The organism is Angustibacter sp. Root456 (assembly GCF_001426435.1).
Taxonomy (GTDB): domain Bacteria; phylum Actinomycetota; class Actinomycetes; order Actinomycetales; family Angustibacteraceae; genus Angustibacter.
The window spans coordinates 176929-234230 of sequence record NZ_LMER01000016.1 but is presented as its reverse complement, the minus strand read 5'-3'; the positions used below and the strand labels follow the sequence as shown (position 1 = coordinate 234230).

At 73.7% G+C, this 57302-nt stretch carries 52 protein-coding genes and 2 tRNA genes (1 of these 54 running past the window's edge); 27 read left to right on the top strand and 27 right to left on the bottom strand.

Annotation, left to right across the window (positions count from 1 at the left end; all coding sequences use genetic code 11):
• Window positions 1-117: 117 nt before the first annotated feature.
• Window positions 118-1110: an ATP-binding protein gene (locus ASD06_RS11025; RefSeq protein WP_056677089.1), complete on the top strand. Its 993-nt coding sequence runs from the start codon at window positions 118-120 to the stop codon at window positions 1108-1110.
• Between the two features lie 80 nt (window positions 1111-1190).
• Window positions 1191-1748, top strand: a complete 558-nt coding sequence (locus tag ASD06_RS11020) for a DUF4395 domain-containing protein (protein ID WP_056677088.1) — start codon at window positions 1191-1193, stop codon at window positions 1746-1748.
• Here ASD06_RS11020 and ASD06_RS11015 read toward each other — a convergent pair.
• The gene (locus ASD06_RS11015) at window positions 1721-3025 is read right to left on the bottom strand and encodes a D-arabinono-1,4-lactone oxidase (protein WP_056677085.1); all 1305 of its coding nucleotides are present in this window, start codon (window positions 3023-3025) and stop codon (window positions 1721-1723) included. The genes ASD06_RS11020 and ASD06_RS11015 overlap by 28 nt on opposite strands.
• A 212-nt stretch (window positions 3026-3237) precedes the next feature.
• Here ASD06_RS11015 and ASD06_RS11010 point away from each other — a divergent pair, with 212 nt between their 5' ends.
• The gene (locus ASD06_RS11010) at window positions 3238-4227 is read left to right on the top strand and encodes an MFS transporter (RefSeq protein ID WP_056677083.1); all 990 of its coding nucleotides are present in this window, start codon (window positions 3238-3240) and stop codon (window positions 4225-4227) included.
• Complete coding sequence (locus ASD06_RS11005) at window positions 4224-5420, top strand: amino acid deaminase/aldolase (RefSeq protein ID WP_056677080.1); 1197 nt, start codon at window positions 4224-4226, stop codon at window positions 5418-5420. Before ASD06_RS11010 ends, ASD06_RS11005 begins: the two co-directional genes overlap by 4 nt.
• Before the next feature lie 21 nt (window positions 5421-5441).
• Here the strand turns inward: ASD06_RS11005 and ASD06_RS11000 are convergent, their stop codons facing one another.
• The gene (locus tag ASD06_RS11000; protein WP_200942066.1) at window positions 5442-6506 is read right to left on the bottom strand and encodes a PP2C family protein-serine/threonine phosphatase; all 1065 of its coding nucleotides are present in this window, start codon (window positions 6504-6506) and stop codon (window positions 5442-5444) included.
• Window positions 6507-6626: 120 nt separating this feature from the next.
• Complete coding sequence (locus ASD06_RS10995; protein ID WP_056677076.1) at window positions 6627-6992, bottom strand: VOC family protein; 366 nt, start codon at window positions 6990-6992, stop codon at window positions 6627-6629.
• Window positions 6993-7065: 73 nt separating this feature from the next.
• Here ASD06_RS10995 and ASD06_RS10990 point away from each other — a divergent pair, with 73 nt between their 5' ends.
• Entirely contained in the window at window positions 7066-8355 is a 1290-nt protein-coding gene (locus tag ASD06_RS10990) for a GNAT family N-acetyltransferase (RefSeq protein WP_157371657.1), read from the top strand.
• Here ASD06_RS10990 and ASD06_RS10985 read toward each other — a convergent pair whose 3' ends face one another.
• Window positions 8356-8835 carry a ribose-5-phosphate isomerase gene (locus tag ASD06_RS10985; protein ID WP_056677071.1) on the bottom strand — a complete coding sequence of 160 codons (480 nt, stop codon included), beginning with the start codon at window positions 8833-8835 and terminating at the stop codon, window positions 8356-8358.
• A 45-nt stretch (window positions 8836-8880) separates the two neighbouring features.
• Window positions 8881-9441 (bottom strand): disulfide bond formation protein DsbA, encoded by a 561-nt coding sequence (locus ASD06_RS10980; protein WP_369853727.1) that lies wholly within the window; start codon window positions 9439-9441, stop codon window positions 8881-8883.
• 257 nt (window positions 9442-9698) lie between these two features.
• Between ASD06_RS10980 and pepN the strand changes: the two genes are divergently transcribed.
• Window positions 9699-12251, top strand: a complete 2553-nt coding sequence (pepN, locus tag ASD06_RS10975) for an aminopeptidase N (RefSeq protein ID WP_056677203.1) — start codon at window positions 9699-9701, stop codon at window positions 12249-12251.
• 186 nt (window positions 12252-12437) lie between these two features.
• Window positions 12438-13280: a phosphotransferase gene (locus ASD06_RS10970; protein ID WP_157371656.1), complete on the top strand. Its 843-nt coding sequence runs from the start codon at window positions 12438-12440 to the stop codon at window positions 13278-13280.
• A gap of 20 nt (window positions 13281-13300) precedes the next feature.
• Here the strand turns inward: ASD06_RS10970 and malQ are convergent, their stop codons facing one another.
• Window positions 13301-15451: a 4-alpha-glucanotransferase gene (gene malQ / locus ASD06_RS10965; protein ID WP_056677062.1), complete on the bottom strand. Its 2151-nt coding sequence runs from the start codon at window positions 15449-15451 to the stop codon at window positions 13301-13303.
• A 105-nt stretch (window positions 15452-15556) separates the two neighbouring features.
• Here malQ and ASD06_RS10960 point away from each other — a divergent pair, with 105 nt between their 5' ends.
• From ASD06_RS10960 to ASD06_RS10935, 6 genes are all read left to right on the top strand, one after another.
• On the top strand, window positions 15557-17698 hold the full coding sequence (locus tag ASD06_RS10960) for a prolyl oligopeptidase family protein (RefSeq protein WP_056677059.1): 2142 nt from the start codon (window positions 15557-15559) through the stop codon (window positions 17696-17698).
• Complete coding sequence (locus ASD06_RS10955) at window positions 17695-18756, top strand: GNAT family N-acetyltransferase (RefSeq protein WP_200942063.1); 1062 nt, start codon at window positions 17695-17697, stop codon at window positions 18754-18756. Before ASD06_RS10960 ends, ASD06_RS10955 begins: the two co-directional genes overlap by 4 nt.
• Window positions 18757-18805: 49 nt before the next feature.
• On the top strand, window positions 18806-19765 hold the full coding sequence (locus tag ASD06_RS10950; RefSeq protein WP_200942061.1) for a mechanosensitive ion channel family protein: 960 nt from the start codon (window positions 18806-18808) through the stop codon (window positions 19763-19765).
• 111 nt (window positions 19766-19876) lie between these two features.
• Entirely contained in the window at window positions 19877-21412 is a 1536-nt protein-coding gene (locus ASD06_RS10945; RefSeq protein WP_056677057.1) for an SDR family oxidoreductase, read from the top strand.
• A 235-nt stretch (window positions 21413-21647) separates the two neighbouring features.
• Window positions 21648-22034, top strand: a complete 387-nt coding sequence (locus tag ASD06_RS10940; RefSeq protein WP_056677196.1) for a globin — start codon at window positions 21648-21650, stop codon at window positions 22032-22034.
• A 99-nt stretch (window positions 22035-22133) separates the two neighbouring features.
• Window positions 22134-23849: an alpha-amylase family glycosyl hydrolase gene (locus tag ASD06_RS10935; RefSeq protein WP_056677053.1), complete on the top strand. Its 1716-nt coding sequence runs from the start codon at window positions 22134-22136 to the stop codon at window positions 23847-23849.
• Here the strand turns inward: ASD06_RS10935 and ASD06_RS10930 are convergent.
• Entirely contained in the window at window positions 23824-24381 is a 558-nt protein-coding gene (locus ASD06_RS10930; protein ID WP_056677048.1) for a protealysin inhibitor emfourin, read from the bottom strand. The genes ASD06_RS10935 and ASD06_RS10930 overlap by 26 nt on opposite strands.
• Before the next feature lie 110 nt (window positions 24382-24491).
• Here ASD06_RS10930 and ASD06_RS10925 point away from each other — a divergent pair, with 110 nt between their 5' ends.
• Window positions 24492-25031, top strand: a complete 540-nt coding sequence (locus tag ASD06_RS10925; RefSeq protein ID WP_056677045.1) for a nitroreductase family deazaflavin-dependent oxidoreductase — start codon at window positions 24492-24494, stop codon at window positions 25029-25031.
• A gap of 6 nt (window positions 25032-25037) precedes the next feature.
• Here the strand turns inward: ASD06_RS10925 and ASD06_RS10920 are convergent, their stop codons facing one another.
• From ASD06_RS10920 to ASD06_RS10890, 7 genes are read right to left on the bottom strand one after another with little or no spacing between them, the layout of a single operon-like run.
• Complete coding sequence (locus ASD06_RS10920) at window positions 25038-27152, bottom strand: glycogen debranching N-terminal domain-containing protein (RefSeq protein ID WP_200942059.1); 2115 nt, start codon at window positions 27150-27152, stop codon at window positions 25038-25040.
• Window positions 27149-28213 (bottom strand): glycosyltransferase family 4 protein, encoded by a 1065-nt coding sequence (locus tag ASD06_RS10915; protein ID WP_056677041.1) that lies wholly within the window; start codon window positions 28211-28213, stop codon window positions 27149-27151. Before ASD06_RS10915 ends, ASD06_RS10920 begins: the two co-directional genes overlap by 4 nt.
• 3 nt (window positions 28214-28216) lie before the next feature.
• On the bottom strand, window positions 28217-28972 hold the full coding sequence (locus ASD06_RS10910) for a universal stress protein (protein ID WP_157371655.1): 756 nt from the start codon (window positions 28970-28972) through the stop codon (window positions 28217-28219).
• Window positions 28965-31949 carry a glycosyl hydrolase family 65 protein gene (locus ASD06_RS10905; protein WP_056677034.1) on the bottom strand — a complete coding sequence of 995 codons (2985 nt, stop codon included), beginning with the start codon at window positions 31947-31949 and terminating at the stop codon, window positions 28965-28967. The genes ASD06_RS10910 and ASD06_RS10905 overlap by 8 nt, the downstream gene beginning before the upstream one ends.
• The gene (locus ASD06_RS10900; protein ID WP_235502309.1) at window positions 31942-33285 is read right to left on the bottom strand and encodes an alpha/beta family hydrolase; all 1344 of its coding nucleotides are present in this window, start codon (window positions 33283-33285) and stop codon (window positions 31942-31944) included. Before ASD06_RS10900 ends, ASD06_RS10905 begins: the two co-directional genes overlap by 8 nt.
• A 52-nt stretch (window positions 33286-33337) precedes the next feature.
• On the bottom strand, window positions 33338-34000 hold the full coding sequence (locus ASD06_RS10895; RefSeq protein WP_056677031.1) for a hypothetical protein: 663 nt from the start codon (window positions 33998-34000) through the stop codon (window positions 33338-33340).
• Window positions 33997-34452, bottom strand: coding sequence for a thioesterase family protein (locus tag ASD06_RS10890; protein WP_056677027.1), 456 nt, complete (start codon window positions 34450-34452; stop codon window positions 33997-33999). The genes ASD06_RS10895 and ASD06_RS10890 overlap by 4 nt, the downstream gene beginning before the upstream one ends.
• A gap of 72 nt (window positions 34453-34524) precedes the next feature.
• Here ASD06_RS10890 and ASD06_RS10885 point away from each other — a divergent pair, with 72 nt between their 5' ends.
• Window positions 34525-35577 (top strand): phosphotransferase family protein, encoded by a 1053-nt coding sequence (locus tag ASD06_RS10885; RefSeq protein ID WP_056677024.1) that lies wholly within the window; start codon window positions 34525-34527, stop codon window positions 35575-35577.
• An 11-nt stretch (window positions 35578-35588) separates the two neighbouring features.
• On the top strand, window positions 35589-36818 hold the full coding sequence (locus tag ASD06_RS10880; RefSeq protein ID WP_056677021.1) for an acyl-CoA dehydrogenase family protein: 1230 nt from the start codon (window positions 35589-35591) through the stop codon (window positions 36816-36818).
• An 82-nt stretch (window positions 36819-36900) separates the two neighbouring features.
• On the opposite strand, the gene ASD06_RS10875 is transcribed toward ASD06_RS10880, so the two are convergent.
• From ASD06_RS10875 to ASD06_RS10860, 4 genes are read right to left on the bottom strand one after another with little or no spacing between them, the layout of a single operon-like run.
• The gene (locus ASD06_RS10875) at window positions 36901-37701 is read right to left on the bottom strand and encodes an SDR family oxidoreductase (RefSeq protein WP_235502308.1); all 801 of its coding nucleotides are present in this window, start codon (window positions 37699-37701) and stop codon (window positions 36901-36903) included.
• A complete protein-coding gene (locus tag ASD06_RS10870) occupies window positions 37694-38731 on the bottom strand; it encodes an NADPH:quinone oxidoreductase family protein (protein ID WP_200942057.1) in 1038 nt (345 codons plus the stop codon). Before ASD06_RS10870 ends, ASD06_RS10875 begins: the two co-directional genes overlap by 8 nt.
• Window positions 38728-39486 carry an SDR family oxidoreductase gene (locus ASD06_RS10865; protein WP_056677176.1) on the bottom strand — a complete coding sequence of 253 codons (759 nt, stop codon included), beginning with the start codon at window positions 39484-39486 and terminating at the stop codon, window positions 38728-38730. The genes ASD06_RS10870 and ASD06_RS10865 overlap by 4 nt, the downstream gene beginning before the upstream one ends.
• Window positions 39487-39488: 2 nt before the next feature.
• Window positions 39489-40634 carry an acyl-CoA dehydrogenase family protein gene (locus ASD06_RS10860; RefSeq protein ID WP_056677018.1) on the bottom strand — a complete coding sequence of 382 codons (1146 nt, stop codon included), beginning with the start codon at window positions 40632-40634 and terminating at the stop codon, window positions 39489-39491.
• Window positions 40635-40749: 115 nt separating this feature from the next.
• On the opposite strand from ASD06_RS10860, the gene ASD06_RS10855 reads away from it, so the two are divergent.
• The 3 genes from ASD06_RS10855 (at window position 40750) to ASD06_RS10845 (ending at window position 43092) form a co-directional block, all read left to right on the top strand.
• Window positions 40750-41409 (top strand): TetR/AcrR family transcriptional regulator, encoded by a 660-nt coding sequence (locus tag ASD06_RS10855; RefSeq protein ID WP_235502307.1) that lies wholly within the window; start codon window positions 40750-40752, stop codon window positions 41407-41409.
• Complete coding sequence (locus ASD06_RS10850; RefSeq protein WP_056677014.1) at window positions 41406-42317, top strand: acyl-CoA thioesterase II; 912 nt, start codon at window positions 41406-41408, stop codon at window positions 42315-42317. The genes ASD06_RS10855 and ASD06_RS10850 overlap by 4 nt, the downstream gene beginning before the upstream one ends.
• Before the next feature lie 298 nt (window positions 42318-42615).
• Entirely contained in the window at window positions 42616-43092 is a 477-nt protein-coding gene (locus tag ASD06_RS10845; RefSeq protein ID WP_056677012.1) for a C40 family peptidase, read from the top strand.
• A gap of 39 nt (window positions 43093-43131) precedes the next feature.
• Here the strand turns inward: ASD06_RS10845 and ASD06_RS10840 are convergent, their stop codons facing one another.
• Window positions 43132-43875 carry an anti-sigma factor domain-containing protein gene (locus ASD06_RS10840; protein ID WP_056677008.1) on the bottom strand — a complete coding sequence of 248 codons (744 nt, stop codon included), beginning with the start codon at window positions 43873-43875 and terminating at the stop codon, window positions 43132-43134.
• A complete protein-coding gene (locus tag ASD06_RS10835) occupies window positions 43872-44426 on the bottom strand; it encodes an RNA polymerase sigma factor (protein WP_056677005.1) in 555 nt (184 codons plus the stop codon). Before ASD06_RS10835 ends, ASD06_RS10840 begins: the two co-directional genes overlap by 4 nt.
• A gap of 132 nt (window positions 44427-44558) precedes the next feature.
• Here ASD06_RS10835 and ASD06_RS10830 point away from each other — a divergent pair, with 132 nt between their 5' ends.
• A complete protein-coding gene (locus ASD06_RS10830; RefSeq protein WP_056677002.1) occupies window positions 44559-45239 on the top strand; it encodes a fasciclin domain-containing protein in 681 nt (226 codons plus the stop codon).
• 80 nt (window positions 45240-45319) lie between these two features.
• Here ASD06_RS10830 and ASD06_RS10825 read toward each other — a convergent pair whose 3' ends face one another.
• From ASD06_RS10825 to ASD06_RS10805, 5 genes are all read right to left on the bottom strand, one after another.
• A complete protein-coding gene (locus tag ASD06_RS10825) occupies window positions 45320-46666 on the bottom strand; it encodes a DUF2254 domain-containing protein (RefSeq protein ID WP_056676999.1) in 1347 nt (448 codons plus the stop codon).
• A gap of 7 nt (window positions 46667-46673) precedes the next feature.
• On the bottom strand, window positions 46674-48350 hold the full coding sequence (gene ettA / locus ASD06_RS10820) for an energy-dependent translational throttle protein EttA (RefSeq protein ID WP_056676994.1): 1677 nt from the start codon (window positions 48348-48350) through the stop codon (window positions 46674-46676).
• 69 nt (window positions 48351-48419) lie between these two features.
• Window positions 48420-50072 carry a GTPase gene (locus ASD06_RS10815; RefSeq protein WP_056676991.1) on the bottom strand — a complete coding sequence of 551 codons (1653 nt, stop codon included), beginning with the start codon at window positions 50070-50072 and terminating at the stop codon, window positions 48420-48422.
• Window positions 50069-51784 carry a dynamin family protein gene (locus ASD06_RS10810; protein WP_200942056.1) on the bottom strand — a complete coding sequence of 572 codons (1716 nt, stop codon included), beginning with the start codon at window positions 51782-51784 and terminating at the stop codon, window positions 50069-50071. Before ASD06_RS10810 ends, ASD06_RS10815 begins: the two co-directional genes overlap by 4 nt.
• A 102-nt stretch (window positions 51785-51886) precedes the next feature.
• Window positions 51887-52429 carry a hypothetical protein gene (locus ASD06_RS10805; protein ID WP_056676986.1) on the bottom strand — a complete coding sequence of 181 codons (543 nt, stop codon included), beginning with the start codon at window positions 52427-52429 and terminating at the stop codon, window positions 51887-51889.
• A 349-nt stretch (window positions 52430-52778) separates the two neighbouring features.
• Here ASD06_RS10805 and ASD06_RS10800 point away from each other — a divergent pair.
• Together ASD06_RS10800 and ASD06_RS10795 are read left to right on the top strand one after the other, a co-directional pair.
• Window positions 52779-52851: transfer RNA gene (locus ASD06_RS10800), tRNA-Arg, on the top strand.
• A 105-nt stretch (window positions 52852-52956) separates the two neighbouring features.
• Window positions 52957-53574, top strand: a complete 618-nt coding sequence (locus tag ASD06_RS10795; RefSeq protein ID WP_200942050.1) for a YitT family protein — start codon at window positions 52957-52959, stop codon at window positions 53572-53574.
• 14 nt (window positions 53575-53588) lie between these two features.
• Here the strand turns inward: ASD06_RS10795 and ASD06_RS10790 are convergent, their stop codons facing one another.
• On the bottom strand, window positions 53589-54767 hold the full coding sequence (locus ASD06_RS10790; protein WP_082537934.1) for a PrsW family intramembrane metalloprotease: 1179 nt from the start codon (window positions 54765-54767) through the stop codon (window positions 53589-53591).
• An 88-nt stretch (window positions 54768-54855) separates the two neighbouring features.
• On the opposite strand from ASD06_RS10790, the gene ASD06_RS18550 reads away from it, so the two are divergent.
• From ASD06_RS18550 to ASD06_RS10775, 3 genes are all read left to right on the top strand, one after another.
• Window positions 54856-55077 carry a hypothetical protein gene (locus ASD06_RS18550; protein WP_157371654.1) on the top strand — a complete coding sequence of 74 codons (222 nt, stop codon included), beginning with the start codon at window positions 54856-54858 and terminating at the stop codon, window positions 55075-55077.
• Between the two features lie 9 nt (window positions 55078-55086).
• The gene (orn, locus tag ASD06_RS10780; RefSeq protein ID WP_200942048.1) at window positions 55087-55689 is read left to right on the top strand and encodes an oligoribonuclease; all 603 of its coding nucleotides are present in this window, start codon (window positions 55087-55089) and stop codon (window positions 55687-55689) included.
• Window positions 55690-55778: 89 nt separating this feature from the next.
• Window positions 55779-55854, top strand: a tRNA-His gene (locus ASD06_RS10775).
• 76 nt (window positions 55855-55930) lie between these two features.
• Here ASD06_RS10775 and ASD06_RS10770 read toward each other — a convergent pair.
• A complete protein-coding gene (locus ASD06_RS10770) occupies window positions 55931-56728 on the bottom strand; it encodes an SDR family oxidoreductase (protein ID WP_056676973.1) in 798 nt (265 codons plus the stop codon).
• Window positions 56729-56905: 177 nt separating this feature from the next.
• On the opposite strand from ASD06_RS10770, the gene ASD06_RS10765 reads away from it, so the two are divergent.
• Together ASD06_RS10765 and ASD06_RS10760 are read left to right on the top strand one after the other, a co-directional pair.
• Complete coding sequence (locus tag ASD06_RS10765) at window positions 56906-57130, top strand: hypothetical protein (RefSeq protein WP_056676970.1); 225 nt, start codon at window positions 56906-56908, stop codon at window positions 57128-57130.
• Between the two features lie 149 nt (window positions 57131-57279).
• On the top strand, window positions 57280-57302 hold the start of the coding sequence (locus ASD06_RS10760; RefSeq protein WP_157371653.1) for a LuxR C-terminal-related transcriptional regulator. Its footprint extends 2689 nt past the window's final position; only the first 23 of its 2712 coding nucleotides appear in the window; its start codon is at window positions 57280-57282; its stop codon lies off the right edge, out of view.

The following is a 57302-nucleotide window of genomic DNA, read 5'->3' as shown; positions in this document are numbered from 1 at the left end:
GACCTGACCGTCCAGGCAAAGGACACGGAAAGCCACCGAACGGCGCGGACCGTTTCTGGACGGCACACAAGGGTCGAGCGCGCTACGGTGCACCCGAGCGCGATACGGAGGCCTTGCGTGGACTGGTACCTCGCCGGAGACAACCCGGCCGACGTCACGGCGCTGCGCCACCGCATCCGTGACCACCTGCTGCGGCACGCCGCTGCCGGCACCGACGTCTCGGACGCCGAGCTGGTCGTCCAGGAGCTGCTGGCCAACGCCTTCGAGCATGCGGCCGGCCCGACGTGGGTCCAGCTGACCTGGGCCGACGACCGCCCGCACCTCGTGGTGCGCGACCTCGGCGCCGGCTTCACCCTCCCGGAGTCAGCGGCGGCGGGCGCTCCCCGCCTCGACGACAAGGAGGCGCTGTGGTCAGAGGGCGGGCGCGGCCTGTGGCTGGTCAGCCACCTTGCCGGAGAGCTCGCCGTCGCCGCCCGCCGCGGCGGTGGCACCGAGGTGCACACGGTGCTGCCCGTGCAGCGCCGGGCCTCGCGCAGCATCGACCCCGCCCCGCCGCCGATCGACGTCCTGCCGACGCTCGACGAGGCGCGCCCTGAAGGCGGCTTCGGCCGCGAGAGCTTCCTGCGCGCCCTCGTCGTCCAGCTGTCCCAGGCCGTCGAGCACACGGCCGGCCCGGACGTCGGCGAGGAGGTCGTCGCGCAGGTCGGCATCGCGGTGGGCGGCCAGATGGAGGCCGAGTACCGCCTGGCCCAGGAGGTCGTCGGCCGGCTCTCGCCCGACCAGGTCGCCGACTGCCTGGTGCGGCTCAAGCACGCGATCGACGGCGACTTCTCCGTGGTGGAGGTCACCGACGAGCGCATCGTGCTGGCCAACACCCGCTGCCCGTTCGGCGACGCCGTGCGCCGGGCCCCCGCGCTGTGCCGCATGACCAGCTCGGTGTTCGGCGGCATCGCCGCCCGCAACAGCGACGGCGAGGCCGCGGTGGTGCTCGAGGAGCGCATCGCTGTGGGCGACCCGGGCTGCCGCGTCGTGGTCTACCTCGGCCCGCCCCAGGACGACGCGCGGCCCTTCCTGCACCGGTACCGCCAGCCGGCCACCGTCACGCCCTGAGGCGTCCACGATCCAAGACGCCGTCGCCGCGGCGCCGCACGCGAGGTTCCCTGGAAGCACCCGCCCCACCAGGAGAGCCCGTGAGCGCCTACCGCTTTGCCCGCACCGTCTTCCCCCGCACCGTCGACGACGTCACCGTCCGGCTCATCGCCGGGGAGGTGCTCGTGCTGAGCGTGCTCGCCCTGGTGACGGGTCAGGCCTGGGTGCTCGCCCTGCTCGCCGCGGACTTCACGGTGCGGGCCGCGTTCGGGCCGGTGCTCAGCCCGCTCGCCCGGCTGGCCGCCGTCGTGCTGCGTCCGCGGATCCCCGCCGCGCCGCGCCCGACCCCCGGGCCGCCCAAGCGGTTCGCCGCCGCCATCGGCGCCGTGCTGACCCTCGGCGCTACGGCCGCGTTCTTCGCCGGCTGGCCGACGGTGACCTGGGTCATCACCGGGGTGATGGTGGCCTTCCCGCTGCTCGAGGCGGCGTTCGGCGTGTGCGTCGGCTGCATCGCCTTCTCGCTGCTCATGCGCCTCGGCGTGATCCCCCGCTCGGTCTGCGAGGAGTGCGCCGACATCACGCTGCGGCTGTCGGCTGCCCGCCGCGCCCAGCTCGCCGACCTCCCCCGCGTTCAGGTGGCGAAGACCCTCTCGAGGTAGGGGTTCGCGAACACCTTCGCTGGGTCGACCCGCGCCCGCACCGCCATGGCGTCGTCGTAGCGCGGGTAGAGCGTGCGCAGCCGGCCGGCGTCCAGCGTGTGCAGCTTGCCCCAGTGCGGTCGGCCGTCGACGGACGACGCGATCTGCTGCACGGCGTCGAAGTACCGTCGGTGGTCGAGCCGGTGGTACTGGTGGACGGCGACCCACGCGGTGTCGCGCCCGTGCGCCGTCGACAGCCACGGCTCGTCCGCCGCACCGAAGCGCACCTCGACGGGGAAGGGCACGAGCTCGCCGCTGGCCTCCAGCCAGGCGTCGATCTCGCGCAGGACGTCGGGCAGCACCGCGCGCGGCAGCGCCCACTCGCTCTCGCGGAACCGCACCCGCCGCGTGGACGCGAACACGCGGTAGGCCACGTCGCTGTAGCGCCGCGCGCTCAGCGCGCGGGCGCTGAGGGCGTTCAGGGGGCGGGTGAGTCGGGGGGCGAGCGTCGCGGTGCGGTTCACCACCTCGAAGAGGCGGTTCGACAGCAGCTCGTCGTCGACGTAGGCCCGGCGTGGGCTGAGCGGCTCGAGCGGCGTCCCGGCCGCCAGCCGGTGGTTGCGCTTGGTGAGCGTGCGATGGGTGTGCGGGAACCAGTAGAACTCGAAGTGGTCGGTGTCGGCGACGAGGTCGTCGAGCCCGTCCAGGACGTCGTCGAGGGCCATGGGCGACTCCTCGGCCCGCAGCCCGAACACCGGCTCGCACTGCAGGGTCACCGCCGTGACCACGCCGAAGGCACCGAGGCCAACGCGGGCGGCCTGGAACAGGGCCGGATCGGCGTCGGCGCTGCACTCGACCACCGATCCGTCGGCGAGCACGAGCTGGAGCGCGCGCACCTGGTCGGCGATGCCACCGAAGCGAGCGCCCGTGCCGTGCGTGCCGGTGCCAATGGCGCCCGCGATGGTCTGGACGTCGATGTCGCCGAGGTTGGTCAGGGCCAGTCCCCGCTGGTGCAGCGCGAGGTTGAGCTCGTGCAGCGTCCAGCCCGCGCCCACGGTGACCAGGCCGCCGTCGCCGACGTCGAGCCGTCGCAACCGGTCGAGCCGCACCATCACGCCGTCGGTCACTGCCGCCCCGGTGAACGAGTGCCCGGAGCCCACGGCCTTGAGGCGTCGTCCCGCTCGCTCGGCCGCCCACACCACGCGAGCCACCTCGTCGACGTCGCGCGGTGACACGACGGCCTGCGGGTGGGCGGTCTCGGTGCGCGCCCAGTTCGTCCAGGTCGGCGTGTCGCTCATCGGCCCATGATCGCGCACGCGTCACCCCCGCGACGGCATGATGCTCCGGTGACCGGTGACTCCCGCCTCGTGCGACGCCGCGCCCTCGTGGCGGCTGGCTTCTTCGCGCAGGGGTTGACGTTCGCGACGCTGCTCACGCACCTGCCGGCGTACACGCACCGGTGGGACGTCAGCGACGCCGCGGTGACGGCGCTGGTGTTCGGGGTGTCGGTGTGCGCCGAGGCAGCCGCAGCCCGCTCACCGGAGCCGTCGGGTGCCTCGCGCTCGCTGCCGCGCTCACCGTGCTCGCGCCGGTCAAGCCCGGCTTCTTCGCGGCCTTCCTGCTGTGGGGCCTGGCCGTCGGCGCGGTCGACGCGACGATGAACATGCAGGCCGTCGACGTCCAGAGCGCCTTCGGCCGCAGCGTGCTCGCGCAGTTCCACGCCGTCTGGAGCCTCGGCGGCATCGTCGGGGCGCTGTGGACGTCGGCCGACGGGCGGTGGCACGTCGGCCTCACGCCGTCGGTGCTGGTGGTGGCCGGCGTCGTGCTCGCCATCGCGGTGGCCCGTGCCGCCCTGCCGGCCGCCGCCGACCCAGAGCCAGCGGGGCGCACCCCCGACGCCCTCGCACCACCGGACGGCGCCACCGCAGTCGTCCCGTGGCGCGCCGTCGCCCTGGTGGGCGGCGCCGTCGTCTGCTTCTACGTCGTCGACTCCGGCATCTCGAGCTGGAGCTCGCTCTACCTGCACGAGGTGCTGCACGCGTCGCTGGCCACCGCGGCCATCGGGTTCGCCGCCTACCAGGCGACCTCGCTAGTGTCGCGGGCGCTGGCGGACCTGGCGGTGCGCCGCGTGGGGTCGGTGCCCGTCGTCCGCGCGGCCGGCGTCGTCGGCGGCCTGGGCCTGGCGCTCGTCGTGCTCGCCCCCGCGCCCGCCGTCGCGATCGCGGGCTTCGGGGTCACCGGACTCGGCCTGGCCGTCATCGCACCGCTGGCCTTCGCCACCACCGACCGCCTCGCGCCGGTCGTGCGCGACGTCACGATCGCGCGGCTGAACCTCTCGAACTACCTCGGGTTCGTCGTGGGCGGCGTGCTCGTGGGCGGCCTCGGCGCGGTCGGCGACCTGCGCCTGGGCTACCTGGCACCCCTCGTGTTCGCGCTCGCGGTGGTCGCCCTGGCGCCGGCATTCGCCGCCGTGCGCTCGGTCGAGCAGGTGGCGGCATGACGCACGCCGACGACGCGCTGGGCCGCCGCCTCGACGCCGCCACCGCCCACCTCGACCCGCCGCTGGCGGTCGTCGACCTCACGAACCTGCGGGCCAACCTCGACGAGCTCACCCGGCGAGCGGGCGGCCGCCCGATCCGGCTGGCCAGCAAGTCGGTGCGCAGCCGGCGGGTGATCGCGGAGGCGCTCGCGCACACCGGCTTCCATGGCGTGCTGGCCTACTCGCTGGCCGAGGCGATCTGGCTGGTGCGCAGCGGCTCCTGCCGCGACGTGCTCGTCGCCTACCCCACCGTCGACCGCGGAGCACTCGCCGAGCTCACCGCAGACCCCGCGCTGCTCGCCGCGATCGCGATCATGGTGGACGACGAGGCCCACCTGCGCCTGGCCGCATCCGCCTGGCGCGCGCACGCCCATCACGCGAGCGCGCCGGTACGGGTGTGCCTCGACGTCGACTCCTCCCTGCGGCTCGGCCCGGTGCACCTCGGCGTCCGGCGCTCGCCCCTGCACACGCCGGACGACGCCGCGCGCCTCGCCGAGCGCGTGCGCACCCACCGCGAGCTGCGGCTGGTGGGCGTGATGTTCTACGAGGCGCAGGTGGCCGGCCTGCCCGACTCCGGCCCGGCGGTGCGCCTGGTGAAGCGACGCTCGCTCGGCGACCTCGCCCAACGGCGGACGGCGGTGGTGCGGGCGGTCGAGCACGCCTGCGGCCACCCGCTCGAGCTGGTCAACGGCGGTGGCACGGGCAGCCTCGAAGCCACGGCGACCGACCCCTGCGTCACCGAGCTCGCGGCCGGATCAGGGCTCTACTGCCCCACCCTGTTCGACGGTTACCGGGCCTTCACGTCGCGTCCGGCGGCGTGGTTCGCCCTGCCGGTGGTGCGCCGTCCCGCGCCCGACGTCGCCACCTGCTTCTCCGGCGGTTACGTCGCGTCCGGCCCGGTGGGGCACTCGCGCGAGCCGCGGCCGGTGGCGCCGTCCGGGCTGCAGCTGCTGCGCACCGAGGGCGCCGGTGAGGTGCAGACGCCGGTGCGCGGCGACGCGGCGCGCGAGCTGGCGATCGGTGACCGCGTGTGGTTCCGGCACGCCAAGGCGGGCGAGCTGTGTGAGCGGTTCGACCGGCTGCACCTGATCGAGGGCGACCGCGTCGTCGACGAGGCGCCCACCTACCGGGGTGAGGGGCGCAGCTTCGGCTGACCGCCCAGAGGGTGTCGGCGCTCAGGCGCGCCAGATGAGCACGAGCGCTCGGTCGTCCGTCTCACCGGCGCGCGCGCCCTCGACGATGCGCCGCGCGCCACCACGAAAGCCGTCCTTCACCAGCCGCTCGGCCTGGCCCAGCATCCGGTCGATGCCGACGTCGAGGTCGCGCCCCGGCGTCTCGACCACGCCGTCGGTGTAGAGCAGCAGGGCGTCCCCACGGGCCAGCGTGCCGACCACGCCCGGGTAGTTCACGCCGTCCATGACACCGAGCAGCGGCCCGTCACCGCCGCTGGTGAGCGTCCAGCGGCCCGAGCCCGCCTGGAAGTGAGCGGCCGGTGGGTGGCCCGCGCCCGCGATCCGGTACCGGCCGGTGGTGAAGTCGAGGTCGAGGTGCACGGCCGTGGCGAAACCCTCGTCCCACCGCTGGCGCAGCAGGTACTGGTTGGCGGCGTGCAGGAAGTCGTGGGGGGCCATGGCGCCCAGCAGGCCACCGAACGCGCCCGAGAGCATGAGCGCGCGCGTGCCAGCGGCGGCGCCCTTGCCCGAGACGTCGACCAGAGCCACCTCCAGCCGTCGCCCGTCGGTCGAGCGGTTGGCGACCAGGAAGTCACCCGAGAACGAGTCGCCGTACGCCGAGCGCAACACCGTCTCGACCTGCCACCCGGCCGGCAGCACCGGCACCTCACCCTGCATGCGCAAGCGGTCGCGCAGGTCGACGAGCATCGCGTCGCCCAGCGTGCCCTGCAGACCGAGGCGCGCGCGGCTGCGGGCCACGAACCACATCAGCACCGCCATCGAGCTGAGCACCACCACCAGGCCCTTGTTGACGCTGGGATCCTGCGACTGCACGTACGTCAGGCCGGCGAGCACGAGCACGTAGAGCAGCAGCAGCGCTCGCAGGTTCAGCAGGAACCCGCCGGCCACGAGCACCAGCGAGAACGACGCCACGGGCACCCACTCACGCGCCGACAAGGTGGCGAGGGTGATGGCGACGGTGAACACCGTGAGGCTGAGCAGGTGGAAGCTGCTGCTCGGCAGGATGCGGCGACGGACGACGGACCGGACACGTCGCAGCACGGACACGCGCCGACGCGCTGTGCCCCTCGCACTCAGCGAAGCCGCCACACCGGGAACCCTACTGACTCCACCGCCGCGCGCCGCCCACTTGACCGACTCATGACCCGGCGCGCCGCGGTCGGGCGCTCAACGGCGCTGCTCGACCAGGCCCACCAGGTTGCCCTCGCTGTCGCGGACGAACGCCATCCGCTCCTGCGCACCGGCCGGCCCGAGGGAGTCGTCCTCGTGGGCGTACACCAGGTGCGGCTCGGTCTCGACGAGGACGCCGAGGGCCCGCAGGTGCTCCACTCGCTCGTCCAGGTCGTCGACCGCGAGGTAGAGCAGGCTCGACGTCGCGCCGCGTTCGAGCAGCAGCCGGACGCCGTCGAGGTCGAAGAACGCCAGCCCGGGCGGGTCGAAGGTCGCGACGTGGCGCAGGCCCAGGACGTCGCGGTAGAAGGCGACGGCGCGGTCGAGGTCGTGCACCGCCTGGGCGACCTGCAGCAGCCGCATCGGCGCCTCCCGGTGGCTCCTCGGCTCAGCAAACCCGTTGCCCCGACCATAGGCCGGTGGCCAGGCTGTGGCCATGGTCGACACCTCACGCCCCGCTGCCGCGCGCCCGAGCGCCGGCGACGTCGTCCCGCTCGGTCCGCAGGACGAGGCCGCGCTGCTGTGGAACGACCAGGCGGCCTTCGTCTTCCCGATCGACCCCGACTACCGGCTGGACTTCATCGAGTGGGACCGCACGTTCGGCGTCCGGGTGAGCGAGGAGCTCGCGGGCACCAGCACGACGTTCTCGCTGTCGGTCGAGCTGCCCGACGGCGGCTGCGGCACCCGCACCGTGCCCATGGCCGGGCTCAGCTGGGTGGCGGTGCACCCCGGCTACCGCCGGCGGGGCGTGCTCACCACCATGATCCGCGACCACCTGCACCGCCTGCACGACGAGGGCCGCGAGCCGGTCAGCGGGCTGCACGCCTCAGAGTCGGCGATCTACGGGCGGTTCGGCTACGGACTGGCGACCGTGGGCTACCAGCTCTCGCTCGGGCGCGACGTCGCGCTCCGGCCGCTCACCGGTGCGCAGGCCGCGGCGGCCGAGGGGCTGCGCGTGCGGTTCGAGACCGCGGACCCCGAGCGGCACGGCGACCTGGTGCACGAGCTGTACCACCAGGCCTGCCGCCGGCGACCCGGCATGGTGGGGCGCACTCGCGCCCTCACGCTCGCCGACCTGCGCGACACCCCGCTCGAGCTCCAGCGCAACGAGCCGCTGCGCCTGCTGGTGGCCGAGCGCGACGGCGTGCCCACCGGCTACGCGCTGCTGCGGCGCAGCATGCGCTGGGAGGACTTCGCGCCCGACGGCACGGTCGAGGTGCGCGAGCTGGCCGCCGTCGACCGCGCCACCGAGCACCGCCTCTGGCGCGCCGTGACGCAGTTCGACCTCACCGGCCGCGCCAAGGCCGGCCGGATCGCCACCGACGACCCGCTGCTCAGCTGGCTCGTGGACGCCCGCGCCGCCAAGCCGGTGCGCACCGACGAGCTCTGGCTGCGGGTGGTCGACGTCGACCGTGCCCTGACCGCGCGCGGCTACGCCGAACCCGTCGACGTCGTCCTGCAGGTCGTCGACCCGATGTGCCCGTGGAACGACGGCCGCTGGCGGCTGCACGCCGACGGCGCGGGCGCCGCCGAGTGCGTGCGCACGGACGACGAGCCGCACCTGGCGCTCGACGTCCGCGAGCTCGGGGCGATGCTCGCGGGCGGCACGACCGCCTCGACCCTGGCTGCCGCGGGCCTCGTCACCGAGTCCGCACCCGGTGCGGCCCGCACGCTGTCGCGGGCGATGCGGTCCGACGTCGAGCCCGCGACGACGTACGGCTTCTAGCTAGCCCTCGGCACCGGGGATGGGGGGCAGCTCCTCGTGGTCCTCGTAGCGCGAGACCATCTCGAGGCGCCGACGGTGCCGGGCGTCCTTGGAGAACTTCGTGGCGAGGAACGCGTCCACGATGGCCGTGGCGTCCTCGAGGGAGTGCATGCGCGCACCGATCGACACGACCTGCGCGTCGTTGTGCTCGCGGGCCAGCTGGGCGGTCTCGACGCTCCACGCCAGGGCGGCGCGGATGCCGAGCACCTTGTTGGCGGCGATCTGCTCGCCGTTGCCCGAGCCGCCGAGCACGACGCCGAGGCTGCCCTCGTCGCTGCGCACGCCCGTCGCGGCCCGCAGCACCGCGACCGGGTAGTCGTCGTCGGGGTCGAGGTGGTCAGGACCGTGGTCGATCACGTCGAAGCCCTGCGACTGCAGGTGGCTGACCAGGTGCACCTTGAGGTCGTACGCGGCGTGGTCGCCGCCGATGTGGACGCGCATGGCGGCAAGTCTGTCACCAACGCCTGGGCCGCGGTGGCCGAGTGGTCAGTCGAAGACGGGGCCCTGGGTGCGGGTGCGCTTGAGCTCGTAGAAGCCGGGCGTGCCCGCGACGAGCACCGCACCGTCCCAGAGCCGGCCGGCGGCCTCGCCCTTGGGTGCCGGGGTGACGACGGGGCCGAAGAACGCGACGCCGTTGACGGCCACGACCGGTGTGCCGACGTCCTCGCCGACCAGGGAGATGCCCTCGGCGTGGCTCGCGCGCAAGGCGTCGTCGTGCTCGGTGGAGTACGCGGCCTTGGCGAGGTCGGACGGCAGGCCCAGCTCGTCCAGCGCGTCGGCGATGACCACGTCGTAGTCCTTCTCGCCGCCCGGGTGGATGCGGGTGCCCATGGCGTCGTAGAGCTTCTTCACCAGCGCGGGGTCGTCGTCGCCGAAGCGCTGGTGCGCGGCGATGATCACGCGCACCGGACCCCAGGCGCGGTCCATGAGGTCGCGGTAGTCGTCCGGCAGGTCGCGGCCCTCGTTGAGCACCGACAGGCTCATGACGTGCCAGTTGGTCTCGATGTCGCGCACCTTCTCGACCTCGCCGATCCACCGCGACGTCATCCAGGCCCAGGGGCACACCGGGTCGAACCAGAAGTCGACGGTGCCGGTCTGCTGCTCGGTGTTCGTGGTGGTGTCGCTCACGGTGGCTGCTCCAGAACTCGGTGGACGGGTCGGTGCACCGGCCGGTAGACACACGGTGCACACCACCAGGGTCAATGCGTGCGTGTGCGCAGTCATTCCCCGGCCCGGGGCGTCGTCCGGGGCCGTGCGACGATGACCGAAACCCCCGGAACCCCACGAGAACCCCGGAGATGCGCGTGCCTGGCATGAACCTCACCCGCGACGAAGCCGTCCAGCGGGCGTCCCACCTGTCGGTGTCGTCGTACGACATCACGCTGGACCTGACGACCGGCCCGGAGGTGTTCCGGTCGACCACGGTGGCGACGTTCTCGTCGTCGACCCCAGGCGCCAGCACCTTCATCGACCTGGTCGCGCGCACCGTGCACGAGGTCGAGCTCAACGGCCGCACCCTCGACCCGGCCGAGGTCGCCGACGGCGTGCGCGTGCAGCTCGACGACCTCGCCGCCGAGAACACCCTGCGCATCGTCGCCGACTGCCTCTACATGAACACGGGCGAGGGCCTGCACCGCTTCGTCGACCCGGTCGACAAGGAGGTCTACCTCTACAGCCAGTTCGAGGTGGCCGACTCGCGGCGCGTCTTCGCGGTGTTCGAGCAGCCCGACCTGAAGGCCGAGTTCACCTTCACCGTGACGGCGCCGAACCACTGGACCGTCGTCAGCAACTCGCCGACGCCCGAGCCGGAGGAGCTGGCCGAGGGCAAGGCCGTGTGGCGCTTCGCCCCGACGCCCCGCCTGGCGTCGTACGTCACCGCCATCGTGGCCGGGCCGTACCACGTCGAGCGCTCCGAGCTCACCAGCTCGGACGGCCGCACGATCCCGCTCGGTGTGTTCTGCCGCCACTCGCTGCGCGAGCACCTCGACGCCGACAACGTCGTCGAGGTCACCAAGCAGGGCTTCGAGTACTTCGAGCGCGTCTTCGACCTGCCGTACCCGTTCGAGAAGTACGACCAGCTGTTCGTGCCCGAGTTCAACGCGGGCGCCATGGAGAACGCCGGGGCCGTGACGTTCCTCGAGGCCTACGTGTTCCGCTCGAAGGTGCCCGAGGCCCTGGTCGAGCGGCGCGCGCTCACGATCCTGCACGAGCTGGCGCACATGTGGTTCGGCGACCTGGTGACCATGCGCTGGTGGGACGACCTGTGGCTCAACGAGTCGTTCGCCGAGTGGGCGAGCACGAGCGCGCAGGCCGAGAACACCCGCTGGCCGTGGGCCTGGACGACGTTCGGTGCCGCCGAGAAGTCGTGGGCCTACCGGCAGGACCAGCTGCCGACGACCCACCCGATCGTCGCCGACATCCGCGACCTCGAGGACGTCGAGGTCAACTTCGACGGCATCACCTACGCCAAGGGCGCCTCGGTGCTCAAGCAGCTCGTCGCCTACGTGGGTGAGGAGGAGTTCGTCCAGGGCCTGCGCCGCTACTTCAAGGCGCACGCGTGGGGCAACACCGAGCTCGCCGACCTGCTGCGCGAGCTGGAGGTCACCAGCGGTCGCGACCTGCGCGGCTGGAGCGCCCAGTGGCTGCAGCGCGCCGGGGTCAACACGCTCGTGCCGCACGTCGAGGTCGACGACCAGGGTCGCTACACCACCGTCGCCATCGAGCAGACCGCGCCGGCGGCGCACGCCGTGCTGCGCCCGCACCGGCTCGCCGTGGGCTGCTACGACCTGGTCGACGGCCGGCTGCAGCGCACCGACCGCATCGAGCTCGACCTGGTCGGTGAGCGGGTCGAGGTGCCCGAGCTCGCCGGCCGGCCGCGCGCCGACCTGCTGCTGGTCAACGACGACGACCTGGCGTACACGAAGATCCGCCTCGACGAGCACTCGCTCGCCACGGCCGTCGAGCACCTGGACGGGTTCGCCAGCTCGATGCCGCGCTCGGTGGTGCTCGGTGCGGCGTGGGACATGACCCGCGACGCCGAGTCGCCGGCCGCGCAGTTCGTGGAGCTCGCCCTGCGGGCCATCGCCACGGAGTCCGACTCCACGGTGCTGCGCCTGCTGCTCGCCCAGCTGACCACGACGTCGCGCCTCTACACCGCTCCTGAGCGGCGCACCGACGTCGGCGCGCACGTCACGACGAGCCTGCTCGACCTGGCCCGCGCGGCCGAGCCGGGCAGCGACCAGCAGCTGCAGCTCGTCACGGCGTTCGCCCAGGGCGCGCGCAGCGAGGAGCACGTGGCCGTCGTCCGCGGGTTGCTCGACGGCAGCGCGCCGCTCGAGGGGCTGGCCGTCGACACCGACATGCGGTGGACGCTGCTCACCTCGCTGGTGGCGGCCGGAGCAGCCGGTGAGGACGACATCCAGGCCGAGCTCGACCGCGACTCCACGGCCAACGGCCAGCGCGCCGCCGCCGCCGCGCGGGCGGCGATCCCCACGGTGCAGGCCAAGGACGCCGCGTGGGCGAGCGTCGTCGAGTCCGACGAGCTGCCGAACGCCGTGCAGGACTCGGTGATCCTCGGCTTCGGCCGGGTGCACGACGTGGAGCTGCTGCGCCCGTTCGTGCCGCGGTACTTCGCCGCGATCGAGAACGTCTGGGCGACGCGCACGAACGAGATCGCCCAGCAGATCGTGGTCGGCCTCTACCCCACGCTGCTCGCCGACGAGGCCCTCGTGACGGCGACGGACGAGTGGCTCGAGGCGCACCCCGACGCGATGCCGGCGCTGCGCCGTCTGGTCGCCGAGAACCGCGACGGGGTGGCTCGCGCCCTGCGGGCCCAGGCCACCGACCACCAGGCCTGACGGCCCGCGCTGCCGCGACGCAGCCGAGCCACCAGCACGGCCCTCAGGCCGCTCCGGACCCCTGGTCCGGGGCGGCCTGCGTCGTCCCCGCCCCCTCTCCCCGCCCCCTCTCCCCGCCCCCTCTCCCCGCCCCCCTCTCCCCGCCCGTGATCATGCACGCCAGCGCAGCCCAGGGTGCTGGCGTGCATGATCACGGCGGCGTGGGAGGGTGCTGCGGTGGCCGTCGAGGAACCGCTCAGCGGAGGGAACACCACCGTCGTCGTCCGGGTCGGTGACACCGTCCGGCGGCCGGTCGGCCCCTGGACGCCGGCCGTCCACGACCTGCTGAACCACCTGGCCGAGGCCGGGTTCGACGGCTCGCCGCGGGTGCTCGGCGTGGACGACGCCGCCAGGGAGGTCCTGCGGTTCGTGCCGGGCGAGGTCGGCACGCTGTCGCCGTCCGACCCGCTGCCGCGGTGGTTCCGCACCGAGGAGGCCTGCTGGGCCGTCGGCCGGTGGGTCCGCGAGTTCCAGCGCGCGCAGGCGGGCCTGCGCCTCGACACCGCGAAACCGTGGCGCCGGGCGCCCGGGGGTTCTCTGGGCGATGGCCAGGTGGTCGTGCACCACGACGTGTCGCCCTACAACACCGTGCGCCGAGACGACGGCTCCCTCGTCGTGCTCGACTGGGACTTCGCGCGGCCCGGCGACCCGATCGAGGACCTCGCGTGGGCGGCGTGGCGCTGGGTGCCGCTGATGAGCGGCACGTGGTGGCACGCCGAGTACGGCATCGACGACACCGAGGAGGTCGAGGGCCGCCACCAGCGCAACCTCGCCGCCCTGCTCGACGGCTACGGCCCGTCGGCGCGTCAGCGCCTCACCCTCGCCGCCGCGGTCGCGGCGCAGATGACGGGCCACGCCGCCGACCTGGAGGAGATGGCCCGTACCGACCCCGCCTTCGCACGGCTGGTCGAGCGCGACTACGCCCGCCTCGCCCGCGCGGACGCCGCGTGGTGGGTCAGCAGCGGCCACCGCCTGCGCTGGCGTGCATGATCACGCCGGAGGGGGTGGGGTCAGCGGGGGCGGACGGCGCGGGCGAGCGCCCGGGCGCGCCGCGCACGCGGCAGGTCGTCGAGCAGCACGGGCGTGCCGGAGCCGTCAGCCAGCGGTACCCGCCAGTTGGGGTACTCCTCGTCGGTGCCCGGCTGGTTGATCGTGCGGCGGTCGCCCACAGCATCGGCCAGTGAGACCCCGATGAGGCGGGCCGGCGTCCAGGTGAGGAACCGGTGCAGCGCCTCGACGGTCTCGCGCTCGGACGCACCCTCGCTCATCAGCCCACGCTCGACGAGCATCGACAGCACCGACGCGCGCTCGGCCTCGTCGATCTCGCGCTCTTCCTCGACCGGCCGGGTGAGCAGCCCGAGCTTCTCGCGCAGGTCGACGTGGACGCCGGCCAGGTACCCCGCGGTGGGCGGCAGGTCGTGCGTCGTGACCGTCGCCAGGCACAGCTCGCGCCAGGCCTCGGGCGGCAGCGGCCGCCCCTCGTCGTCCTTCTCGAACCACAGGATCGACGTGCCGAACACACCCCGCTCGCGCAGGTAGGTGCGCACCCACGGCTCGACGACGCCGAGGTCCTCACCGACGACGACGGCCCCCGCGCGGTGCGCCTCGAGCGCCAGGATGCCCACGAGCGCCTCGTGGTCGTACCGCACGTAGGTGCCCTCGGTGGGCGGGCAGCCGTCGGGCACCCACCACAGCCGAAACAGGCCCAGCACGTGGTCGACGCGCACGCCTCCTGCGTGCCGCAGCACCGTGCGCAGCATGTCGCGGTAGGGCGCGTAGCCGAGCTCGGCGAGCATGTCGGGTCGCCACGGAGGCTGGCTCCAGTCCTGACCCTGCTGGTTGAACGCGTCGGGCGGCGCACCCACCGACACCCCCCGGGCGAGCGCCGCGCCGAGGCCCCAGGCGTCCGCGCCCTCGGGGTGCACACCGACCGCGAGGTCGTGCACGACACCGAGCGACATGCCCGCCTCACGCGCCCGGCGGTGCGCTGCCGACAGCTGCTCGTCGGCCACCCACTGCAGCCAGCGGTAGAACTCGACGGTGGCCGCCAGCCGCTCGCGCTCGGCGGCGACCTCGCGCGAGGTGGGGTCGTGCAGCTCGACCGGCCACTGTCCCCACGGCAAGCCGTGCTCCTCGGCCAGGGCGCACCAGGTGGCGAAGTCGACCAGACCCTGCCCCTGCTCGACGCAGAACGACTCGAACTCGCGCTCGCGTGCGGCGCTGCGCGGCAGCTCGAACACCGTCTGCAGGGCCGAGCGCTTGGCCGTCCAGCACGCGTCGCGGTCGAGCGCGTCGACGGCGTTCGCGGCCTGGGCCGACTCGGCCTGCCACTCCAGCAGCTGGCGCTGGGCCGCGGGCATGTAGGCGACCTCGGGCACCGCCTCGACCCGGATGTAGATCGGGTTGACGAAGCGCCGGGTGGTCGGCAGGTACGGCGACGGCTCCATCACGCCGACGGGCTCGGCCGCGTGCAGCGGGTTGACGAGCACGAAGTCGGCGCCGAGGTCGCTGGCGCTCCACACCGCGAGCTCGGCCAGGTCGTCGAGGTCCCCGAGGCCCCACGACCGGCTGGAGCGGACGGAGTACAGCTGGGTCATGAAGCCCCAGCCGCGGCGCTCACCGGTCAGCGACGCGGGCAGCTCCAGGCGCTGCGGCGTCACGACGAGCGGACAGCTTGCGGTGGTGGCCTCGCCGGACGCCTCGACCCTGGCCACGAGCCGGTGCCAGCCGAGGGGCAGGTCGGCGGGCACGGCGAAGGTCGCCTCGCCCACCTGCGCGCCGTCGACCACCCGCGGCTCCACCCAGTGGTCCTGCTGGGTCAGCTCGCGGCGCCCGCCGCGCTCGAGCTCGGCCCACGCCTGCACCGAGCCGCCGTGCGGCAGGTGCACGGGCACCCAGGGGGCCGTGCCGGCACGGGTGACCACCACGGGTGGGAGCGTGCGCCGCCACGGACGCTGCTCGGCCTGCTCCAGCGCCACCTGCACGGCGTCGTCGGACGACGCGTCGACCCCGAGTGCGGCGAGCACCGCCACGATCGTCGTCGCGGGCACGAGCACGTGCTCGCCCTGCCAGTTCCAGTACTCGGTGGCGACGCCGAACTCGCGGGCCAGGGCGACCAGCGCGGGGCTGGGCGTCGGTGCGTGCTGCGCGTCGTCGGTCACGGTGGCTCTCTGGGCTGGGGGCGGCGGGCGTGGCGGGGGCCGGCGTGGTGCGGGCCGGGTGCGTCAGGCGGTGCGACGTCCGATCCTGCCACGTAGGCTGCGCCCATGCCGTCTCCTGCTCAGCCAGACAGCAACTGCTACCCCGAGGCGGCCCGGTCGGGCCTCGTCGAGCGCCTGCCCGCCGACGCGCCGACGTACGACGTCGCCGACCCCTACCGGTGGCTCGAAGACGCCGACAGCGAGGCCACTCGCACGTGGTCGCAGGCGCAGGACCAGCTCTTCGCCGACCAGCGTGCCGGCTGGACGATGCGCGAGCACTTCCGCAGCCGGGTCACGCGCCTGCTCGAAGCCGGTGTGGTGGGCTCACCCGCCTGGCGCGGAGAGCGGCAGTTCCTCATGCGCCGCGTGGCCGGCCAGGAGCACGCTGTGCTGCTCACCGTCGACGCCGACGGCACCGAGCGCGTGCTGCTCGACCCCATGGCCATCGACCCGTCCGGTGCCACGACGCTCGACAGCTGGCAGCCCAGCAAAGAGGGCGACCTGCTCGCCTACCAGCTGAGCGAGGGCGGCCGCGAGGAGTCGGTGCTGCGCGTGATGGACGTCGACACCGGCGACGTCCTCGACGGCCCCATCGATCGGCTGCGCTACTCCCCCGTCGCCTGGCTGCCCGGCGGCAAGGCCTTCTACTACGTGCGGCGCATCGACACCGCCCACCTGCCGGCCGACGAGCAGCAGTACCACCGTCGCGTCTGGCTGCATCGGCTCGGCACGTCGAGCGACCACGACGTGCTGGTCTTCGGCGAGGGGCTGGCCAAGACCAACTACTACGGCGTCTCGGTGTCGATGGACGGGCGCTGGCTCACCGTGAGCGCCGCCGAGGGCACCGCGCCGCGCAACGACGTCTGGCTCGCCGACCTGCAGGAGAGCTCGCTCGAGCAGCCGGCGCTCACCGTCGTCCAGCAGGGAGTCGACGCCCAGACCTCGGTGCACGTGGGCCGCGACGGGCGCGCCTACGTGCTCACCGACCGTGACGCCCCGCGCGGGCGGCTCGCGGTCGTCGACCCGAGCACGCCGGACGCCGAGCACTGGACCGACCTGCTGGCGCAGGACGACGTCGCGGTGCTCGAGGACTACGCGGTGCTGGATGGCCCCGAGCTCGCCGGCCCACGTCTGCTCGCGTCGTGGACCCGGCACGCGGTGAGCGAGGTGACGGTGCACGACCTCGCGAGCGGCGAGCGCCTCGGGGAGGTGCCCCTGCCCGGCGTGGGGTCGGTCGGTGGCCTCAGCGAGCGCCCCGAGGGCGGCCACGAGGTGTGGTTCGGCTACACCGACTCGGTGACGCCGAGCAGCGTGCAGCGCTACGACGCCCGCACTGGCGCGACGAGCACGTGGGCCACCGCGCCCGGCGCCGTCGAGGTGCCGTCGGTGACGACCCAGCAGCTGGTCTACCGCAGCAAGGACGGCACCGAGGTGCACCTGCTGCTGGTGGCCGGCGACCGGCGTCCGGATCGCCCGCGGCCCACGATCCTCTACGGGTACGGCGGCTTCGGGCTGCCGCTCACCCCGGGCTACTCCGCCGGCATCCTGGCCTGGGTCGAGGCCGGTGGCGTCTACGCCGTGGCTGGGCTGCGCGGTGGCGGCGAGGAGGGCGAGGACTGGCACCGAGCCGGCATGCTCGCCACCAAGCAGAACGTGTTCGACGACTTCCACGCCGCCGCCGAGTTCCTCGTGGCCGAGGGCTGGACGACGCCCGAGCAGCTGTCGATCTCGGGCGGCTCCAACGGCGGGCTGCTGGTGGGTGCGGCGATCACCCAGCGGCCCGAGCTGTTCGCTGCCGCCGTCTGCTCGGCGCCGCTGCTCGACATGGTGCGCTACGAGCTGTTCGGCCTCGGCGCCACCTGGGCGAGCGAGTACGGCACGGCGGCCGACCCCGAGCAGCTGGGCTGGCTGCTGGGCTACTCGCCGTACCACCACGTGCACGAGGGCACCCGCTACCCCGCGACCCTGTTCACCGTGTTCGACGGCGACACTCGCGTCGACCCGCTGCACGCCCGCAAGCTGGCCGCGGCGCTGCAGCACGCGACGTCCGCGCCGCTCGACGAGGCGCCGGTGCTGGTGCGGCGCGAGGCCGACGTCGGGCACGGCGGGCGCGCGGTCTCGCGCAGCATCGAGCTGACCTCCGACACCCTCGCCTTCGCCGCGCACTTCACGGGGCTGGAGACCTCGGGCGCCGGGGCCGGCCGGTGAGCGACCTGGGCCGGGGCTGGACCGAGTCGGCCGCCACGTCCGACGACGTCGACGACCTCGCCGCGCTGCTCGCCCGGCACGAGGAGGCGGCGCGCGGGTGGTCGTCGTCGGGACGCGACGCGGTGGCCACCGACGTCGTCGGGGCTGGTGCGGCGGCGCGCCGGCACCTCGTCGCGCGTGACCGCGAGGGCGAGGTGCGCGCGTGGGGCACGGTGCACGACCGCGCGGCGGGTCGGGTGATCGTGTCGGTGGTGGTCGACCCGACGCTCGCCGCGGCGCAGGCCAGCGCCCTGGCCCAGCGACTGTTCGACTGGGCCGAGCACGCGGCCGTGGCCGTCGCTCGTGAACGCGGCCTGGCCGTCACCCAGCTGGACTCCGGCTGTTTCGCCGACGACCCGCGCCAGCAGGAGTGGCTGCGCGCCAGCGGCTTTCGGCCGATGCGCTCGTGGTGGCAGATGACCCGGCCCGTCGACCCGGCCGAGGGCAGCGAGGGTGCGTTCGCACCGCCCGCGCCCGGCGTCGTCATCCGGCGGGTGCGCGGGGCCGATGCTGCGGACGGCGCCCTGCCCGACGCCGACGACCTGCGCACCGTGCACGACGTGCTCGAGGCGTCGTTCACCGACCACTTCAACTCCCACGAGGAGCGGTTCGAGGAGTTCGTCGCGCGCCTGCGGGCGGACCCCGGCCACCGCTGGGACCACTGGTGGATCGCGGAGCTGACCCGCGACGACGGCCCTGACGGTGCGAGCGTCGAACCCGTCGGAGCCCTGGTGTCGTCGGTGCTCGGCGCGGGCTCCAGCGGCCACGAGGGCAGCTACGTCGAGTACCTCGGTGTGCTCGCGGGAGCCCGCGGCCGGGGCGTCGCCAGCAGCCTGCTGCACACGGTGGTGGCCGACGCCGCGCGGCGCGGGCGCGACCGGGTGGGCCTCGAGGTCGACGCCGACAACCCCACCGGCGCGGCCCGGTTGTACCTCGCCGCCGGGTTCGTCACGCGGTACGTCACGCAGTCCTGGCACCGCGACGTGCCGGTGGACGCTGCTCTCGACGTCTCCCCGTAGCGTGGGACGCTGCCGCTGACGTCGCGCCAACCCCAGGAGGACCCCACCCGTGCTGCGTGCCATTCTCGGCGCCTCGCCGTCCCTCGACACCCGCAAGCTGGCGGGCCTGCCCGACCGCCTGAGCGAGTGGCTGCTGACGCACGGCCTGCGGATCCTGCTCATCGTCGTCGTGGCCGTGGTGCTGCGGTGGGTGCTGCAGCGAGCGGTGACTCGGTTCGTGCGACGCGCGGTCGACTCCGGCCTCACCACGCACCTGGGGCGCAACCGCGCGACCCGGGTGATCGCGTCGGCCACCGGCGCGCTGAGCGAGCGGCGGCGCCAGCGCACCGAGACGCTCGGCTCGGTGCTGCGCAGCCTGATCACCGCCGTGGTGTTCGGTGTGGCCTTCCTCATGGTGCTGTCGGAGTTCGGCGTCGACCTCGCGCCGCTGCTGGCGTCCGCCGGCGTGGCCGGCGTCGCGCTCGGCTTCGGGGCGCAGAGCCTGGTGAAGGACTTCCTCAGCGGCATCTTCATGCTGCTGGAGGACCAGTACGGCGTCGGCGACCTCATCGACGTCGGTGAGGCGGCCGGCACGGTCGAGGAGGTCACGCTGCGGGTCACCAAGCTGCGCGACCCCAGCGGGGTCGCGTGGTACGTGCGCAACGGCGAGGTCGTCCGCGTCGGCAACAAGAGCCAGGGCTGGTCGACCGCCGTGGTCGACCTACCGGTGGCCTACACCGAGGACGTCGAGAAGGTGCTCGGCATCATCCGCGAGGTCGCGCACACCATGTACCTCGACGAGAAGTGGTCGCCGGTGATGATCGACGAGCCCACCGTCGCGGGCGTGGAGCAGATCACCGGCAACACGGTGACGATCCGGGTGTTCGCCAAGACCGAGCCGAACGAGCAGTGGGGCGTGCAGCGTGAGCTGCGCGAGCGGGCCAAGATCGCCTTCGACCGGGCCGGGGTGCGCGCACCGCAGGTGTTCCCGCAGGCGCCGTCCGGTGGCACGATCAGCGGCACCATCTGATTCCAGCGTCACCGTGGTGCCTGCGCATCGTCCGTGATGCCCACCCACCACGATCGCGGTGCGACCGGGTCAGGGCGGGCGGTACCGCTGCCCCCACGAGAGGCTGGGCGCATGACGCGCACCGCTCTGGTCACCGGCGCCACCGGCTACATAGGCGGCCGGCTCGTCCCCGAGCTGCTCGACGCCGGCTGGAACGTCCGCGTGCTCGTGCGGACCCCGCGCAAGCTGCGCGACCGGCCGTGGGCTGACCGCATCGAGGTGGTCGAGGGCGACGTCGGCGACACCGACGCCGTTCGGGCAGCGCTGGAGGGCACCGACGCCGCCTACTACCTGGTGCACAGCCTCGACACCGGTCGCCGCTTCGAGCGGCGCGACCGCGCCCTGGCCCGCAGCTTCGCCCGCGCCGCGCGCGCCGCCCACGCCAAGCGGCTGGTCTACCTCGGCGGCCTGTACCCCGACGTCGACGAGCTCTCGCCGCACCTGGACTCGCGCAAGGAGGTCGAGGAGATCCTGCTCGACTCCGGGGTGCCGACGGCGGTGCTGCGGGCCGCGGTGATCATCGGGTCGGGGTCGGCGTCCTTCGAGATGCTGCGGTACCTCACCGAGCGGCTGCCGGTGATGATCACGCCCCGCTGGGTCGACAACCGGATCCAGCCGATCGCCGTGCGCGACGTCCTGCGCTACCTCGTGGGCGCGGCCGACCTGCCGGACGACGTCAGCCGCGGCTTCGACATCGGCGGCCCGGACGTGCTCACCTACCGCCAGATGATGCAGCAGTACGCCGAGGTGGCCGGCCTGTCGCGGCGCACGATCCGCCCGGTGCCGGTGCTGTCGCCGAACCTGTCGAGCCACTGGGTCGGCGTGATCACGCCGGTGCCCAGCTCGATCGCGCGGCCGCTGGTGGAGTCGCTGGTGCACGAGGTGGTGTGCAAGGAGCACGACATCGCGCGGTACGTGCCCGACCCGCCCGGCGGCCTCGTGGGCTTCACCCGCGCGGTGTCGCTGGCGCTCGCCAAGGTGCAGGCGTACGACGTCGCGACGCGGTGGTCGTCGGCCTCTGCCCCTGGCGCGCCGAGCGACCCGCTGCCCAGTGACCCGGACTGGGCGGGCGGCTCGCTGTACGTCGACGAGCGCTGTTCGCCGGTGAACGCCTCGCGCGAAGCCCTGTGGTCGGTGATCGAGAGCATCGGGGGGCAGAACGGCTGGTACAGCTGGCCCCTCGGGTGGTGGGCTCGCGGGGTGCTCGACCGCCTGTGGGGCGGCCCGGGCCTGCGGCGCGGACGCCGCGACCCCTTCGACCTGTCGGTGGGCGACGCGCTCGACTGGTGGCGGGTCGAGGAGGTCGACGACCTCGAGCTGCTGCGGCTGCGCGCCGAGATGCGGCTGCCCGGCCTGGCCTGGTTGGAGCTGGCGGTCGACGACGGGCCGGGCGGCCAGGTGGTGTTCCGCCAGCGCGCCCTGTTCGCACCGCGAGGGCTCGTCGGACACCTCTACTGGCAGCTCATCAAGCCGTTCCACGGCATCGTCTTCGGCGGGATGCAGCGCGGGATCGCCGCCGAGGCCGAGCGGGTGCAGGCCGAGGGCCGCGCGAGTCGGTGGCGCCGGTCGAGCAACCTTCCGGGCACCCCGGGTCGTCCTACAGCCTGACGACGTCCGAGCTCCGGACGGCGCGGTCGAGCAGGGGGTACGGATCTGACCGAGGACCTCGTCCAGACCCGCGCTGGCCAAGGCGTGGGGCGCGTGGAGCCGCATCGACGGTGAGCCGGACGCCTACGTGCGCAAGGTCATGGTCGACACCTTCGCGACGTGGTGGCGGCGCCGCTGGAGCGCTCGTGGAGGTCGGTGTCTCCAGTCGGTGAGCCTGCTTGAGACACTGACCGACGTGAGCGAGCAGCAGCGGACCTTCTACGACGAGGTGGGCGGCCACGAGTTCTTCGTGCAGTTGATCCACCGCTTCTACGAGGGCGTCGCGTCCGACCCGGAGCTGCGGGCGCTGTACCCGGAGGAGGACCTCGGCCCGGCTGAGGTGCGGTTCCGGATGTTCCTCGAGCAGTACTGGGGCGGCCCCACGACGTACAGCGAGCAGCGCGGGCACCCGCGCCTGCGCATGCGGCACCACCCGTTCGCCGTCACGCCGTACATGCGCGACCGCTGGCTGCACCACATGCGCGTGGCGCTCGACGAGCTCGACCCCGCACCGGCTCACGAGCTGCTGCTCTGGGACTACCTGCAGCGCGCCGCCCACTCGCTGGTCAACACGCCGGGCTGAGCGCGACCCGGCCTGCGACCGACCGCCCGCGTCCGACCGGCGGACGCCACGGGTCAAGCGTTTGCACTCCAGGCGCCCGGAGGCCGTAGCCTTCTGCGCGTGACCGCACAGCCGACGACCGCCGACGCCACCTCGAACCAGACCCAGCACACCGCTGCGCGGCCCGCGCCGGGCCAGGAGTGGTGGCGCACCGCCGTGATCTACCAGGTCTACCCGCGCTCGTGGGCCGACTCCGACGGCGACGGCGTGGGCGACCTGCCGGGCATCACCGCCCGCCTCGACCACCTCGTCGAGCTCGGCGTCGACGCGCTGTGGCTGTCGCCGTTCTACGTCTCACCGCAGGCCGACGCCGGCTACGACGTCGCGGACTACCGCGCGGTCGACCCCGTCTTCGGCGACCTGGTCGCGGCCGACCTGATGGTGGCGCGCGCCCACGAGCTGGGCCTGCGCGTCATCGTCGACATCGTCCCCAACCACACGAGCGACGAGCACGCGTGGTTCCGCGCGGCGCTCGCCTCGCCGCCGGGCAGCCCCGAGCGCGCCCGCTACCTGTTCCGCGACGGCAAGGGCCCGGACGGCGACGAGCCGCCGAACCACTGGCGTTCGGTGTTCGGCGGCCCGGCCTGGACCCGCATCACCGAGGCCGACGGCACGCCCGGGCAGTGGTACCTGCACCTGTTCGACGTCAAGCAGCCCGACCTGGACTGGACCAACCCCGAGGTGCGCGCGGAGTTCGAGTCGATCCTGCGCTTCTGGCTCGACCGCGACGTCGACGGCTTCCGCATCGACGTCGCCCACGGCCTGGTCAAGGCTCCCGGCCTGCCCGACTGGGACCGCGACGTCGAGATGCTGCAGCACTCCGACCCGCGGTTCTCCCGCCCGCCGTTCTGGGACCAGGAGGGCGTGCACGACATCTACCGCCGCTGGCACGAGATCGCCGCCGAGTACGCCGGTGACCGCGTCCTCGTGGCCGAGGCCTGGGTGGATCCGCCGTCGCGCATCGCCCGCTACGTCCGCCCGGACGAGCTGCACCAGTCGTTCAACTTCTCCTACCTCGTCACCCCGTGGCGCGCGCCCGACCTGCGGGCCGTCGTCGACGAGTCGCTGCAGGCCATGGGCGCCGTGGGCGCACCGACGACGTGGGTGCTCAGCAACCACGACGTGCTCCGGCACAGCACGCGGTTCGGCTTCGAGGCCGGCACCGAGCTGCCCAACGGCATCGGCATGGGTGACCCGCAGCCGGACGTCGTGCTCGGCCTGCGCCGGGCCCGCGCCGCCACGCTCGTGATGCTCGCGCTGCCCGGCAGCGCCTACCTCTACCAGGGTGAGGAGCTCGGCCTGCCCGAGCACACCCTGCTACCGGACGCCGTGCGCCAGGACCCCACGTGGGTGCGCTCGGGCCACCAGCACCGCGGCCGCGACGGCTGCCGCGTGCCGATCCCGTGGGCGAGCGACCGGCCCTCCTACGGGTTCGGCCCGTCCGACCTCAGCTGGTTGCCGCAGCCGGACGTCTGGCAGGCCTACGCCCTGGACGTGCAGCGCGGGGCGACGGGCTCGACGTACGAGATGTACCGCGCGGCGCTGGCCGCCCGGCGCGAGCACGCCCTCGGGGCCGGCGAGCTGGCGTGGGTCGACGGCCTGCCCGAGCAGGTGCTGGCCTTCCGCACCGGCGACGTGATCGTGCTGGCCAACACCGGCCCGGACGACGTCGAGCTGCCGGCCGAGCTGGCTGCGCCGCCGCTGCTCGCGAGTCAGCCGGACGTCGGCGCCGGCGTGCTGCCGAGCGACGTCACCGTGTGGATCCCGGCGAGCTGAACAGCGCGCCGAGCTCCTCCAGCAAGGGACGCACGGTCTCTGGTGCGGTGGTCTCGGTCGTGGTGAAGGTCGTCCCGTCGTACCGCAGGACGTAGGTGAACTGGTCGCTGCGCCGCTCGGTGGGCGACTGCGTCGCCAGGTGCGGCAGGTCGGCGGCCTGCAGGGCGTTGACGATCGCGGCGAGCTGGCCCTCGCTCAGCTGCCGCGTCACGGGCGCCTTGCCCTGGCTCACGACGGTGTAGGTGCCGTCGGGGCGCAGCTCGAGGCGGTCTTTCAGGCCACCGATCCCGCCGGTGCGCGTCAGCACCAGCGTGAAGGAGATGCCCTCGGTCATGCGCGCTCCAGGGGTGGGCGAGGCGGACGGCGAGGCGGACGTCGTCGTCGCCCCCGACGCGGTGGTCTGTGCGGCAGTGGTCGGTGCGGTGCCGCTGCCGGACTCCGCCCCGCACGCGGCGGTGCCGAGCAGGGTGGTCGCGGCCAGGGCGGCGAGGGTGGGCAGGGTGCGCGCGGTCGTCCTCGTGGTGGCTCGCATGGTCCTGGGACGCTACCAGCGCCTGTCCGGTTCCACCCTGTTTCAGCCGGTGGTCGCAGCCGGGGTGCGCGGCGCACACTGGTCCCTACCGCCGAGCGAGGGACCGCGCCATGACCTACGAGCCGCCGTCCGCCTGGGACGACACAGCGCCGTCCCCCTACGCCGGCGCCGCGCTGGTGCACCGCACGGTGCGCCGCGTCGGAGGCATCGCACCGGTGAGCCGTGTGCTCGCGCGCACGCTGCACCACCTGGACCGACCGGTGATCCGGGTGAGCGGCGGCCGGCACACGCTCACGAGCCTGCTCACCGGCCTGACCGTCGCCGACCTCACCACCACCGGCGCGCGCACCGGCCGGCCGCGCCGGACGCCGGTGCTGGGGTTCCCCGCCGACGACGGGCTGGTCGTCATCGCCTCCAACTACGGCCAGCGGCACCACCCGGCGTGGTACCACAACCTCCTGGCCCATCCCGAGGCCGAGCTGCTCGTGCGCGGGCGGTCGACGCCGGTCGTCGCCGAGCTCGCCCAGGGTGAGTGGCGCGCCCGGCTGTGGGCGCAGGCCACGACGCTCTACCCCTCGTGGGACCGCTACGCCGAGCGCGCCGCGCACCGCGAGATCGGGGTCTTCGTGCTCCGCTCGGCGGCCCGCTGACCGGTGCTACTCGAGGAGCTCCAGCGCCGGACCAGCGAGCGTGTCGAGCCGCCAGTCGGTCGCGGTCACCTGCAGCGCGACCCGCGAGCGCCCGAGGCGCAGGTTCACGAGGTCGAGCGGCAGGTACTGCTCAGGCACCGCCGGTGCGCAGCGCAGCCGACCGCGGTGCACCTGCGGTTCGAGGCGCAGCAGCGCCCGCAGCAGCTCGAGCGGGGCGGCCGCCGCCCAGGCCTGCGGCGAGCACGATGTCGGGTAGGGCACCGGAACGCCCACCTGGTCCCGCGCGTGCCCGCAGAACAGCTCGGGCAGTCGGTGACCGAAGTGGGCGGCCGCCTCGAGCAGCGCGACGGCGACCTGCTGCGCCTGCTCGACGAAGCCATACCGCATCAGCCCGCTGACGCACAGCGCCGTGTCGTGCGGCCACACCGAGCCGTTGTGGTAGCTGAGCGGGTCGTAGGCGCCCATGTCGGTCGCCAGCGTGCGCACGCCCCACCCGCTGAAGAGCCGCGGCGAGGTCAGCAGCTCGGCGAGCCGGGGTGCGCGCGCCTCGGCGACGATGCCGGTCCACAGACAGTGCCCGAGGTTGGAGGTGAGCGCGTCGACCGGGCGCTTGTCGGCGTCGAGCGCCACGGCGTACCACCCGCGCTCAGGAAGCCAGAACTGCTCGTCGAAGCGCCGGCGCAGCGCCTCGGCGCGCTCGGTCCAGCGCCGCACTCCCACTGGGTCACCGGCGCACTCGGCCAGCCGCGCCCGCGCGCGGTACGCGGCGTACACGTAGCCCTGCACCTCGGCCAGGGCGATGGGGGCCCGGGCCACCGACCCGTCGGCGAAGTTCACGCCGTCGCCGGAGTCCTTCCAGCCCTGGTTGACCAGTCCCCGCTCGGTCTTGCGCTCGTACTCGACGAAGCCGTCGCCGTCGACGTCGCCGTGGTGCTCGACCCACTCCAGCGCCCGGTCGGCGGCGGGGAGCAGGGCGCGCAGCCGGTCGTCGAACACGTCCCACGTCGCGAGCTCGCCGAGCAGCATCACGAACAGGGGGGTGGCGTCGACGCTGCCGTAGTAGGCGCTGCGCCCGCCGAGCGACAGGTGCGCAGCCGGGCCGAGCCGCAGCTCGTGCACGATGCGCCCGGGCTCCTCCTCCGACGCCGGGTCGAGCGCGCGGCCCTGGTGGTCGGCGAGGGTCTGCAGCGTGCCGAGGGCGAGCGAGGTGTCGACCGGCAGCACCATCCACGACGTCAGCAGCGAGTCGCGGCCGAACGGCGCCATGAACCACGGGGCGCCGGCGGCCACCACGACGCGGTCGGGGTGCGCCGGGTCGAAGATGCGCAACGTGCCGAGGTCCTCGACGCTGCGCTGCAGGACTCGGGCGAGGTCGGGGTCGGCGGTGCGCATGAGCGGGCTGCTGCGCCGCCAGTCCCGCAGCCGCTGCGCGGGGTCGGTGTGCTCGACCGGCAGCCCGCGGGGGTGGCGCAGCGGCAGCCGGTCGCCGTCGAAGACGCCCACCACCTCCACGGACGTCGACCACGTGCCCCGAGCCGGCAGGTCCAGGCTCCACGACAGCCCCGCCGGGCCGATGTCGGCGCCGTCGTCGCCGCGCACCTCGACGGCCACTGACCGTTCCCCTCGGCGGCGGGTCAGCGTCAGGACGCCGGGCACCACCTCGCGCCGCGACCAGCCGTTCGCGGGCGCCGTGCCCGCCTTGACCTCGAAGACGTCGGCGAAGTCGGTGTCGACGAGCAGGGTGAGGCGGCACGACACCGGCTGGGCCGAGTCGTTGACGACGTCGAGGTCCTCGCGCATGCCGTGCCCGACGTACCGGCGGCGCACGATGAGCAGGGCCGGCCGCACGTCGCGCGCCCTCGGCCGCCAGGTGATGATCTCGGCACTGAACGGCTCGGGGTGCCGCACGGTCATGGCCTCCGGTGGCTGGCCGTCGACGAGTAGCTCCCAGCGCGACAGCAGGCGGATGTCGCGCACGTACACGCCTTGTGAGCTGCCGGTGCGGATGCTGCCGTCGGCGTCGCTGATGCAGAAGCTGGATCCCTCGACGACGGTGATGGCCCCCGCTCCGAGACCCTCGCTCGCGGGCGCCTCCTCGAACGCCCACGGGTCCGTCGTCACGGCAGCAGCGCCGGATCGTGGTGGGCGGCTCGCTGCACGCGCAGGTACAGGCCGAGGTAGTCGCGCGCCATCCGCTCGATCGAGAAGCGGCGCTCGGCGGCGATGCGGCAGTCGCCGCGGTCGAGCTCGTCGATCCGCCGCACCGCCTCGACCATGGCGTCCTCACCACCGCACAGGAAGCCGGTGCGTCCGTGGTCGACGATCTCCGGTGCCGCTCCGTGGGGGAACGCGATCACCGGCGTCCCGCTGGCGAGCGCCTCGATCATCACCATGCCGAACGGTTCCGGCCACGCGATGGGGTTGAGCAGCGCGCTGGCGCCCGCGAGCAGCGCGGTGGCCTCCTCCAGGGTCGCCTCCTCGGGCCGCTCGGCACCCGGACCGAGCAGCGGCGCCACCTCGCGTTCGTAGTAGGCGACCTCCTCGGGTTGGCGCATCTTGGTGGCGATCACCAGCTGCCGTCCTGTGCGCGCGGCGACCCGTACCGCCACGTGGACCCCCTTGTCGGGCGACATCCGCCCCAGGAACAGCAGGTAGCCATGCTCGGCCGAGGGGCGCGGGTGGTAGCGCTTGACATCGACCCCGTGGTGGACGACGGCTCCGACCGGCACGCCGTGCGCCGACCTGGCGTGGGCGTGCGACACCGCCACGACGGTGGCGCGTCTCGCCACGACGCTCAGCACGCGAGCCGCCTCGGGCGTGAACGGGTTGTGGTGGGTGAGCACCACCGGCGGGCCGGGTGCCGCGCCGGCGTGGTCGATCGTGAGCGGGCCCACCAGCGGGCCGAGCAGCGTGTGGTCGTGGATCACGTCGACGTCCTGCAGCGCCTCGTACGCCGCCGCCACGTGCGCGGCCTCGGTCAGCGCCTGGCCCATGTCGTCCTGGGCTTCACCGAACAACGCCAGCCGCCGCACGGGGCAGGTCGACACGGCCACCGTGAAGAGCCGCACGTCGTGCCCCATGTGGCTCAGCCCGCGCGCGAGCCCGTCGATCATCGCCTCGATGCCGCCGTAGCTCGTCGGCGGCACCGGGAGCCACGGGGGCGCCACGATGCCGATACGCATGGCTCAGGACATCCTCGCGCCCGGTTGCTCGGCCAGGGCCCAACGTCCCTGCGGCGGGTCCTCGCCATCGGCGTCGCGTCCGCTCACTGGCACGAGCATGACGGGGACGTGCGCCTCGAGCACCGAGCGGCGCACCGTCCGGGCCCGGCCGTCCTCCAACCGCTGTGACCACCCCAGCGCGATGAGGTCGGCTCCGAGCCCCTCGGCCACCTCGACCACGCTGTCCTCCGGCGCCCCCACCCGCACCTCGAGCCGCACGCCGGCTCCGCGGACGTGCCGAGACATGAACTCCTCGGCCCACACGTTGAGGGCGTGCACGTCCTGGTCCCAGTACGGCGGCGCCGTCCCCGGGCCGAAGACGTGCAGCACGACCAGGTCGACGTCCGCTCGGCGACACAGCTCGATGGTGTGCTCCACGGCGCGCGCGCACTCGCGGGAGCCGTCGAGCGGCACCAGCACGCGCCCGATCGGGTTCGGGCCGCTGGGCAGGTCCGGTGGCAGCAGCACCAACGGCTTGGTCGACTCGCGCATGACCCGCCACGACGGGGCTGCGGGGTCGACCGCGGCCGGGACGACGCCCACCAGCACGTCGGCCGGTTCCAGTGCCTCCAGCACCGCGAGGGCAGCGCGGTCGGGGTCGTCGGAGGCGACGCCGACCTCCCGCACGCGCGCTCGCATCAACGACGCCACGGCGCTGGCGACGTCGAGCACGGGTCCGCGCCTGGCCTCATCGGTCACTGCGGCAACGACTTCAGGCACCTCGCACCCCCTGGATCGCAGATGGCTGGTGGTCAGCGCGCTCGACGCGGGCGCGCTTCGACACGACCTGCACCGGGCCGGTTCCCACCGCAACCGGCACGCGGCCGTCGACGTCGACGTGCACGTGAGTGGAGTCGACGTGGACGCGCACCCGCCGACCCAAGCACCGAAAACGCAGCCTCAGGCTCGGCCAGGCCCGCGGCAGCACGGGGTCGAGCAGCAGGACGCCACCGCGCACGCGCGCACCCAGGAAGCCCACCAGCATGGCCTGCCACACACCCCCGAGCGTGCCCAGGTGCAGACCGGCGGCGGTCATGCCGTGCTCGTCGCCGAGGTCGATGGCGAGCGCCTGGCGCAGCATCACGAGGGCGTCGTCCGGGCGCCCCGCTCGCGCCAGCAGCGACGCCGAGATCGCCGGCGACAGTGACGACCCGTGGGCGGTGCGCGGGCCGTAGTGGTCGAGGTTGGTGACCAGCGAGCCGGGCGCCACGTCGTCCGGCACCAGGTGGTGCAGCATGAGCACGTCCGGCTGCTTGATGACCTGCGAAGCGGCGACCCGGTCACGGCCGAACAGCACGTCCGCGGCCATGGGCGGGGGCGCCAGATCGGCCGCGAGGAGCGGCTCGAGCCGGTGGTAGCCGCGGAACTGCTCGTACAGCCCGGTGGCCGGGTCGTAGCCGTCGACGAGGGCGTCAGCGAGCGCGCGCCACGCCGGCGCCTCGGCCGGACACAGCCCCCACGGTTCCGCGAGATCCGCTGCGGTGCGCAGGTTCCAGCGCGCCATCACGTTCGTGTAGGCGTTGTCGTCGACCGAGTCGTGGTACTCGTCCGGGCCCATCACGCCGTCGAGGTGCGCCCGGCCCTCGGAGTCCGTGCGGCACCTGCTCGTCCAGTACCGAGCGGTGTCGAGCACCAGCTCGAGCTCGGCCGACCCCGGCTGGAGGCGGCGTCCGCTCCAGTGGGCGCACTGCAGGGCGGCCCAGGCGACGTCCGCGGTGATGTGCTCCTCCTGACGGCCCGTCAGCACGGGGGCGGGCTGCGCGCCGATCGCCACGCTCACCGGCGTCACGTCGTCGCCGGCGGCGGCCGACTCCCACGGGAAGCGCGCACCTGCGTGGCCGGCGGCGCGCGCGCTCGCCCGCGCTGCACCCAGCCGGTGCAGCCGGTAGCGCACCATCGCGTGCGCCGACGACGGGTCGATGGCGACGAGTGCGGGCAGCACGAACACGTCGGCGTCCCAGAACACGTGGCCGAGGTAGCCGGGCCCCGACAGGCCCCGAGCGCCCACGGCCAGCTCGTCGTGGCGTCCGGTGTTGCACCACAGCTGGAAGAGGGCGAACCGCACGGCTCGCTCGGCGTCCGGGTCGTCGGGGATGCGGACGTCGACGGCGTCCCAGCGTTCGGCCCAGGCGGCGCGGTGCTCGGCGAGCAGGGCGTCGAAACCCAGAGCCGCCGCCTCGCGCAGCGCCTGGTGGGCGGCAGCCAGCGACGGTTGCCGACGGGCGTCGGCCGTGAGGGCGACGATCCGCTCCACCGACCGCACCTCACCACGGCCGACGGACTGCTGCGCCACGGCTGCGATGCCCCCGCCGAGGTCGCTCGCCACCCGCGCCCACGGGCCAGCGGCGAGGCGGCCGTGGGGCATCGGCAGCGCAGCCGGTGCTCGGAACGTCGGCCCCGGGCGCAGCCGGCCTGGCGCCGCCTCGGTGCGCAGCGCCATCACGCCGGGCCGGCTGGCGCTGCAGAACCGCACGGAGCGCACCGGCGGGCCGGTACCGCCGACCTCCTCGCGGGCCAGCACACCCGTGCGCAGGTCGAGCACGCGCACGTCCTGTTGCGGCGAGGGTGCCACCTCCAGCTCGGTCCACGACGGCCCGGGCAGCAGGTGCTGGTCGGGGCCGCGGCGGTGGTAGACGCCGGCCGCGAGGAGCAGCGGCACGGACGCCGCCTCCTCGGTCGAGCCGCGCACCGCCATCCCCCCGGCGCCCGTGGTGAACAGCGTCTCGGTGATGCGGTGGCGCAACGGGTCGGCGCCGGTCTCGACCACCGTCCACGCCGGATCGGCGTCGACCACCGGTGCGCGGCGGCGGGCATGACGCACGAGCTGGTCGTCGAGCAGCTGCACGAAGCGCGCCGGCCCACCGCCGAGCCAGCGGACGCCAGCCGGCACCCCTGACGGCTCCACACCCACCGAGACCACGACGGCCCTCGCGGCTTCGGGCACGAGCATCATCGAGTCGCTGCCGGGCGCGCCGCCCAGGGGCCCGAACTCGTCACCCGCGACGAGCAGCAGCCCGGGGCCGACGCCGATCCGCCACCACCGCGCCAGCAGTGCCCGCATCGCGTCGGACTTGTCGGTGAGACCGATCTCGACGTGCTTGGCGTCGCTCGTGACGCGTGGGTCGGGCAATCCGGCGTCGCGGGCGGCGGTGAGCGCGAGCGTCACGACGTCGGGCAGGCCGCCGAAGCCGGCCGCCCGCGCTCGGCGCGTCACCTCGTCGACGAGCTCGGCGATGCGGGCCTTCGGTGGCTCGGCCCAGGCCGGCTCGGGCAGCAGGTCGATCTTGCGTCGGTTCAGCCGCCGCACCACGACGCCGCCGAGACCGCGCGCCACCAGCGCGTGCGCCACCTGCTGGGCGGCGGCGTCGAGGGCGTCGTCCTCGACCGGCGTGGCCGTACGGCGGGTGAGCAGCCACGGGCCGTCATCGCGCACCTCGTACAGCTCCGACCCGCGGTTCGTGGCGAGCAGCAGGTGGCCCGGGCCGCTCGGTCGAGCGCGCAGCTGGCCGTCGACGTTCTCGACGTGCGTGCCACTCACGACGGCCACGTGCACACCCGTGGCGCACAGGCGTTCGATGCGCCGGCGCACCGCCGTGGCGGGTGCTCGACGGTCGGCGACCGCCGTGCCATCCCAGTCGAGCACCACTGCCGCGGCGGTGTGGTCGGGGAAGCCCAGCCCAGGGGGGTCGTCAGCCATCGGCGTCCACCGGGTGGTGAGAGGGCTGGGCGGCGGGCGGGTGCAGGTGCGTGGTGAACCAGCCGGCGGCCAGGTCGGCCACCTGCTCCAGCGTCCCGGGCTCCTCGAACAGGTGGGTCGCCCCCGGCACCACCACCAGCCGGCTCGGGCACCGCAAGCGCTCCTGGGCGCGCTGGTTGAGCTCGAGCACCACGTCGTCGTCACCGCCGACGACCAGCAAGGTGGGGGCCCGCACGAGCGGCAGGTGATCGGGCGCCAGATCGGGCCGCCCGCCCCGGCTCACCACGGCCTGCACCGTGGACGCCGGATCCGCGGCCGTCGCGATCGCGGCCGCGGCCCCGGTGCTGGCACCGAACAGGCCGAGCGGCAGCCCGCGCGTGCGCGCGTCGTGCGCCAGCCAGCGGCAGGCTGCACCCAGCCGCTCGCTCAGCAGCGGGACGTCGAAGACGAGGTCGCGCCGACCGTCCTCCTGCGCGGTGAGCAGGTCGAGCAGCAGCGTCGCCAGCCCGGCCTGCTGCAGCCGCCCGGCGACGTACCGGTTGCGGGGGCTGTGCCGGCTGCTGCCGCTGCCGTGCGCGAACGCGATGACGCCCACGGGCGACGCCGGCACGGTCAGCGTGGCCGCGAGGTCGACGTCCCCGGCGGGCACCGTCACTTCCGGGTCAAGCGTGGCGGGCCTCGGCGCGGTGGTGCTCTCGGCGAGCAGCCGCGCGACCGTGTCGTCCGAGACCTGCGCGAAGTCGTCGTACCACTGGCCGACGCTCGAGAACCACGGCGGCACCGAGAGGACCACCACCTCGTCGGCGTCGCGCCGCACGACCTCGACTGCCTCCCGCGAGGCCACGGGCACGGCCACGACGACGCGCTGGGCGCCACTGGCTCGGGCGATCTGGCAGGCCGCGCGCATGGTCGAGCCGGTGGCGATGCCGTCGTCCACCACCACCGCGACGCGCCCGGCCAGCGGCAGCGCCTGGCGGCCGGGGCGGAACCGCGCGCAGCGCACATCGACCTCGCGCTGCTCGTCGCCCTGCACCGCCGCCAGCTGCGCCGCCGTCACGCCCGAGCGGCGCAGCACCTCTTCGTTGAGCACCCGCACCCCGCCCTCGCCCACGGCGCCCATGGCCAGCTCGCGCTGGTACGGCAGGCCGAGCTTGCGGACGACGAGGACGTCGAGCGGCGCCCCGAGGGCCTGAGCCACCGGGACGGCGACGGGAACCCCACCGCGGGGGACGCCCAGCACCACGACCTGGCCGGCCGGCCACGGGCGTGCGGCCAGGTGGTCGGCGAGCCGGCGGCCGGCGTCGGCGCGGTCGGCGAAACGGTGCACGCGCTCCACGCCCTCGACCCTCCCGCCTGCCGGCCGCGTCGATCCAGGGCCGAAGGTCCGCTCAGAGCAGCGACGGACGCGCCAGCACGTGCCCGCGTGGGGTGCTGAGGCGGCGCCACGAGCCGCGTGCCAGCACGGCGACCTCGGCGGTGTCAGGGCCGAGGAAGCCGAGGGCGTCGGCCGTGTAGGCCGCGCCTGCAGGCAGTCCGGGCGCACCCGGCACGTCGCGACCCCACACCAGCGCCCGCAGGCGCGCGACGGCCTGCGCGCCCGAGCCCTCAGGAGCGCCGTCGGCGATCTCCTGCGTGCCGGCCCGCACGGCCTCCTCGAGCACCTCGCGCGTGACGCTCCCTGCGTCGTCCCAGCCCGTCCGCGGCGGTGACACCCCGGCCCACCCGGCGTCGGTCACCTGCACCGGCGGGACGGCGAGCGCGATGGGCTCGTCGGCCGGGGCGCTCACCGAGGGGGTGAGGTGGGCCAGCCGGTCGGTGACCGCCGCGAGCGCGACCGTGACGTCGACGTCCGACGGCTCGGCCAGCGGCAGCACGCGCAACCCCAGCACGGTGGGCCCACCGCTGCCGTGCACGGGTGAGACGTACACGGCCAGGCCCGAACCCACCGCCACGAGTCGCACCGCGCCGTCGGGGTCGACGCGCCGGGCGCGACCGACGTACGTCGCCAGGTCGGCGAGGGCAGCCGCCGGCACCAGCAGGTGGTCGCTCACTGCGCGCGCCGCATCCGGAAGGGCACCGGCTCGCCGCGCAGGGCCTCCAGTCGCTCGACGTCCGCGTGGCTGATCCGCTTGGGGCGCTCGCTCACCAGGTCGTAGATCACGAGGGTCGACGCGGCGAGCGCGTAGCGCACGCGCTCCTCCCCCGGGTGCTCGTCGTACACCTCGTAACCGACGTCGATGCGGGCGCCCTTGATCGTCGTGATCCACAGGTCGATGTGCACCGGCTCGGGCCGCCACTTCAGGGGCTTGACGTACTCGATCTCGTGCCGCGCCACGAGGATTCCGGTGTCGAGCAGGCTCTTGTCACCCTCGCCCGCCTGGTGGGCGGCGAAGGCCTCGATCCGCGCGTCCTCGAAGAACCGCAGGTACTGCACGTTGTTCACGTGGCCGTACGCGTCCATGTCCGACCAGCGCATCGGGTAGTCGCAGCGGTAGTGAGCCATGCCGACATCATGGCGTGCCGTCGACCACTGGTTAGATCCGGCGCCGGGATCTGGCTGAGATACGGTGCGTCGGTGTCCCCTGACCCGGCGTCGCCGCGAGGTGTCGACCTCGCCGCCCTGACCCTCTGGCTCGACGAGCACCACCCCGGTCTACGCGGTGGACCGCTGAGCGCCGAGCTCATCGCAGGCGGCCGGTCGAACCTCACGTACACGCTGGACGACGGCGCCCACCGATGGGTGCTGCGACGTCCGCCGTTGGGCCACGTGCTGGCGACGGCGCACGACATGGCGCGCGAGTTCCGGGTGATCAGCGCGCTGCACGCGGCGCACGACACCGCCCACGTGCCAGTGCCCGAGCCCGTGCTGCTCTGCGACGACGAGTCGGTCATCGGGGCGCCGTTCTATGTCATGCAGCGAGTCGACGGCGTGGTGCTGCGCGACCGCGCCGCGCTGCTGGGTGTGCCGGAGGACGAACGCGCCGGGCTGGCGAACCGGTTGGTCGACACGCTCGCCGCCCTGCACCGCAGCGACCCGAAGTCGTTGGGACTGAACGACTTCGGCCGGCCCGACGGCTTCCTCGAGCGGCAGGTGCGCCGGTGGTCGACCCAGCTGGAGGCGAGCCGCAGCCGCGAGGTCGAGGGCATCGACGCGCTGCGCGATGCCCTTGCCGGTGCGGTGCCGACGTCGCCGCGACCCTCGGTCGTGCACGGCGACTTCCGCCTCGACAACCTGCTCGTCAGGCCTGGCGCGTGGGACGTCGCCGCCGTCCTCGACTGGGAGATGGCCACGCTCGGCGACCCGCTCACCGACCTCGGGCTGCTGCTCGTCTACTGGGGTGAGGGCGGCGAGGTGGCGTCGTCCCTCGGGCCGGTCGCCGACACCCCCGCCTCGGTCGCCGGCTTCCCCGATGGCTCGGCGCTTGCCGCCCGCTACGCCGCGACCACTGGCACCGACCTGACCTCGCTCCCCTGGTACGTGGCGTTCGGCTACTTCAAGCTCGCCGTGATCCTCGAGGGCATCCACTACCGCTACACCCAGGGGCAGACCGTAGGGTCGGGGTTCGACGGCATCGGCGCCGTGGTCCCCGGGCTCGTCGCCGCCGGCGCCGCGGCCCTGGCGCGCTGAGGAGGACCACCATGGACTTCGCGTACGACGACCGCACCCGTGAGCTGGCCGCGCGGCTGGAGCAGTTCCTGGCCGAGCACGTCTACCCGGCCGAGCCGGTGCTCGAGGAGCAGGTCGCCGCCGCGCGGGGCACCGATCGCGAGTGGTCGCGTCCCCCGGTGGTCGAGCAGCTCAAGAGCACCGCGCGCGAGCTGGGCCTGTGGAACCTCTTCCTGCCGGGCGAGCACGGCGCAGGACTCACCAACACGCAGTACGCGCCGCTCGCCGAGCTGACCGGCCGCTCGCCCTGGCTCGCACCGGAGGCACTCAACTGCGCGGCCCCCGACACCGGCAACATGGAGGTGCTGGCGGAGTTCGGCACCCGCGAGCAGCAGGAGCAGTGGCTCGAACCGTTGCTGGACGGGCGGATCCGCTCGGCGTTCTGCATGACCGAGCCGGGCGTCGCGTCATCCGACGCCACCAACATCGAGACCGCGATCCGACGCGACGGCGACGAGTACGTCATCACCGGCCGCAAGTGGTGGTCGACCGGCGCGATGGATCCGCGCGCCGAGATCTTCATCGTCATGGGGCAGTCGGCCGACCCCGACGACCCGAGCATCGACCGGCACCGCCGCCAGTCGATGATCCTCGTGCCGCGCGAGACGCCGGGTGTGCGCGTCGTCCGGGCCTTGCGAACTTTCGGGTACGACGACGCGCCGCACGGCGGTCATGCTGAGGTCGAGTTCGACGAGGTGCGCGTGCCGGCGTCCAACATGCTCAAGGGTGAGGGCGAGGGCTTCGCGATCGCTCAGGCGCGGCTCGGCCCGGGGCGCATCCACCACTGCATGCGGCTCATCGGCATGGCCGAGCGGGCGCTGGAGCTCATGTGCCGCAGGGCGAACGAGCGCGTGGCCTTCGGCCGTCCGCTGGCGCGCCAAGGGGTCGTCCGCGAGCAGATAGCGAACGCTCGCGTCGCGATCGAGCAGGCGCGGCTGCTGGTGCTGAAGACGGCCTGGCTCATGGACACCGTGGGCAACAAGGGCGCGCACACGGAGATCCAGGCCATCAAGATCGCCGTCCCGCTCATGGCCCAGCGCGTGGTCGACGACGCGATCCAGGTGCACGGCGGTGCCGGCGTCAGTCAGGACTTCCCGCTCGCCCAGCTGTGGGTCGCCGCGCGCACGCTGCGGCTCGCGGACGGCCCCGATGAGGTGCACCGCATGTCGCTCGCCCGCCGCGAGCTCGCCCGCCACCGCTAACGCCGGCAAAATCCCCGGATTTCGTCGCTTGCAGGGGTCCCAGGCGTACAAGTTCCGGGGAATTTGCCGGTAGGGCGCAGGGTCAGGGGTCCAGGCGCTGCTGGAGGCGGTTCATCGCACCGAGCCAGGCGTCGGGGTCGGCGGCCTTGGCCTGCAGGTAGCCGTGCACCTCGGGGTGCGGCAGGACGAGGAAACGCCCGTCCGCCAACGCCTCCAGCACCGCGTCTCCAACGACACCGACGTCGACGGCGTCGGCACCGAGCAGCGCGCGCCCGACTTCACCCGACGCCTCGAGCATCGGGGTGCGCACCCCTTGCGGGCACAGTGCCTGGACGACGATCCCGCGGTGGGTGTACGTCGCGCGCAGCCACTCGGCGAACGCCACGGCCGCGTGCTTGCTCACGGCGTACGGCGCGCTGCCCAGCATCGTGAGCAGGCCGGCAGCCGAGGCAGTGACGAGCAGGTGCCCGCGCCCGCGCTCGAGCCACTGCGGCAGCAGCACCTGGGCGGCCCGCACGTGGGCCAGCACGTTGACCTCGAACGAGCTCGCCCAGTCGGCCTCGGTGGCCGCGGCGTCGCCCGTCACTCCGCCTGTGGCGGCCACTCCCGCGTTGGCGCAGAACAGGTCGATCTCGCCGAGCTCGTCGCGCGCGGCCGAGACCAGGGCGGCGACGCCGTCCACCGACGCCGCGTCGCCGGGCGCGGCGACGGCACCCACCTCGCCCGCCACGGCCCGAGCCGCGTCGGCGTCGAGGTCGTTCACGACGACGCGCGCTCCCGCAGCGGCGAACCGCCGCGCCAGCTCAGCTCCGATCCCCGAGCCGCCACCGGTTACGACGACGCCCGCACCCGCCAGCTCGAGCCCGGGGCCGACGTCAGCCACGAACGACCACCACACGGCCCGTTGTCGCGCCGGAAGCCAAGCGTTGCAACGCATCTGGCACGTCGTCGGCACCGACGCGCTCGGACACCAGCGGCTCGACCAGCCCCGCGGCCACGAGCTCGTTGATGTCGTCCTGTGCCTGGCGCACGAGCTCGGGTGCGACGTCCTGGTAGCGACCCCAGTGCAGGCCGAGCACGCTGTAGTTCTTGATCAGCAGGTGGTTGGCCGCCGCCTGCGGGATGCGCCCGCTCGTGAAGCCCACGACGACGATGCGGCCCTCGAAGGCCACGACCTTCGTCGACGCCGCGAAGGCGTCGCCGCCCACTGGGTCGTAGACCACGTCGGCGCCCCGCGGGCCGCAGGCCTGCTTGAGCGCCGCGGCCAACCCGTCGGCCCCGTCGCACTGCGTGCGGTCGACCACCTCGTCGGCGCCGAGCGCCCAAGCGACCTCGGCCTTCGCCTCGCCGCCGACCACGGCGACCACGCGCGCGCCGGCCGCCTGCGCCAGCTGCACCGCCGCGCTGCCGACGCCGCCCGACGCGGCGTGCACCACCACCGTCTCCCCCGCTTGCAGCCGGGCGCGCTGGTGCAACCCGAACCAGCCGGTCTGGTAGGCGACGTACAGCGACGCGGCCCGGGCGTCGTCCAGTGCCTCGGGCGCCGCGAAGGCCGTGCGCGTGGGCAAGATGGCGTAGTCGGCGAACGCGCCGTGCGGCAGCTGTGGCATGCCGATCACCCGGTCGCCGACACCGAAGCCCTCGACCGACTCACCTACTGCCGCAACCCGCCCAACGAGCTCGATGCCCGGAGTGAAGGGCAGATCGGGCCGCAGCTGGTACTGCCCCGCGGCGAGCAGGACGTCCGGGAAGTTCAGTGCGCACGCGTCGACCTGCACCAGCAGCTCACCCGCTCCCGGCTGCGGCACAGGGACCTCGCGCCGCTCCAAGGCGTCGGACGGCGCACCGTGCCGCACCACCTGCCAGGCCCGCATGCTTCCGGGGACGGCGGCGACGTCGCCCCCGCCGCTCACCCGAGACCGCCGGACTTCGTGATGCCGCCGTCGATCACGATCGTCTGCCCGGTGACCCAGGCGGCGTCGTCCGAGAGCAGGAACGACACGGCACCGGCGACGTCCTCGGGCTCGCCCAGCCGGCCCATCGGGTAGTGCCCGGCGACGCCGGACTCGTCGTGCGAGTAGAGCATCTCGGCGAACTTCGTCTTGATGATGGCCGGCGCAACCGCGTTGACCCGCACGCGCGGCGCCAGCTCGATCGCCAGCGCCTCGGTGAGCGAGATGACGGCGGCCTTCGTGGCGCCGTAGAACGCGATCCCCGGCGCCGGCTGCACGCCAGCCACCGACGAGACGTTGACGACCGCGGTCAGCCCCGTGCCGGCCTTGACGGCCAGCTGGGTCCAGCCCAGCGTCGACACCAGGTTGGTCTCGGCGATCTTGCGCGCCGCCCCGAGGTCGAGGTCGACGAGCGGCCCGGCTACGGGGTTGATCCCCACGTTGTTGACGAGCAGGTCGAGGCCACCGAGCTCACGCACCGCGCGCTCGACGGCCTCGGCCCGGTGGTCGGGGTCGTCGGCGCGGCCGGCCACGGCGATGGCGCGGTCGGGGCCGCCGAGCGCCGTCACCGCCTCCTCGAGCGCCTCCGGCTTGCGGGCAGTGATCACCACCCGCGCACCCTCGGCGACGAGCCGTTCGGCGATGCTCAGCCCGATCCCGCGCGAGGCTCCGGTGACGATGGCGACCTTGTCGGCGAACCGGCCGTCGACGGGCACGTTCACAGCCCGAGGTCCCGGCCGATGAGCTCCTTCATGATCTCGTTCGAGCCGGCCCAGATCTTGGTGACTCGGGCGTCCCGCCACGCACGCGCCACGCGGTACTCGTTCATGTACCCGTAGCCGCCGTGCAGCTGCACGCACTCGTCGAGCACGTCGTTCTGCACCTGCGCGCTCCACCACTTGGCCTTCGCGGCGTCGGCCGCCGACAGCTCACCGGCGGCGTGCGCCAGCACGCACTGGTCGACGAACGCCTGCGTGACGTCAATCTGCGTCTTCAGCTCTGCGACCTTGAACTTGTTGTGCTGGAACGATCCCACCGGCTGACCGAAGGCGTGCCGCTGCTTCACGTACTCGATCGTCTCGTCGAGGATCTGTGAGGCGTGCGCCGTGTTGGCGATGGCGGCGCCGACCCGCTCCTGCACGAGCCGCTCCATCATCGCGATGAAGCCCCTGCCCTCGGGCCCGATGCGCAGCGCGTCGGGCACCCGCACGTTGTCGAAGAACAGCTCGGCGGTGTCGGACTCGGTCTGCCCGACCTTGTCGAGCTTGCGGCCGCGGGTGAAGCCCTCCATGCCGGCCTCGACGCCGAACAGCGTGATGCCCTTGGCCCCCTTGCTGGGGTCGGTGCGAGCGGCGACGATCACCAGGTCGGCACTGAACCCGTTGGTGATGAACGTCTTCGAGCCGTTGAGGATCCAGCCGTCGCCGTCGCGCACCGCCGTCGTCTTGAGCGCCGCGAGGTCCGAGCCGCCGCTGGGCTCGGTCATCGCGATGGCGCACAGCAGCTCACCGGTGCAGAACCGCGGCAGCCAGCGCTCCTTCTGCTCGTCGGTCGTGAGCTCGACGAGGTACGGCGCGCACACGCTCGAGTGGATGCCCACGCAGGACGAGATGGACGCCGAGACGCGCGAGATCTCCTCGGCCACCACGACGCCGAACAGGTAGTCCTCGCTGCCGCCGCCACCCCACTCGTCAGGCACGTGCAGGCCGAGCAGGCCCTGCTTGCCGGCCTCGAGCCAGAACTCGCGCGGCAGGCCGCGGTTCTCGATGAACTCGTCCATGTGCGGCACCACGTGGCGCTGCAGGAACTCGCGGGCCGTGGCGCGCAGCGCCTCGTGCTCCGGGCCGAACAGGGTGCGTCGCACCGGGGACCTCCTCGACGGGTGACTAAGCGCTTGCTCACCTGCTAGCGTCCCGAGGCGTCAGCACGCTGTCAAGCGTCCCCTGCTCGCGAACCGCGCCGCAGCCGAAGGAGCCGCCGTGAGCGCCGCACCCCTCGCCGTCGACGCCTTCGCCGGGATGCCCGACACCGCCCGGCGCATCGTCGACGCCGCGATCGAGACCTTCGCCGAGCGCGGCTACCACGCGACGACGACCCGCGACATCGCCCTCGGCGCCGGCCTGTCGCCCGCCGGCCTCTACGTGCACTACCCCAGCAAGGCTGCCGTGCTCGCGCAGGTCAGCCTGCTCGGCCACGACGCCGCCCTGCAGCTCGTCCAGACGGCGCTGGCGGACGACGCCGAGCCGTCGTCCGCGGCCCGGCTGCGCACCTGCGTCGAGACGTTCACCGCCTGGCACGCGCTGCACCACAAGGTCGCTCGCGTCGTCCAGTACGAGCTCGGTGCTCTCGCCCCCGACGACCTCGCCCAGGTGGCCCAGCGGCGCCGCGCGATCGAGTCGCTCGTGGAGGGCGAGGTGCGCCGCGGCGTCGAGCGCGGCGAGCTGTCGGTCGGCGACCCGCACGGCGTCACGCGCGCCGTCCTGTCACTGTGCATCGACGTCGCCCGCTGGTACGACCCGGCCGGGCGGGAGTCGCCGCAGGACGTCGCAAGCCTCTACGGCAGTCTGGTGCTGCGCATGCTGGGCGCCGCACCCCAGGACGCCGCACCCGCCCGACCCGCACCTCCGGAGGACCAGTGAGCGAGCACACCGCCGACACCGACAGCGTGCCCGACGGCGCCGCGTTGCTGCGTGGTTTGCTCGGCGTCCTCGACCTGCGCGACGCCGGCACTGACGACCGCGGGCAGGATCTCTTCGTCGGCGACAGCCAGCCCCAGCCGCACGGCCGGGTCTTCGGCGGCCAGGTGCTGGGCCAGACCCTCGTGGCGGCCGGACGCACGGTGCAGGCGGGGCGCCCGGTGCACTCGATGCACGGCTACTTCCTGCGCCCCGGCGACTCGAACGAGCCGATCACCTTCGCCGTCGAGCGGCTGCGGGACGGGCGGTCGTTCAGCGCCCGGCGCGTGCACGCCATCCAGTTCGACCAGCCGATCCTGTCGATGATCGCCTCGTTCCAGGACCCCTCCCCCGGACTCGACCACCAGGACGTCATGCCCGACGTCCCGGCCCCCGAGGACCTGCCCACCACGGCCGAGATCATGGGCCACATCGACCACCCCGTGGCGCAGTACTGGGCGCGGGCCCGGCCGATGGACCTGCGCCACGTCGACGCGCCCGTCTACTGGCAGGCCGACCCCGACCGCCGCGCCACCAACGCCGTGTGGATGCGGACGCCGGCCCCCATGCCGGACGACCCGCTGCTGCACCGGGCAGTGCTGGGCTACGCCAGCGACTACACCCTGCTGGAGTCGGCGCTGCGCCGCCACGGCGTCACCTGGGCCACGAAGGGCCTGAAGGCCGCGAGCCTCGACCACGCCATGTGGTGGCACCGCGACGTGCGCGTCGACGAGTGGCTGCTCTACGTGCAGGCCAGCCCGTCGGCGAGCGGCGCGCGCGGCCTCGGCACCGGGCGCATCTTCAGCCGCGACGGCCGGCTCGTCGCCACCGTGGCGCAGGAGGGGATGCTGCGCGTACCGCAGCCGGCGTGAGCCAGGTCACCTGAAATCACCACTTCAGGCCCCGCCGAAAGGCCCCGATGCCATACTGAAGCCCTCGCCGCAACGGCGGGGCGCCTGACACTTCGCCGAGTCCTGCCACGGTGTCAGGGACGTCGACCCTGACGCGTTGGTGGCAGGAACGGAGCGCCCAAGCACTGCGGGTCGCCGGCTCAGCCGAGCGGCCCTTGGGGGTAAGGACGTCCGCCGTCGCACGCGACGGTCGACGGACCGGGGAACAGGTCCCCGACCCCGACAGGTCCCGCTTCGCAGGCGATGACCTGGAGCTGTCATGACCGCGACTGCGCGTTCGCTTCACCCTGTCCTCGTCCGCCTGATGGCCGTGCTCACGCTCGCTGCGGCCGTCCTCGTCCCCCAGCTGGCCGAGGCGCCGGCCGCCAGCGCCGCCGTCCCGACCGTGGTGGGCCTGCGCGCCGTCCACGTCGCCGCCACCCGCAAGGGTGCGGTCTACCGCCTGGGGTCGCAGGGCCCGCACGCCTTCGACTGCTCCGGGCTCACCCGGTGGTCGTACGCCCGCATCGGCAAGCGCCTGCCGCGCACGGCCCAGCAGCAGTGGGCGGCGACCGCGCACATCCGCGCGTCGTCTCGCCGGCCCGGCGACCTGGTGTTCTTCTTCTCCGGCCGGCACGTCTACCACGTGGCGATGTACGCCGGCCACGGCTACATCTGGCACGCGCCCAAGCCGGGCTCGCGGGTCAAGCACGTCAAGCTCTGGACCTCGCACGTGCGGTACGGCCGCGTGCGCTGAGCAACCGCCGCCGAGCCGGGCGCGCTCGTCGCGCCCGACTCAGTAGGTGGCGCGCAGCACCGACGTCGCCGAGTGCCGCGGGTCGCCGTTGTCGTCCTGCAGGCTGATGTCGACGGCGTGGTAGCGGGCGACGATGTCGTCCGACACCTCGAACTGGTTGGCGCCGCCGGCCGACACCAGGCCCAGCGGCAGCATCTTGTTGGTCTGCGGGTCGAACAGCCAGGCGTAGTAGAACCGGCCCGGGCCGGCCGGCGCGAGACCCGACGTCGTGATCTGCATGCGGGTGCGCGGTACCGCCTCCGATGCCGGCTCGTCGGCCATCGTCACCTCGCCGGACGCCGTCGCTGCACTCACCGGCTGCAAGGTCACCGACCGCACGGCGGCTGGTGGGCGTGCCGGAGTGCCCGAGAGTCCTCGCCACCCGACGACGGTCCCGACGCCGGCCCCGAGAACGACCACCGCGGCCACCGCGGCCGCTACCCAGCGCGGACGGCGCAGCGAGCGTCGCGGCAGCTCGAGCGGCGGCAGGGCGGCCTCCGCACCCGCCGGTGGCCCCGAGACCCGCAGCGGACTTCGCAGCGTGCGCGCCGCGGCGGTCAGCGCAGCGTGCGCGGCCACCGTGTCGACCAGCGCGAGGCGGGCGTCGCCCGACCCGCGCAACCGCTCGACGGCGACCGCCAGCTCCTCACGCGACAGCTCGCCGCGCAGCAGGCCGGTCAGCTCGTCGCCGTCCGTCCCATCGCCGTCGTAGTCGTAGTCGTTCTCGAAACCCCCGTCGTTCATGACACCTCACCACCTCTGCCGTCCAGGGCCCCCACCGGGGCGACCAGCTCTGCCAACGCCTTCGTGCCTCGCGCCATCCGCGCCTTCACCGTGCCGAGCGGCACGTCCAGGACAGTGGCGATGTCGCGCTGCGTGAGGTCGTCGAAGTACGCCATCTCCAGCACCTGCCGCTGGTGCGCCGGCAGCCGGGCGAGCGCCGAGCGCAGGTCCGCCGCCCAGGCGAACCGCTCGGCCACCTCACGCCCGTCGTCGCCCACCAGGTCCCGCAGGACGTCGACGCTCACCACCCCCGGACGCCGCGCCCGCAGGGTGTCGATCGCCCGGCGCCGGGCGATGGTGAACACCCAGCCGCTCAGGCTCTGCCGCGGGTCATAGCGCTTGGCGCCGCGCCAGACGTCGAGGAAGGTGCGCTGCAGCACGTCCTCGGCGTCGTCCGGCCCGACGTGGCGGCGCAGGTAGACCAGCACCGTCGGCGCGATCGAGGCGTAGCACTCCTCGAGTGCTGCCTCGTCGCCGGCGGCCAACCGGGCACCCAGAGGGTCGACGTCCACGCTCTCACTTCGTAGCCGACCCCCGAAACGGTTGCCCGACGTGGGAACCGATTCAGTGCAACCGTCGCCGGGCGAGACGGCGAAGTGTGGGGCGTCCTGCTCACCCCTGCTGACCCTGCACCAGGAGGAACCATGACCAGCACCACCACCGCCGGCCGGCGCGGTCGTCGCGGCTTGCGCCGCACCGTGATCGCGCTCGTGACCGGGGCCGTCGCCGCGACCTCGGCGATCGCCGCCGCCCCAGCCGCCAGCGCCGCCACGCCGACCGGCACGCGCAGCCTGGCCACGGTGCTCGCCGCCGACGGCCACGCGTTCGACCGCAACTGGTACGACTTCGACATCGTGGACGCTGCGGTCGCGGCCGTCCTGAAGGCCAAGCCGAGCAGCCCGGTGAGCGTGCTGGCCGACGGCTCGGTGCCGCTCACGGCGTTCCTGCCCAACGACCGGGCGTTCCAGGTGCTGGCCGCGGACGTGACCCACCGCTGGTACCGCTCGGAGAGCCAGGTCTTCACCGCGGTCGCGGGCCTCGGTATCGACACCGTCGAGCAGGTGCTGCTCTACCACGTCGTGCCGGGCGCGACGATCACCTCGCGCCAGGCGCTTCGTTCGGACGGTGCGGAGCTGCAGACGGCGCTGCCAGGCGCGACCTTCAGGGTCGACGTCCTCAGCCGGTGGTTCCCGATCGTGCGGCTCGTCGACAACGACCGCAACGACATCAACCCGTTCCTGGTGCCCAGCAAGCTCGACCTGAACGCGGGGAACGTCCAGATCGCGCACGGCATCTCGTTCGTCCTGCGGCCGGCCGACCTCTGACGGCGGCCGGACGGCGGCCGGACGGCGGCCGCTGGGGCACCCTGCTGCCATAGGTTGGCGGCGGGGTGCCCCCGCGGCGCTCACGGTCGAGCAGGCACCGCGGCGAGCACCTGCTCGGCGCGCTCGGTGACGAGCTGGACGTCGCGCGAGGCGACCGCCTCGCGGGCGAAGGTGTCAGCCAGCAGCCGTACCTGCGTGCGCAGACGCTCGCGGACGTCGGACGACTCGGCCCGCACGCCGACCGCCTGGGCGAGGTCGAGCGTGCGCAACAGCACCCCAGGTGCGCCGAGCGCGTACGTCCGCATGGCGTCCATCACCTGGTCGACGAGCTCGGCGAGCGTCACCGGCTCGGCCACGACGCGCAGCCGACCCTGGTCGTCGTAGCGCCGAGCGGACGGCGTCGGGCGCGCTGCCATGAGAGCCAAGCCGACGGTGAGGTCGTCCAGGGCGTTCTGCGCGGTGAACGGGTCGTTGGTGCCTGGCGACAGCGCCCTGACCGCCAGCTCCACGAGCTGCTGCACCGCGAAGGCGACGTCCTGGTACGGCGTGCGGTTGCGGCCCACGGTCACCGCCCGCTGCACCGCTGACGCCAGCTCGTCCGAGCGGGCCTCGTCGCACGCCGGCCAGATCCGCGCCACGGTGTCATCCGCGAGCACGTGGTCGCCCGGGCGCACGGTCAGCACGACGACCCGGTCGTGGTCCTGCCCGAGCCGCAGCAGGTGCGCGAGGTCGACGGCCGCGACGTAGCCCGCGTCCCCGGCCTCGACGGGCGTGGTCGCCGACAGGTCGCCCGGCAGGTCTGCGGCCCGGTCCGCACTCTCGCCGTCCGCCACCGCCGCGACGTCACGACCGGTCTGGGCCGGGTACATCCGCTCGACCGTCTCGCGCAGCTCCTGCCGCACCCGCCCCGAGAGCGTCGCCACCTGGATCGAGTCGCTGATGTGGTGGATGAAGTACACGAGGACGGCGACGCACACCACGGCCAGGACGACGGCGACGGTCACCGCCAGGTGCGGCACGAAGGCCGTGCGATCGCCCGAGTCGCCGCTCGACCGCACGGTGCGCAGCACGATGAGCGCGTACAGGAAGGTCGCGAGGAAGGTGCCGAGCACCACCTGGTTGCCGCGATCGCCCATGAAGTTGCGCACCAGCCGTGGCCCGTAGCTCGACGACGTCAGCGCGAGCACCGCCATGGTGATCGAGAACATCGTGCCCGCCACGCTGAGCATCGACGCCGCGACCGCGCCGAGCAGGTCGCGGCTGCCGCTCGCACCGGCCTCGTTCAGCACCGAAGCGACGAACGTGTCACCGAGATCGACGTGACGATCGAGGCCGAGGACGACCTCGGCGAGCACCACCGCGCCGACGCACAGCAGCGCCGGCACGACCCAGAAGGAGTCACGCAGCCGCAGCCAGAGGCCGACCACCGTCGCGTCAGTCGCGGGTGAGCTTGCGGTACGTCACCCGGTGCGGGCGCGCGGCGTCGGCGCCGAGACGCTCGACCTTGTTGGCCTCGTAGGACTCGAAGTTGCCCTCGAACCAGTACCACTTGGCGGGGTCCTCGTCGTCGCCCTCGTAGGCGAGGATGTGCGTCGCGACGCGGTCGAGGAACCACCGGTCGTGGCTGACGACCACGGCGCAGCCCGGGAAGTCCAGCAGCGCGTTCTCGAGGGAGCCCAGCGTCTCGACGTCCAGGTCGTTCGTCGGCTCGTCGAGCAGCAGCAGGTTGCCGCCCTGCTTGAGGGTGAGCGCGAGGTTCAGCCGGTTGCGCTCACCGCCGGAGAGCACTCCGGCGGCCTTCTGCTGGTCGGGGCCCTTGAAGCCGAACGTCGACACGTAGGCACGCGACGGGATCTCGGTGTTGCCGACCTTGATGTAGTCGAGGCCGTCGCTGACGACCTCCCACACGTTCTTCTTCGGGTCGATGCCCCCGCGGCTCTGGTCGACGTACGAGATCTTCACCGTCTCGCCGACCTTCAGGTCGCCGCTGTCGATCGGCTCGAAGCCGACGATCGTCTTGAACAGCGTCGTCTTACCCACGCCGTTCGGTCCGATGACACCGACGATTCCGTTGCGCGGCAACGAGAAGGAGAGGTTGTCGATCAGGAGGCGGTCGCCGAACCCCTTGCGCAGGTCCTGCGCCTCGATGACCACGCTGCCCAGGCGCGGGCCCGGTGGGATCTGGATCTCCTCGAAGTCCAGCTTCCTCGTGCGCTCGGCCTCGGCGGCCATCTCCTCGTACCGCGCGAGGCGGGCCTTGGACTTGGTCTGGCGCCCCTTGGCGTTCGAGCGCACCCACTCCAGCTCGTCCTTGAGTCGCTTGGCGAGCTTGGCGTCCTTCTTGCCCTGGACCTGCAGGCGCTCCTGCTTCTTCTCCAGGTACGTCGAGTAGTTGCCCTCGTAGGGGTAGAGGCGGCCGCGGTCGACCTCGGCGATCCACTGCGCGACGTTGTCGAGGAAGTACCGGTCGTGGGTCACGGCCAGGACGGCGCCGTGGTAGGCGGCGAGGTGCTGCTCGAGCCACTGCACGCTCTCGGCGTCGAGGTGGTTGGTGGGCTCGTCGAGCAGCAGCAGGTCGGGCTTCTGCAGCAGCAGCTTGCACAGCGCGACGCGACGGCGCTCACCACCCGAGAGCACCTTGACGTCGGCGTCCGGCGGCGGGCAGCGCAGGGCGTCCATCGCCTGCTCGAGCTGGCTGTCGAGGTCCCAGGCGTCAGCGGTGTCGATGACCTCCTGGAGCTTGCCCATCTCCTCCATCAGCTCGTCGGAGTAGTTCTCGGCCATCTCGGCGGCGATCTCGTTGTAGCGGTCGAGCGCGGCCTTGATCTCGCCGGCGCCCTCCTCGACGTTGCCGAGCACCGTCTTGTCCTCGTTGAGCGGCGGCTCCTGCAGCAGGATGCCCACGGTGTAGCCGGGGCTCAGGCGGGCCTCGCCGTTCGACGGCTGGTCGAGCCCGGCCATGATCTTCAGGATCGTCGACTTGCCGGCGCCGTTCGGGCCGACGACGCCGATCTTCGCGCCGGGGTAGAACGACATCGTGACGTCATCGAGGATGACCTTGTCGCCGTGCGCCTTGCGCGCCTTGGTCATGGTGTAGATGAACTCGGCCATGGGCTCAAGGCTATCTGCCTGCGGGGTGTGCCCCCGACCGTGACGGCCGCCAGCGCCCCGGACGCCGGGTCAGGGCGTCACGCGGGCGAGCGCCTCGCGGGTGGCGCGGTGGTCGGCCAGCACCTGCTCCACCGGCCCGAGCACCTGCTGGCGCCCCACTGCCGCAACGGCATCGCGCAACCCGCGCCGCACCTGGGCGGCGCGGCGCCGCCCCGACGAGCGCGCGACAGCGCGCACCACCACGCCGATGACGAAGCCGAGCAGCAGCCCACCCACGAGCAGCAGCGTCGGCCACGGCAGCGGCCCGAGCGACGGCGTCGACGGCTCGGGCAGGCGCAGCCAGCCCATCACGGCAAGCGCCACCAGCCACACCAGCCCCACCACCGCGGCCACCGCGAGCAGCACCTGGAGCGCCCCGACCACCCGCCACCACAGCGGACGCCGGGCCGTGAGGTCGACCTGCACCACGGCCTGGTCGAGCGCGTCGGCGAGGTCGTCGGGGGCCGGCTGCGCGGCCGCGCGCACGGCGTCGGCCCAGCGGTCGGGCAGGCCGTCGGCGGCCGCGTCGGCGACCCGGCGCGTCGCGATCTCGACGCGCGAGCGCTGCGCCGGTGTCGGCGCGGGCAGCGACGAGCGCTGCAGAGCGCCGGCGAGGTCGACGCCGTCGTCCTCGTGGCCGCTGCCAGAGCGTCCCAGCCGCAGGCGCCGCAACGGGTCCGGCGTCAGGCGCCCGGCCCAGCGGGTCACCGGCCACCCCGCCGCAGCGGTGGCCCGGCGCACGTGGTCGCGTTCGACGGCGCGCACCACGGTCTCGACGCCGGCCGCGTCGGCGAGTGCGTCGACCAGCCCGGTCTGCTCGGCCAGCCGTGACGGGTCGGCCTCGCTATCGCTCACGTCGTGCCGCAGCTCGCGCGCCGCGGCGTGCAGGTCGGCGGCCAGCCGCTCGCGCCACGCGGTGCGCCGTCCGACCGCACCGGCCAGCAGCTGGCGCAGGCCCACGACCCCGACACCGGTGGCGGCCGACGTCGCCACCACCTCGACGCCGGTGAGGCCGTCGGCCACCAGCAGGCGCTCGAGGTCGCGCAGGCAGGCGATGAGCTCCTTGGGCGCGAGCCGGTCGGCGTGGTTCAGCACCACCACGACCACCGCGTCGTGCCCGGCCAGCCGCGCGAGGTAGCGGCGGTGCATGGCGGCGTCGGCGTACTTCTGCGGGTCGGTGACCCAGACCAGCACGTCGACGAGCTCGACCAGCCGGTCGACCTCCAGTCGGTGCGCGACCTCGGTGGAGTCGTGGTCAGGAAGGTCGAGCAGCACGAGCCCGTGCAGGTCGTCGTCGCCGGCGTCCAGCGCGCTCTCCCGGCTCACGCGGTGCTGGCGCGGCACGCCCAGCCACTCGAGCAGGGCGTCGGCCCCCTCGGCGCCCCAGACGCACGCCGAAGCCACCGACGTCGTCGGACGCCGCGCGCCGACCGTCGCGATGTCGAGCCGGGTCAGGGCGTTGAACAGGCTCGACTTGCCGCTGCCCGTGGCACCCGCGAGCGCCACGACGGTGTGGTCTGCGCTGAGGCGCACCCGCTCGTCGACCTTGCCGACGAGCGTGCGCGCGCGGCGGGCCGCGGCGACGTCCAGGCGATGGCCTCCGGCGTCGAGGGCCTGCGTGAGCGCGCCGGCCTGCGCCGCGACGTCGACACCAGCGCCATCGCCCCGAGTCCGTCGGATCACTGCGCGGCCTCCAGGTCGTGCTGCAGCTCGCGCAGTCGCGCGACGTCGAGGCCCGGCTCGAGCGCGTCGAGGGCCTCGGTGAAGCGCTGACGGTCGGTGTCGAGCAGCGCGCGGGCCCGCTGCAGCAGCTCGGCCTCCGCCTTGGCGGCGAGCGAGCGCACCGCCTGGTCGCCGAACACCGCCTCGAGCAACCGCTGCGCGACCACGGCGGTGCCGCCCGCGATGCCCACCTCGGCGCCGGAGAGCCCGAGGCTCTGGCTGAAGACGACGAGCATGAGCAGCACGCCCACGGAGTTGACGCCGAACGACAGGGACCGTGCGGTGGTGCGCCGGTCGGCGCCCTCGTGCGTGACGAGCTCCAGGACGTAGCGCTGCCAGTCGCGCACGGTGCGCGCCGCGCGCTCGTCGAGGCCGGGTGCGGGCTCGGCGAGGTCGCGGTGCTCTTCGGCGAGCGGGCGACCGCCGTCGAGCGAGCGCCACCGCTGCCACGCGTCGCGCGCCGCGAGCTGGGCCTGGGCCACGAGCAGGCTCTGGACGCCGGTCTGCAGCGCCTCGCCGATCTCGTCCGCCGGCGCGGGGCGACCGCGCAGCGCCGACACGACGCGGTCGCGTAGCCGGCCGACCGCGGCCTCCAGGGTGCGGAACAGCTCGCCGGTGCCGACGAACTCCTGCCAGCGCGCGAGCACCTCCCCGCGCAGCAGCGAGCCGTCCGACAGGCCCTGCTCGATCTTGCGGTAGGCGTGGGCGTAGGTCTCCTCGACCTCGCGTTCGAGGGCCGCGCGTGCGTCGTCCTGGCTCTGCGCCGCCTCGACCAGCGTCGCCAGCCGGGCGTCCAGCGCGCCCAGCGCACCGGTGAGGGTGCGCCGCACCACCACCTGACGCGCCTGGGAGTCGCGCGCCAGCGCCACGAGCCACGACCGCACCGGGCGCACCACCTCAGGAGCCAGCAGGCCGTCGTCCGTGGTGGTCTCGGGGATGGTGAACAGCGGTGTCGTCGTCAGGCCCCGCTCACGCAGCATCTGCGCGAGGTGAGTGCGCACCTCCTGCATGGCCTCCGGCGGCACGCGGTCGAGCACCACGGCCACCGACGCGCCGCGCTCGGACGCGCCGAGCAGCAGGTCCCACGGCACGGCGTCGGCGTAGCGGGCCGCCGTGGTGACGAACAGCCAGAGGTCGGCGGCGGCCAGCAGCTGCGCGGCGAGCTCGCGGTTGGCGGTGACGACCGAGTCGATGTCGGGGGCGTCGAGCAGCGCCAGACCGGCGGGCAGCGCGTCGCTCGCAGCGAGCCGGACGGCGGTGATGCGCCGGTCGTCGCCGCGGTCTGGCTCTGGCTCGTCGCCGGTGACGCGCACGAGCGAGGCGAGCACGCGGTCGCCCTCGAACGCCGCCGCGTCGTCCGGGTGGTGCACCAGCACGGGCGAGCGCGTGGTGGGTCGCAGCACTCCGCTGCGAGTGACGTGCGCGCCGAGCACCGAGTTCACCAGCGTCGACTTGCCCGCACCCGTGGAGCCGCCGACGACCGCGAGCAGCGGCGCGTCGAGCGAGCGCAGCCGGGGCAGCACGTAGTCGTCGAGCTGGTCGACCAGCGCGCGGCGCTCGGCTCGCGCGCGATCGGCGGTCTCGACGTCCAGCGGGAAGGTGAGGTCGCGCAGCCCCGCACGCAGCCCCTCGACGGCTGACAGCAGCGCGTCGGGCTGCATCTGGGGCTTCACGGTGCCCTAGCCTGCCGCCTCAGCGCGTGGTCCACCAACTCGGCGCGCGCACGTCCGAGCACGCAGCGTGCCCAGACGTGCGCGACCGACCTGGTGGACCGCTCAGATAGTGGTGCAGCGCAGCGTGGCCGCGAGGCTGCGGACCTCGGCCCGGATCGCGGCACGCTGGGCCTTGGTGGGGCGCTGGGTGAACGCGCGGCGCACGTCGGCGATCTCGTCGAGCAGCGCCCGGCGCTCGGCGCGGGTGAGGCGGCCGGCGACGAACTCGGCGCGCAGGGCCGCCAGCTCGCTGCGGATCGCGGTGCGCTCCTCCGGTGTCGCCGCAGCGTGCAGCTTCTTCACGAGCGCGACGTACTCGGCGCGCTTGGCCTTGCGCTCGGCCGCCGTCAGGTGGCCATCACGCAGGGCCTTGCGCAGCTCGGCCGTGGCGGCGTGCAGCGCAATGCGCTCGGACGCTGTGAGGTGGTGGCCGGCGAGCTGGCGCTGCAGGGCGTGCACCTGGTCGATCGTGGCGGCGCGCTGGGCCGCGGTGATGGTGCACGGCTTCCGGTGAGCCGCCTGCGCCGGGACTGCGGTGAGGGCCACCGGGGCGGCGACGAGAGCGGTGGTGACGAGGGCAGCGGCGCCGTGGCGCAGGGAGAACATGGAACGGGGCTCCTTGGGGATCGCGAGGTGATGATCGGTCCGGCCCCCGAGGCCGCCGACCCCCGCTGCTGGAGGCCGCACACAGACGCAATCCGGACATCGACGGTCGGACCCCAGAACTTGAGCCCTCCCGCTGCGCCGGCCCCACACCGCCGTCCCACCTCCCCCGCCGTCCCACCTCCCCCGCCGCCCCACCTCCCGTTGATCACGTTATGTGGGCGACACTCCGCTTGCCGAGGGTTGCAACCCTCGGGAACCGACCGCAACCCTGCTTAACGTGATCAACATCAAGGGGGTGGGCACGCCGTAGGATCGGGCACGGTCAGGAGCGCTTCCGCCGCCTGCCCAGGCGCCCGTAGCTCAACGGATAGAGCAGCGGCCTTCTAATCCGCCGGTTGCAGGTTCGAGTCCTGCCGGGCGCGCCCGCACTGAGCATTTTGAGTCCGGCACCGGCTTGTTGCGTGCAGAGTGCTCAGCCAGATTACCGACAGTTGCTCAGTCTGCCGAGTCGGTCGCACCATGACGAGGTGGTCAGCCAGCCGGTGAGCGCCGCCCCGCCGCACTCGCGCGTGGACGACGTCGCCGGCCTGCTCACCGGGGTGCTCCTGGCGTCTCTCGGGCTGGCGCTGCTGCGCGCCAGCGGCGCCGTCACCGGTGGCACCGCCGGTGCGAGCCTCGCCCTCGCGCGCGTGCTGCCGATGCCCTTCGGCGCCGTCTTCGTGGGCGTCACCGTGCCGTTCATGCTGCTCGCGGCGCGGCGCAAGGGCTGGGCGTTCACCGGGCGCTCGGTGGTCGCCGTCGCCTTGGTGTCGGCGCTGTCTCAGCTGCACCCGCAGCTGCTCGCAGTCACCCGCGTCGCACCGCTGTACGGCGTGGTCGCCGGCAACCTCGCGCTCGGCCTGGCGATCCTCATCCTGTTCCGCCACGGCTCGAGCCTGGGCGGGTTCAACGTCGTGGCCCTGCTCGCGCAGGAACGCCGCGGCTGGCGCGCCGGCTACGTGCAGCTCGCGCTCGACGGCTGCGTCGTGGCGGCGTCCGCCCTCGTGACCCCGGCCGGCACGGTGCTGTCGTCCGCGCTCGGCGCAGTGGTGCTCAATCTCGTGCTGGCCATGAACCACCGGCCAGGACGCTACCTCGGCGCCTGAGCCTGCCCGATCGCCTACGCGACGCCGGCCGCGCCGACGAAGCCGTACCGGTGCGCGGTGACCTGCGCGAGCAGGCTGCGCTCGATCTGCTGCGCCTCCTGGCTGAGCGCCGCGCGCGTGGCCCGGTCGCGGGCGAAGGCGAGCTCGGTGGCCGCGGCCTGGAACGCCCGCATCGACGCGCGCCCCCGGCTGCCCCCCACCGTGAACGCCCAGGTGCGTGCGCGCCGACGCTCCGACAGCGAGCCGAGCATCTCGACCTCCCCGGGAGTGAACCAGCCGCTCGCCACGTACACCTGCAGGTGCTGGCGGATCAGCCGTGCCTCGCGGCGTCGCGCCCAGAGCGCGAAGCCCACGGCGGCCGCGAAGATCGGGATCTGCACCACCACGTAGACGCCGATGAATCCGCGCAGGCCGGCCACCGCGCTGAGGTTCCACAGGCTGTGCAGCGCGACGGCGACCAGCAGGCCCACCACCGGCGCCACGAGCCGCACCCAAGCCCGCCGGGTGCGCGAGGCGATGCCCAGCCCGATCCCCGTGGCCATGGTGAACATCGGGTGCGCGAACGGCGCGAACACACCGCGCAGCACGAACGTGACGGCGAGCCCGGCCGTGCCGTTCTCCTGCAGCGAGCGCCCGAGGTACAGCACGTTCTCGGTGAAGGCGAAGCCCAGGCCGGCCAGCCCGGCGTACACGATGCCGTCGACGATGCCGTCGAACTCCCGTCGGCGCCACAGCAGGATGATGAGGACGGCCAGGCCCTTGCTGATCTCCTCGACCCACGGCGCGACGAACACCGCGGCCGTCGAGATGTCGCCGCCGTAGCGCGTCAGCGCGGCGAGGGAGTACGAGTTGATGATCAGGGCGATGAACGTCGCCACGACGGCTCCCCACCCGAAGGCGAAGAGCAGCTGGCCGGTGGGTTCGGCCTCCAGCCGGTCGAGCCACAGCAGCGCGGGCAGCACGATGCACACCGGCACGAGCGCGAACACGAAGCCCGCCACGAAGCCCGTGACGCCGGTATCGGTGCCGATGAGCAGGAGCACCAGCAGCAGGCAGGCTGCCATCACGAGCACGGCGAGCGTCACGAGCAGGATGCGTCCCATGCTCGAGCGGGCCGTGCGGCGTCCGGCGGACGGCGGCACGACCGACGCCGCGGACGGGACGGTCGACCAGCCGGGCGTCGAGGTGCTCATGCCCGCAGAGGCTAGCCAGGCCCGGCCGCACCTGTCGCGGCCAGCGCGCCGCGAACGACGGCGCGACACCGCGTCGTATCGTCGGACCGTGGGGCGACACGGGCGGCCGGTGCAGCGGACGGCGCCCCCGCCCGAGCTGCTCGGTTGGGGCCTGTTCGCCACCGTGCTGGCCGGTGGCACGGTGTGGTGGCTGACCGGCTCGTGGCGCGGCGCGGTCCTCCTGGTGGGCGTGGCGCTGCTGGCCCTGGGCACGCTGACGCTGGCCGTCGTCAGCGGGTCGTCGCGACCTCGCCGCCCCCCGCCCCCGTAGGCTGGCCGGGTGAACGGCTCCCAGGACCGCATCGTGTGGATCGACTGCGAGATGACCGGCCTCGACCTGCAGCGCGACGCGCTCATCGAGGTGGCGGTGCTCGTCACGGACTCCGAGCTGCAGGTGCTCGGCGACGGCGTCGACGTCGTCATCGCCTGCTCGCCCGAGGCGCTGGAGACGATGCCGGACGTCGTCCGCGAGATGCACACCGTCAGCGGGCTGCTCGACGAGCTGCCCCACGGCGTCACCATGGAGCAGGCGCAGGAGCAGGTGATGGCGTACGTGCGCGAGCACGTGCCCGAGCCCCGCAAGGCGCCGCTGGCCGGCAACAGCGTCGGCACCGACCGCGGCTTCCTCGCCCGCGACATGCCCGAGCTCGACGAGCACCTGCACTACCGGATCATCGACGTGTCGTCGGTGAAGGAGCTCGCCCGCCGCTGGTACCCCCGCGCGTACTTCAACGCCCCGAAGAAGCAAGGTGGACACCGCGCGCTGGCCGACATCCGCGAGTCGATCCAGGAGCTGAAGTACTACCGCCAGGCGGTGTTCGTTCCCGAGCCCGGGCCCGACTCGGCCGCCGCCAAGAAGATCGCGGACGCCGTCACCGACTGACGTCCGGGTCGCTCGGCCCAGGGGTACGGAGCACTCGCCGCGAACCGCTACGATGGTGCGCGCACCGCGGGCCTGCCCGCCGGGGCATGGTGGGTGTAGCTCAGCTGGTAGAGCACCTGGTTGTGGTCCAGGATGTCGCGGGTTCGAGCCCCGTCACTCACCCCACGCGTGATCGTGGCAACGAGTGTCAGCCCGCTGACGCTCGTTGCCACGATGGCGCAGACCGTCAACAGGTCGGCGATCAGGCCTTCACCAGGGACGCCATCCGCCGCGCGATCATCTCGGTGGCCCGCCGCGGCGACAGCCGCGACATCCAGTCGAGCATCCGCGCGTCCTTGCCGATCACGACGCGGAAGCGGCCCTTGGCCACCGCCTCGACGATCTGCTTGGCGGCGTCCGGGGCCGACGTCATCGCGAAGCCCTCGCCGGCGCCCGCGCCCGGTGCCGTGACCCCGGAGTTCGCGCTGATCGCCGTCCGGACGGCGCCCGGGAACACCACCGACACGGACACCGGCGTGCCGCGCAGCTCGGCGTACAGGCCCTCGGTGAGCAGCGTGACGGCGGCCTTGCTGGCCCCGTAGGCCGTCTGGCCCGGCACCGGCGCGAACGCCCCCATGCTCGACACATTGACGACGCACGCCTCGGGGCGGCTGAGCAGGTGCGGCAGCGCCGCCTGCGTGGTGTGGACGACGCCCCAGAAGTTCACGTCCATCACGCGCTCGATCTCGCCGACGTCGAGCTCTGACAGCGGCACGAAGTGCTGGATGATCCCGGCCACGTTGAGGAGCCCGTCGACGGCTCCGTGGGCGGCGACGACGTCACCGGTCATGGCCCGCACCGCGGCTCGGTCGGTGACGTCGAGCGCGTGCAGGGTGAGCCGGCCGCCGGCGTGCGCGAGGCTCGCGGTCTGGTCGAGCGACGGCGCCCGCAGGTCGACCGCCGCCACGCTCGCCCCCCGCCCCAGCAGCTGCAGCACCACCTCGCGGCCGATTCCCGAACCGCCTCCGGTGACCACGAACACCTTGCCGTCGATACGCATCGCGCGCCTCCGCTTCCGGCCCTCTCTCACGGTAGGCCCGCCGGCCACGCCACGGGACGCCGATCGCACGTCGTGAGCCAGGTCACGGCCGGAGGCGTCCGATACCACCCGCGACGGGTGAGGCGCGCGGGGCCGGGGCGGGTGACTCTGATCGAGCACCCAGCGTGGGGAGGATCGATGGCACAGGCGTGGTACGAGCTGAGACTGGACGGCGTGGTGGACGACGCCCAGCTCGAGTTGCTCGAGGGCATGAGCGCCCGCGTGGTCGACGGCAGCACGTTCCTTCGGGGCGTGCTGCCGAACCAGGCGGCGCTGCTGCGCATCATCGGCCGGGCCGAGCGGTCGGGCCTGGAGCTGCTGGGGCTGCGCCGGATCGATCCGGTGCTCCTGGCGCCGTGGTGAGGCGCGCACGATGCTGACCACACCAGAGCCCGGCCACCGCCGGGGCACCCGGGGCAAAGGCCCCTGGACACCACCACAGCAGGGGACCATGGTGGTGACGAACCCTCTAGGGCAGAGGGTCCGGTTCCGGGAGCATGCGGAGGTGCCCGGTGGGCGACGCGTCCGGTGGGGG

What these genes read in the sequence shown, in the direction of transcription:
- ASD06_RS11015 (WP_056677085.1), bottom strand. Translation starts at nt 3,025, where the DNA reads ATGAGCGACACGCCGACCTGGACGAACTGGGCGCGCACCGAGACCGCC.
- ASD06_RS11005 (WP_056677080.1), top strand. Translation starts at nt 4,224, where the DNA reads ATGACGCACGCCGACGACGCGCTGGGCCGCCGCCTCGACGCCGCCACC.
- ASD06_RS10995 (WP_056677076.1), bottom strand. Translation starts at nt 6,992, where the DNA reads ATGCGGCTGCTGCAGGTCGCCCAGGCGGTGCACGACCTCGACCGCGCC.
- ASD06_RS10990 (WP_157371657.1), top strand. Translation starts at nt 7,066, where the DNA reads ATGGTCGACACCTCACGCCCCGCTGCCGCGCGCCCGAGCGCCGGCGAC.
- ASD06_RS10985 (WP_056677071.1), bottom strand. Translation starts at nt 8,835, where the DNA reads ATGCGCGTCCACATCGGCGGCGACCACGCCGCGTACGACCTCAAGGTG.
- ASD06_RS10980 (WP_369853727.1), bottom strand. Translation starts at nt 9,441, where the DNA reads ATGACGTCGCGGTGGATCGGCGAGGTCGAGAAGGTGCGCGACATCGAG.
- ASD06_RS10970 (WP_157371656.1), top strand. Translation starts at nt 12,438, where the DNA reads ATGATCACGGCGGCGTGGGAGGGTGCTGCGGTGGCCGTCGAGGAACCG.
- ASD06_RS10960 (WP_056677059.1), top strand. Translation starts at nt 15,557, where the DNA reads ATGCCGTCTCCTGCTCAGCCAGACAGCAACTGCTACCCCGAGGCGGCC.
- ASD06_RS10945 (WP_056677057.1), top strand. Translation starts at nt 19,877, where the DNA reads ATGACGCGCACCGCTCTGGTCACCGGCGCCACCGGCTACATAGGCGGC.
- ASD06_RS10930 (WP_056677048.1), bottom strand. Translation starts at nt 24,381, where the DNA reads ATGCGAGCCACCACGAGGACGACCGCGCGCACCCTGCCCACCCTCGCC.
- ASD06_RS10925 (WP_056677045.1), top strand. Translation starts at nt 24,492, where the DNA reads ATGACCTACGAGCCGCCGTCCGCCTGGGACGACACAGCGCCGTCCCCC.
- ASD06_RS10915 (WP_056677041.1), bottom strand. Translation starts at nt 28,213, where the DNA reads ATGCGTATCGGCATCGTGGCGCCCCCGTGGCTCCCGGTGCCGCCGACG.
- ASD06_RS10905 (WP_056677034.1), bottom strand. Translation starts at nt 31,949, where the DNA reads ATGGCTGACGACCCCCCTGGGCTGGGCTTCCCCGACCACACCGCCGCG.
- ASD06_RS10890 (WP_056677027.1), bottom strand. Translation starts at nt 34,452, where the DNA reads ATGGCTCACTACCGCTGCGACTACCCGATGCGCTGGTCGGACATGGAC.
- ASD06_RS10880 (WP_056677021.1), top strand. Translation starts at nt 35,589, where the DNA reads ATGGACTTCGCGTACGACGACCGCACCCGTGAGCTGGCCGCGCGGCTG.
- ASD06_RS10845 (WP_056677012.1), top strand. Translation starts at nt 42,616, where the DNA reads ATGACCGCGACTGCGCGTTCGCTTCACCCTGTCCTCGTCCGCCTGATG.
- ASD06_RS10840 (WP_056677008.1), bottom strand. Translation starts at nt 43,875, where the DNA reads ATGAACGACGGGGGTTTCGAGAACGACTACGACTACGACGGCGATGGG.
- ASD06_RS10830 (WP_056677002.1), top strand. Translation starts at nt 44,559, where the DNA reads ATGACCAGCACCACCACCGCCGGCCGGCGCGGTCGTCGCGGCTTGCGC.
- ettA (WP_056676994.1), bottom strand. Translation starts at nt 48,350, where the DNA reads ATGGCCGAGTTCATCTACACCATGACCAAGGCGCGCAAGGCGCACGGC.
- ASD06_RS10805 (WP_056676986.1), bottom strand. Translation starts at nt 52,429, where the DNA reads ATGTTCTCCCTGCGCCACGGCGCCGCTGCCCTCGTCACCACCGCTCTC.
- ASD06_RS10790 (WP_082537934.1), bottom strand. Translation starts at nt 54,767, where the DNA reads ATGAGCACCTCGACGCCCGGCTGGTCGACCGTCCCGTCCGCGGCGTCG.
- ASD06_RS10770 (WP_056676973.1), bottom strand. Translation starts at nt 56,728, where the DNA reads ATGCGTATCGACGGCAAGGTGTTCGTGGTCACCGGAGGCGGTTCGGGA.
- ASD06_RS10765 (WP_056676970.1), top strand. Translation starts at nt 56,906, where the DNA reads ATGGCACAGGCGTGGTACGAGCTGAGACTGGACGGCGTGGTGGACGAC.